Source organism: Vibrio sp. YT-17, from assembly GCF_033337375.1.
Taxonomy (GTDB): Bacteria; Pseudomonadota; Gammaproteobacteria; order Enterobacterales; family Vibrionaceae; genus Vibrio; species Vibrio alginolyticus.
On the sequence record NZ_JAWOQP010000005.1, the window covers coordinates 115344 to 170797 of the forward strand.

General features: G+C 44.9%; 61 protein-coding genes (2 of these 61 cut by a window edge). 38 read left to right on the plus strand and 23 right to left on the minus strand.

Annotated elements, in window-relative coordinates; translation table 11 throughout:
• Window positions 1-749, plus strand: partial view of a LysR substrate-binding domain-containing protein gene (locus tag R7F67_RS07005; RefSeq protein ID WP_318057119.1) — the 3' portion only. The gene continues 121 nt to the left of window position 1, outside the view; the window shows 749 of its 870 coding nt (coding positions 122-870); its start codon lies off the left edge, out of view; the stop codon is at window positions 747-749.
• Between the two features lie 68 nt (window positions 750-817).
• Here R7F67_RS07005 and R7F67_RS07010 read toward each other — a convergent pair whose 3' ends face one another.
• On the minus strand, window positions 818-1693 hold the full coding sequence (locus R7F67_RS07010; protein ID WP_047102796.1) for a LysR family transcriptional regulator: 876 nt from the start codon (window positions 1691-1693) through the stop codon (window positions 818-820).
• A gap of 248 nt (window positions 1694-1941) precedes the next feature.
• On the opposite strand from R7F67_RS07010, the gene R7F67_RS07015 reads away from it, so the two are divergent.
• Window positions 1942-2178 carry a hypothetical protein gene (locus R7F67_RS07015; protein WP_005374030.1) on the plus strand — a complete coding sequence of 79 codons (237 nt, stop codon included), beginning with the start codon at window positions 1942-1944 and terminating at the stop codon, window positions 2176-2178.
• Between the two features lie 121 nt (window positions 2179-2299).
• Here R7F67_RS07015 and R7F67_RS07020 read toward each other — a convergent pair whose 3' ends face one another.
• Window positions 2300-3670, minus strand: a complete 1371-nt coding sequence (locus R7F67_RS07020) for an L-serine ammonia-lyase (protein ID WP_005374028.1) — start codon at window positions 3668-3670, stop codon at window positions 2300-2302.
• 131 nt (window positions 3671-3801) lie between these two features.
• Between R7F67_RS07020 and R7F67_RS07025 the strand changes: the two genes are divergently transcribed.
• On the plus strand, window positions 3802-4644 hold the full coding sequence (locus R7F67_RS07025) for a YdcF family protein (protein WP_318057120.1): 843 nt from the start codon (window positions 3802-3804) through the stop codon (window positions 4642-4644).
• Here R7F67_RS07025 and R7F67_RS07030 read toward each other — a convergent pair.
• Together R7F67_RS07030 and R7F67_RS07035 are read right to left on the minus strand one after the other, a co-directional pair.
• Window positions 4634-5290: a hypothetical protein gene (locus R7F67_RS07030; RefSeq protein WP_005374025.1), complete on the minus strand. Its 657-nt coding sequence runs from the start codon at window positions 5288-5290 to the stop codon at window positions 4634-4636. The genes R7F67_RS07025 and R7F67_RS07030 overlap by 11 nt on opposite strands.
• A 249-nt stretch (window positions 5291-5539) precedes the next feature.
• Window positions 5540-5806 carry a DUF333 domain-containing protein gene (locus R7F67_RS07035; protein ID WP_005374023.1) on the minus strand — a complete coding sequence of 89 codons (267 nt, stop codon included), beginning with the start codon at window positions 5804-5806 and terminating at the stop codon, window positions 5540-5542.
• Window positions 5807-6083: 277 nt separating this feature from the next.
• Between R7F67_RS07035 and R7F67_RS07040 the strand changes: the two genes are divergently transcribed.
• Window positions 6084-6602, plus strand: coding sequence for an NUDIX hydrolase (locus R7F67_RS07040; protein ID WP_017635106.1), 519 nt, complete (start codon window positions 6084-6086; stop codon window positions 6600-6602).
• Window positions 6603-7037: 435 nt separating this feature from the next.
• Here the strand turns inward: R7F67_RS07040 and R7F67_RS07045 are convergent, their stop codons facing one another.
• From R7F67_RS07045 to flgA, 4 genes are all read right to left on the minus strand, one after another.
• Window positions 7038-7784, minus strand: a complete 747-nt coding sequence (locus tag R7F67_RS07045) for a lytic transglycosylase domain-containing protein (protein ID WP_025768021.1) — start codon at window positions 7782-7784, stop codon at window positions 7038-7040.
• Window positions 7765-8202, minus strand: coding sequence for a flagellar export chaperone FlgN (gene flgN, locus R7F67_RS07050; RefSeq protein ID WP_005374018.1), 438 nt, complete (start codon window positions 8200-8202; stop codon window positions 7765-7767). Before flgN ends, R7F67_RS07045 begins: the two co-directional genes overlap by 20 nt.
• A gap of 20 nt (window positions 8203-8222) precedes the next feature.
• Window positions 8223-8504, minus strand: a complete 282-nt coding sequence (gene flgM / locus R7F67_RS07055; protein ID WP_318057121.1) for a flagellar biosynthesis anti-sigma factor FlgM — start codon at window positions 8502-8504, stop codon at window positions 8223-8225.
• A gap of 136 nt (window positions 8505-8640) precedes the next feature.
• Complete coding sequence (flgA, locus tag R7F67_RS07060) at window positions 8641-9438, minus strand: flagellar basal body P-ring formation chaperone FlgA (protein ID WP_005384406.1); 798 nt, start codon at window positions 9436-9438, stop codon at window positions 8641-8643.
• Between the two features lie 77 nt (window positions 9439-9515).
• On the opposite strand from flgA, the gene flgB reads away from it, so the two are divergent.
• From flgB to R7F67_RS07120, 12 genes are read left to right on the plus strand one after another with little or no spacing between them, the layout of a single operon-like run.
• Window positions 9516-9878 carry a flagellar basal body rod protein FlgB gene (gene flgB / locus R7F67_RS07065; RefSeq protein ID WP_005374013.1) on the plus strand — a complete coding sequence of 121 codons (363 nt, stop codon included), beginning with the start codon at window positions 9516-9518 and terminating at the stop codon, window positions 9876-9878.
• A gap of 2 nt (window positions 9879-9880) precedes the next feature.
• Window positions 9881-10315, plus strand: a complete 435-nt coding sequence (gene flgC, locus R7F67_RS07070; RefSeq protein ID WP_005374012.1) for a flagellar basal body rod protein FlgC — start codon at window positions 9881-9883, stop codon at window positions 10313-10315.
• A complete protein-coding gene (gene flgD / locus R7F67_RS07075) occupies window positions 10315-10998 on the plus strand; it encodes a flagellar hook assembly protein FlgD (protein ID WP_005384410.1) in 684 nt (227 codons plus the stop codon). Before flgC ends, flgD begins: the two co-directional genes overlap by 1 nt.
• A gap of 27 nt (window positions 10999-11025) precedes the next feature.
• Entirely contained in the window at window positions 11026-12222 is a 1197-nt protein-coding gene (gene flgE, locus R7F67_RS07080) for a flagellar hook protein FlgE (protein WP_017635110.1), read from the plus strand.
• Window positions 12223-12234: 12 nt separating this feature from the next.
• Window positions 12235-12966: a flagellar basal-body rod protein FlgF gene (gene flgF / locus R7F67_RS07085; protein ID WP_005374009.1), complete on the plus strand. Its 732-nt coding sequence runs from the start codon at window positions 12235-12237 to the stop codon at window positions 12964-12966.
• Window positions 12967-12990: 24 nt separating this feature from the next.
• Window positions 12991-13776 (plus strand): flagellar basal-body rod protein FlgG, encoded by a 786-nt coding sequence (gene flgG, locus R7F67_RS07090; RefSeq protein WP_005374008.1) that lies wholly within the window; start codon window positions 12991-12993, stop codon window positions 13774-13776.
• Between the two features lie 32 nt (window positions 13777-13808).
• Window positions 13809-14480, plus strand: coding sequence for a flagellar basal body L-ring protein FlgH (gene flgH, locus R7F67_RS07095; protein ID WP_017635111.1), 672 nt, complete (start codon window positions 13809-13811; stop codon window positions 14478-14480).
• A complete protein-coding gene (locus R7F67_RS07100; RefSeq protein WP_086026720.1) occupies window positions 14465-15601 on the plus strand; it encodes a flagellar basal body P-ring protein FlgI in 1137 nt (378 codons plus the stop codon). The genes flgH and R7F67_RS07100 overlap by 16 nt, the downstream gene beginning before the upstream one ends.
• Window positions 15602-15611: 10 nt before the next feature.
• Window positions 15612-16160 (plus strand): rod-binding protein, encoded by a 549-nt coding sequence (locus tag R7F67_RS07105; RefSeq protein ID WP_318057122.1) that lies wholly within the window; start codon window positions 15612-15614, stop codon window positions 16158-16160.
• The gene (flgK, locus tag R7F67_RS07110) at window positions 16161-17534 is read left to right on the plus strand and encodes a flagellar hook-associated protein FlgK (protein WP_005374000.1); all 1374 of its coding nucleotides are present in this window, start codon (window positions 16161-16163) and stop codon (window positions 17532-17534) included.
• A 13-nt stretch (window positions 17535-17547) separates the two neighbouring features.
• Window positions 17548-18447: a flagellar hook-associated protein FlgL gene (gene flgL, locus R7F67_RS07115; RefSeq protein ID WP_005373998.1), complete on the plus strand. Its 900-nt coding sequence runs from the start codon at window positions 17548-17550 to the stop codon at window positions 18445-18447.
• Window positions 18448-18465: 18 nt separating this feature from the next.
• Window positions 18466-19506 (plus strand): flagellin, encoded by a 1041-nt coding sequence (locus tag R7F67_RS07120; protein WP_171344263.1) that lies wholly within the window; start codon window positions 18466-18468, stop codon window positions 19504-19506.
• Window positions 19507-19594: 88 nt separating this feature from the next.
• Here R7F67_RS07120 and R7F67_RS07125 read toward each other — a convergent pair whose 3' ends face one another.
• Window positions 19595-22258: a DUF2339 domain-containing protein gene (locus R7F67_RS07125; protein WP_373921107.1), complete on the minus strand. Its 2664-nt coding sequence runs from the start codon at window positions 22256-22258 to the stop codon at window positions 19595-19597.
• Between the two features lie 440 nt (window positions 22259-22698).
• Between R7F67_RS07125 and R7F67_RS07130 the strand changes: the two genes are divergently transcribed.
• From R7F67_RS07130 to R7F67_RS07145, 4 genes are all read left to right on the plus strand, one after another.
• On the plus strand, window positions 22699-24498 hold the full coding sequence (locus R7F67_RS07130) for a cation:proton antiporter (RefSeq protein ID WP_005373994.1): 1800 nt from the start codon (window positions 22699-22701) through the stop codon (window positions 24496-24498).
• Window positions 24499-24736: 238 nt separating this feature from the next.
• Window positions 24737-25756: a type 2 isopentenyl-diphosphate Delta-isomerase gene (fni, locus tag R7F67_RS07135; protein ID WP_054576170.1), complete on the plus strand. Its 1020-nt coding sequence runs from the start codon at window positions 24737-24739 to the stop codon at window positions 25754-25756.
• Between the two features lie 194 nt (window positions 25757-25950).
• Window positions 25951-26214, plus strand: coding sequence for a DUF3012 domain-containing protein (locus R7F67_RS07140; RefSeq protein WP_005373992.1), 264 nt, complete (start codon window positions 25951-25953; stop codon window positions 26212-26214).
• 251 nt (window positions 26215-26465) lie between these two features.
• Entirely contained in the window at window positions 26466-26864 is a 399-nt protein-coding gene (locus tag R7F67_RS07145) for a GFA family protein (protein ID WP_017635116.1), read from the plus strand.
• 93 nt (window positions 26865-26957) lie between these two features.
• Here R7F67_RS07145 and R7F67_RS07150 read toward each other — a convergent pair whose 3' ends face one another.
• Window positions 26958-27308 carry a rhodanese-like domain-containing protein gene (locus tag R7F67_RS07150; protein ID WP_042523331.1) on the minus strand — a complete coding sequence of 117 codons (351 nt, stop codon included), beginning with the start codon at window positions 27306-27308 and terminating at the stop codon, window positions 26958-26960.
• Window positions 27309-27575: 267 nt separating this feature from the next.
• On the opposite strand from R7F67_RS07150, the gene R7F67_RS07155 reads away from it, so the two are divergent.
• The 3 genes from R7F67_RS07155 to R7F67_RS07165 all read left to right on the plus strand — a co-directional run bounded on the left by R7F67_RS07155 (window position 27576) and on the right by R7F67_RS07165 (window position 29813).
• Entirely contained in the window at window positions 27576-27866 is a 291-nt protein-coding gene (locus R7F67_RS07155; protein WP_005373989.1) for a co-chaperone GroES, read from the plus strand.
• A gap of 33 nt (window positions 27867-27899) precedes the next feature.
• Window positions 27900-29498 (plus strand): chaperonin GroEL, encoded by a 1599-nt coding sequence (groL, locus tag R7F67_RS07160; protein WP_005388702.1) that lies wholly within the window; start codon window positions 27900-27902, stop codon window positions 29496-29498.
• 105 nt (window positions 29499-29603) lie between these two features.
• On the plus strand, window positions 29604-29813 hold the full coding sequence (locus R7F67_RS07165) for a hypothetical protein (protein WP_005373984.1): 210 nt from the start codon (window positions 29604-29606) through the stop codon (window positions 29811-29813).
• Between the two features lie 131 nt (window positions 29814-29944).
• Here R7F67_RS07165 and R7F67_RS07170 read toward each other — a convergent pair whose 3' ends face one another.
• Window positions 29945-30556: a LysE family translocator gene (locus tag R7F67_RS07170; RefSeq protein ID WP_318057123.1), complete on the minus strand. Its 612-nt coding sequence runs from the start codon at window positions 30554-30556 to the stop codon at window positions 29945-29947.
• A 109-nt stretch (window positions 30557-30665) separates the two neighbouring features.
• On the opposite strand from R7F67_RS07170, the gene R7F67_RS07175 reads away from it, so the two are divergent.
• Both R7F67_RS07175 and R7F67_RS07180 read left to right on the plus strand, forming a co-directional pair.
• A complete protein-coding gene (locus tag R7F67_RS07175; RefSeq protein ID WP_017819777.1) occupies window positions 30666-31556 on the plus strand; it encodes a LysR family transcriptional regulator in 891 nt (296 codons plus the stop codon).
• Between the two features lie 59 nt (window positions 31557-31615).
• Window positions 31616-31987, plus strand: a complete 372-nt coding sequence (locus R7F67_RS07180) for a VOC family protein (RefSeq protein WP_005373979.1) — start codon at window positions 31616-31618, stop codon at window positions 31985-31987.
• A 98-nt stretch (window positions 31988-32085) separates the two neighbouring features.
• On the opposite strand, the gene R7F67_RS07185 is transcribed toward R7F67_RS07180, so the two are convergent.
• On the minus strand, window positions 32086-32307 hold the full coding sequence (locus R7F67_RS07185) for a hypothetical protein (protein ID WP_017635120.1): 222 nt from the start codon (window positions 32305-32307) through the stop codon (window positions 32086-32088).
• A 122-nt stretch (window positions 32308-32429) separates the two neighbouring features.
• Here R7F67_RS07185 and R7F67_RS07190 point away from each other — a divergent pair, with 122 nt between their 5' ends.
• The gene (locus tag R7F67_RS07190; RefSeq protein WP_170893079.1) at window positions 32430-32957 is read left to right on the plus strand and encodes a TetR/AcrR family transcriptional regulator; all 528 of its coding nucleotides are present in this window, start codon (window positions 32430-32432) and stop codon (window positions 32955-32957) included.
• 44 nt (window positions 32958-33001) lie between these two features.
• Here the strand turns inward: R7F67_RS07190 and R7F67_RS07195 are convergent, their stop codons facing one another.
• Complete coding sequence (locus tag R7F67_RS07195; protein WP_238854798.1) at window positions 33002-33952, minus strand: helix-turn-helix domain-containing protein; 951 nt, start codon at window positions 33950-33952, stop codon at window positions 33002-33004.
• A 184-nt stretch (window positions 33953-34136) separates the two neighbouring features.
• On the opposite strand from R7F67_RS07195, the gene R7F67_RS07200 reads away from it, so the two are divergent.
• The 4 genes from R7F67_RS07200 to R7F67_RS07215 all read left to right on the plus strand — a co-directional run bounded on the left by R7F67_RS07200 (window position 34137) and on the right by R7F67_RS07215 (window position 39084).
• Window positions 34137-35549, plus strand: coding sequence for an ethanolamine ammonia-lyase subunit EutB (locus R7F67_RS07200; RefSeq protein WP_005388715.1), 1413 nt, complete (start codon window positions 34137-34139; stop codon window positions 35547-35549).
• Complete coding sequence (gene eutC / locus R7F67_RS07205; RefSeq protein WP_170893081.1) at window positions 35542-36426, plus strand: ethanolamine ammonia-lyase subunit EutC; 885 nt, start codon at window positions 35542-35544, stop codon at window positions 36424-36426. Before R7F67_RS07200 ends, eutC begins: the two co-directional genes overlap by 8 nt.
• 11 nt (window positions 36427-36437) lie before the next feature.
• The gene (gene eat / locus R7F67_RS07210) at window positions 36438-37841 is read left to right on the plus strand and encodes an ethanolamine permease (RefSeq protein ID WP_005373969.1); all 1404 of its coding nucleotides are present in this window, start codon (window positions 36438-36440) and stop codon (window positions 37839-37841) included.
• Window positions 37842-38028: 187 nt separating this feature from the next.
• The gene (locus R7F67_RS07215; protein ID WP_170893082.1) at window positions 38029-39084 is read left to right on the plus strand and encodes an NAD(P)H-dependent flavin oxidoreductase; all 1056 of its coding nucleotides are present in this window, start codon (window positions 38029-38031) and stop codon (window positions 39082-39084) included.
• Between the two features lie 38 nt (window positions 39085-39122).
• Here the strand turns inward: R7F67_RS07215 and R7F67_RS07220 are convergent, their stop codons facing one another.
• Entirely contained in the window at window positions 39123-39602 is a 480-nt protein-coding gene (locus tag R7F67_RS07220; RefSeq protein ID WP_318057124.1) for a peptide-methionine (S)-S-oxide reductase, read from the minus strand.
• A gap of 217 nt (window positions 39603-39819) precedes the next feature.
• On the opposite strand from R7F67_RS07220, the gene R7F67_RS07225 reads away from it, so the two are divergent.
• On the plus strand, window positions 39820-40560 hold the full coding sequence (locus R7F67_RS07225; RefSeq protein ID WP_054865466.1) for a DNA-binding transcriptional regulator YciT: 741 nt from the start codon (window positions 39820-39822) through the stop codon (window positions 40558-40560).
• Here R7F67_RS07225 and R7F67_RS07230 read toward each other — a convergent pair whose 3' ends face one another.
• From R7F67_RS07230 to R7F67_RS07245, 4 genes are all read right to left on the minus strand, one after another.
• On the minus strand, window positions 40561-41454 hold the full coding sequence (locus R7F67_RS07230) for a DMT family transporter (protein WP_005373960.1): 894 nt from the start codon (window positions 41452-41454) through the stop codon (window positions 40561-40563).
• A gap of 154 nt (window positions 41455-41608) precedes the next feature.
• The gene (locus tag R7F67_RS07235) at window positions 41609-41965 is read right to left on the minus strand and encodes a VOC family protein (RefSeq protein WP_042523322.1); all 357 of its coding nucleotides are present in this window, start codon (window positions 41963-41965) and stop codon (window positions 41609-41611) included.
• A 29-nt stretch (window positions 41966-41994) separates the two neighbouring features.
• Window positions 41995-42648 carry an isochorismatase family protein gene (locus tag R7F67_RS07240; protein WP_213905988.1) on the minus strand — a complete coding sequence of 218 codons (654 nt, stop codon included), beginning with the start codon at window positions 42646-42648 and terminating at the stop codon, window positions 41995-41997.
• A 32-nt stretch (window positions 42649-42680) separates the two neighbouring features.
• The gene (locus R7F67_RS07245; protein WP_318057125.1) at window positions 42681-43406 is read right to left on the minus strand and encodes an NUDIX domain-containing protein; all 726 of its coding nucleotides are present in this window, start codon (window positions 43404-43406) and stop codon (window positions 42681-42683) included.
• 298 nt (window positions 43407-43704) lie between these two features.
• On the opposite strand from R7F67_RS07245, the gene pncB reads away from it, so the two are divergent.
• The 4 genes from pncB (at window position 43705) to R7F67_RS07265 (ending at window position 47378) form a co-directional block, all read left to right on the plus strand.
• Window positions 43705-45015 (plus strand): nicotinate phosphoribosyltransferase, encoded by a 1311-nt coding sequence (gene pncB, locus R7F67_RS07250; RefSeq protein ID WP_025998656.1) that lies wholly within the window; start codon window positions 43705-43707, stop codon window positions 45013-45015.
• Between the two features lie 320 nt (window positions 45016-45335).
• Entirely contained in the window at window positions 45336-45695 is a 360-nt protein-coding gene (locus R7F67_RS07255; protein WP_005373947.1) for a hypothetical protein, read from the plus strand.
• A 214-nt stretch (window positions 45696-45909) separates the two neighbouring features.
• Window positions 45910-46428 (plus strand): glycine zipper 2TM domain-containing protein, encoded by a 519-nt coding sequence (locus R7F67_RS07260; protein WP_005373945.1) that lies wholly within the window; start codon window positions 45910-45912, stop codon window positions 46426-46428.
• Window positions 46429-46598: 170 nt separating this feature from the next.
• The gene (locus R7F67_RS07265; protein ID WP_318057126.1) at window positions 46599-47378 is read left to right on the plus strand and encodes a methyltransferase domain-containing protein; all 780 of its coding nucleotides are present in this window, start codon (window positions 46599-46601) and stop codon (window positions 47376-47378) included.
• Window positions 47379-47440: 62 nt separating this feature from the next.
• On the opposite strand, the gene R7F67_RS07270 is transcribed toward R7F67_RS07265, so the two are convergent.
• Window positions 47441-48322 (minus strand): DMT family transporter, encoded by an 882-nt coding sequence (locus R7F67_RS07270; protein WP_318057127.1) that lies wholly within the window; start codon window positions 48320-48322, stop codon window positions 47441-47443.
• A 92-nt stretch (window positions 48323-48414) separates the two neighbouring features.
• Between R7F67_RS07270 and R7F67_RS07275 the strand changes: the two genes are divergently transcribed.
• From R7F67_RS07275 to R7F67_RS07285, 3 genes are all read left to right on the plus strand, one after another.
• Entirely contained in the window at window positions 48415-49299 is an 885-nt protein-coding gene (locus tag R7F67_RS07275) for a LysR family transcriptional regulator (RefSeq protein ID WP_005387224.1), read from the plus strand.
• Between the two features lie 180 nt (window positions 49300-49479).
• Window positions 49480-50094, plus strand: a complete 615-nt coding sequence (locus tag R7F67_RS07280) for an outer membrane beta-barrel protein (protein WP_005373936.1) — start codon at window positions 49480-49482, stop codon at window positions 50092-50094.
• 160 nt (window positions 50095-50254) lie between these two features.
• Window positions 50255-51922, plus strand: coding sequence for an ABC transporter substrate-binding protein (locus R7F67_RS07285; RefSeq protein ID WP_017819787.1), 1668 nt, complete (start codon window positions 50255-50257; stop codon window positions 51920-51922).
• Window positions 51923-51997: 75 nt separating this feature from the next.
• Here R7F67_RS07285 and ompV read toward each other — a convergent pair whose 3' ends face one another.
• The 4 genes from ompV to R7F67_RS07305 form a co-directional block, all read right to left on the minus strand.
• On the minus strand, window positions 51998-52774 hold the full coding sequence (gene ompV / locus R7F67_RS07290; RefSeq protein ID WP_017635134.1) for an outer membrane protein OmpV: 777 nt from the start codon (window positions 52772-52774) through the stop codon (window positions 51998-52000).
• A 222-nt stretch (window positions 52775-52996) separates the two neighbouring features.
• Window positions 52997-53530: a copper resistance protein NlpE gene (locus R7F67_RS07295; RefSeq protein ID WP_005373930.1), complete on the minus strand. Its 534-nt coding sequence runs from the start codon at window positions 53528-53530 to the stop codon at window positions 52997-52999.
• Window positions 53531-53797: 267 nt separating this feature from the next.
• Complete coding sequence (locus tag R7F67_RS07300) at window positions 53798-55027, minus strand: glycine betaine/L-proline ABC transporter ATP-binding protein (RefSeq protein ID WP_258454540.1); 1230 nt, start codon at window positions 55025-55027, stop codon at window positions 53798-53800.
• Window positions 55020-55454: the final stretch of an ABC transporter permease gene (locus R7F67_RS07305; protein WP_005373926.1), read on the minus strand. 465 nt of this gene lie beyond the right edge of the window; 435 of the gene's 900 nt are visible here — the last part of the coding sequence; the start codon falls outside the window, past its right edge — the gene reads right to left on this strand; it ends in the stop codon at window positions 55020-55022. The genes R7F67_RS07300 and R7F67_RS07305 overlap by 8 nt, the downstream gene beginning before the upstream one ends.

The following is a 55454-nucleotide window of genomic DNA, read 5'->3' on the forward strand; positions in this document are numbered from 1 at the left end:
AATCGCTAGAGTCACAGCTCAATGCGACGTTATTCGAGCGCAAGGGCACTCACCTTACGCTGACCTGCTCCGCAAAAGAATACTGGCCTGTGGTTAATCATGTGCTTCAAACATTATCGACCACGACGCAGCATTTATTTACTCGTCCCAAGAATACGCAAGTTAACTTACATGTCGCTCACAGCTTTTGCTCTCAGTGGTTAATGCCAAGATTGGCTGATTTTCAGCGACAATTCCCAGACATTTCCTTTAAAATCTCGACCACTGCTAATACAGTTCCAAACGCCAGTGCAATTGCGGATATCGAAATTATTAACGGAGATGGAGATTGGCAAGAGCAAGAAGCCATACGATTAACCCAAGAAAACTGGATCGTTGTCGCAAGCCCGGGCTTTATGCATTTAAACCCGATAAATGACCTCTCGCAGTTAGCTAAAGTGCCTAAAATCTGTACTAGCGGTTATCATGAATCTTGGCAAGATTGGCTTGCGCACCAAGGTTATCAAGGGAAGGTGAGCAAAGTCGTCGCCGAGTTTGAGCATTCATTGCTTGCTATTCATGCTGCGATGAATCAACTTGGCGTGTTGTTGGTAAGAGACTTTCTTGTTGAGGATGAGCTGCAACAGGGCGTATTAGTCCAGGTTGGAACTTGGCATATGCCAAGTTCTGGTGCACATTATATGATGGTTCGAGCATCCGAAAAATCACACGTAAACACCTTTGCTCAATGGTTAATACAGAGTCTTTAATGTTCGTTCAGCGAGTGAGTAGAGCGCATGTGTGGTTTGGCTATTATTAGCAGTAGCAAGTCATCAGTCTAGGACTGAGCGACATGCTTAATGACATCTAATAACCACTGATTTACCGGAGCTTGCTGTTGAGAGCGACGACAGCTCATCACGTAGCGAACATCAAGCTCTAGCCCAGCAGGAAGCGCGATACTTCGGCAACCCTTAGGAACATGTCCACTCATCGTTATGCCAAAATGATTCGTTTGCAAAAGCACTTTTTGAATCATCGCTGGGTGCTCAATTTCCACTTTAGGTGTGGTTCTAAAACCCATATGTTTGAGCCTTTCCAACACAGGGTATCGGTAGTCGTTCCATCCCGGCGTTTTAAAAAGTATAAAAGGGTATTCTTCTAGCTCTTGGGAGTTTTGAGCGGGATGATCTTGTCGAACAAAAAATACCGCTTTTCCTCGCCCCAGTTCGGTCTGAACAATTGACTGTGGCAGATCTTCATCAAAGTAATGAATCGCAATGGCGTTTTCACCGTCAATTAATCGTTTTTTTGCTTCGCTACCCCAGCGCAAACATGAGAATTTTGCTTCTGGAGCGTGCTTTAGTAACTCCAAGTAAAACTTGTCACCGAAGTACTCCCAAAATAATGTGTTGGCATAAATAGTGATTGAGCCGTCAAAATGAGCTGGTGAAAAATGCTGTGGTTTGATGGAATCAATACTGTTGATTATTTGCTCAAAATGCGCAATGTTCGCTTCCACAAAAGCTGTTGGTTCAAAGCCATTTTTGGTCTGAACGAATAGCGGATCATTGAGCTGAGTTTTCATCTTTGTCAGATTTTTGCTGATTGCTCCTGACGTTTTACCGAGTGATTCTGCGACTAACCGGACGTTACGTAACTCATACATCCGTTTTAATACCAAAATATTTTGAATATCCAGATTAACGCTCATACATTGTCTCGCTTGGCTTTTGTCGACAAATCATATCGCTGAATTTCTTAAGAAAAGACAACGCTTGGTCAATTTAAGTTGCTGCCTTATCCCTGATTTATTGAAGGTAACGATAAGTTATTCTTGGTTACATCAGTTTATTAGCATGGATTTCCATTTGGTAAATAATGGCTTTCCTCGTATGAGCGCGTTTCTGTTGTTACAGTTTTTCCACCGAAAGAAAGTAAGAACGATAATAGAGGTGATGTATGAAAAAACTAATCGCACTTGTTTTGATGGTTTGCTCAACAAACGTAGCATTTGCTGGCGATGGGTCATACACGGGCACGATTGATATGACGATGGCAACGAAAAATCAGGTTGACGTAGAGCGTGCAGATTCTCAATTGACGCTGAAGGGTCGCAATGAAATGGCCTATGGCGGTGTAACAATCCATTCGGATGCTGCAACTCAAAAAATTGAACTTCGTGGTCGACGTGATTAATCGAATAGTTTCTTGTTAAGAAAATGCCGCGAAGAACGCGGCATTTCTATATGTAATATCATCAGATCATAATTACCAGATAAGCGTATGGTGAGAAGCTAAGCGCAATGACCACTTGCCATTATTCGCATGGCGGTGCCATATGAATGACAGCTAAGCCCCCCAAAGAGGTTTCACGGTATTTTTTATTCATATCTTTACCAGTCTGATACATGGTTTCGATAACTTTATCTAACGAAATTAAGCATTTACTTGTGCGCTTTAATGCCATACGCGATGCATTAATCGCTTTCATTGCTCCCATGGCATTTCTTTCAATACAAGGTACTTGAACCAAGCCGCCAATCGGGTCACAAGTCATACCCAATGAATGCTCCATCGCAATTTCCGCAGCAATACAAATCTGCTCGTTACTGCCCCCTCTTAGCGCTGTTAAGCCAGCGGCAGCCATGGATGAAGAAACCCCAACTTCTCCCTGACACCCCACTTCTGCACCAGAAATTGACGCGTTAGTTTTATATAAGATGCCGATAGCGCCGGCGACTGCGAGAAAGTCTTTTAGCTGTTTAACATCGAGCTCTTTGATGAAGCGATGGTAGTACATCAATACCGCCGGAATCACTCCTGCTGCACCATTCGTTGGAGAAGTGACGACTTGCCCTCCTGCTGCATTTTCTTCACTAACCGCAAAGGCAAAGAGATTGATCCAATCCATGATCTCCATCGGATCGTTTTCAACTGCAGCGTTGGCTTCGAGCTTTTTCAAAAGGTTTGGTGCTCGACGAGTGACATTTAGACCACCTTCCAAAATCCCTTCCGTATCGAAACCACGTTGCATGCAGAGCGACATCACTTTCCAAATTTGCTCTGCTCTTTGGTTAATTTCTTCGTCTGAGCGAAATGCGAGTTCGTTTTGGAGGATCATGCCTCCCAAGCTGAAACCGTTCGTCTCGGCTTTTTCCAGCATCTCATCTGCGGATGTAAACGGAAATGGTACTGCGACCTCATTTTGTTGCGTGCCGTTCTCTAGTTCGTCGGCGGTGGCGATGAATCCGCCCCCAATGGAGTAATAAATTTCAAACGCTACTTGATCTCCAGCTGCGTCTAATGCCGTAATCGTCATGCCATTTTCATGCAGGGGAAGGTTGTCGCTATGAAAGACGATGTCATGGTCGTAGCTAAACTCAATCTGGTGTGTACCGGCGAGCATGAGCGTATTATTGTCTATGGTATTTTGTAGCGCACTTTTGGCACTGCTCATTTTGATGGTATCAGGTTTATTTCCCATCAAACCAAGGACCGTGGCTCGGTCTGTATGGTGCCCTCTACCTGTCAGTGACAATGAGCCATAAAGGTCCACTTGCACCCGATGCACTTTCGCCATAGAGTCGCTAACTAGCTGAGTGAAATGGAATCCGGCAAGCATAGGACCATTAGTGTGGGAGCTGGATGGCCCGACACCAATTTTAAATATATCGAAAATCGACAGCATAATTGACTTCCTTTAGCAGTGAACCTTTATAAAGGTCTCTAGAACAGTGTTGTTAACTAGATGTTAAAGCTTGTGGGTCGGGAGTGAAAGAAGATTTTTGTAACACTGCCAACTAAGCGCGAGATTTTAAAATGAAGTTAGACAACATCGTCATCGTTTTAGGTAAACGCCTCGTCAATAACAGGTTGACCTCTGAGGGCATAACAAGAGTCGAAGCTTTGTCTTGTAGGACTGCATCACTACCGACAGAGCGAACGGCGATTATTTTTTGTGGCGGAGTAACGCAAGGACAAAGTGTTTCTGAAGCAGAGGCGATGTACGCGTATTTTAGAACCCTAAACGCAGACTCTGTGAATCCGTTCCCTGAACGTCATATACTCTTAGAAACGGAGTCGTTGAACACGTTTCAAAACATGCGTTATGTTTCCCAAGTTTTGTGCAAAAGTGGGTTGTTCGAGTTATGGTCGGGGCATCCGGTTGAGGTTATCTTGCTGTCTAATGACTACCACCTCGAACGAATCATTGATATCCAGAATTTGATGGATGAGCAAGGCTTATTACGAGTACTTAAATCCGATTGCGAATCCATGGGGGTGACCCTCAATATTCCACTGGATATCAGCAAACATATTAGCGTGCCATACCCACATAAAGGGCTTATGGCGGAGACATTCTTGCTACTCGATGAACTCACAACCTACCGAGTTTATTTAGAAGGGATCAAGCATGGCGCATTTTTCCGAGATTTATCAATTGTCCGAAAAAAGCCACTGATGATCGCAAGAGATGCTATTTACAAATTGCTCTCTTTACCGCTCGATAAAGAGGCTTTGCAACATATTGAAGAAATGAAAAAGGCCGTCGAAATGACGGCCTTGGATGAATCTGTAGGTGCTGCGGAAAAGGCATTAAGTATCTTCCATCCGATACTGACGGCATTGAACCGTCGCTTTGACCCAGAGTCTATTCATTAAGCTCGCGTTTTGTGCGGACGGCGCTTAATGCGATCAAACAGTAGCAAAGCAGTTCTATACCTTCTTCTGAGATATTTTTAACATCACGGATGTAATTTTCGTCCATCACTTGTTGCCAAAAACTACCCATACCATACAAACGAGAGAAGACTAATAATAGCATTACAGCACCAACTAATAGCTTCATATGTGGCACCGTTAAAATGGTCGCCATTTCGTTCATGGTACCTTTACCACCTTGGTAAGCTTTGGCGCAAGCCAGTGCGGTGACAGCAAGTGCTGGGAAAACCCAAGAGCCATGATGAATCATGTCTGTCCAATAGTCCGTTTCGCGAATAATCAGTACTGCAAAAAATCCTGCAATCAAAATAGCCGCATGCTTTAGCTGAGGCTGTTGTTTCGATAAGCTGAAAAACGACCATGATGCAATAGCAAGCATCACAAGCTGGAGCGTTTCTGTAACGGAAAGCTCGCCAAGGCTTGATCCCAACACGACATAATCAAGACGAAGACTAAGGTTAACGAGAATACTTATAGCGACAATCATCAAGGCGTTTAAACTCGATTTATAAATAATGCGCTTTGATTTTTCAGTAACAACGTTGCTTGGGGCTGACTCGGCTTCTTTTACTATTTGTGTTTTCATCTTGCTCACCTGTCCCAGAAAATGTGGAAGAAATGTGAATTAGTGTGATCTGTGTTTGGAATTTTATTGTCCAAGTGGAAAGTTATGTCAGGGGAATGTCAAGAATAGAACACTGTTCGATATAGGGTCGATGTGCGGTAAAGTCAGAGATATGTAAAAACAACGTAAGAACACTTTGATAAATCAAATAAAAAAGGAGCCCAAAGGCTCCTAAGTGATAGAGGGAAGGTGACGTATCGACAAAAATAATTAGTAGTTGTCACCCTCATTTTCTTTGTGATTCTCGCGATAGTATTCCCATTGCTCGACGCGTTCATTGTCCGACAGCACACAGTAAGTGACACGTTCGCCGTTTTCCGACACGGTATCCAGCTCACCACCTTGCTGAACACAGTATACGGCTGCGGGATTTGCAACGGAGGTATACTCAGTTGATCGGGTCGCTCCCTCGTAAGTTGAACAACCAGCCAGTACCAATGTTGCAGCCATAGCCATCATTAAATTTGTCTTTTTCATTCTTTATCTCCGCATGGGGTGGGCGAGTATTGTATTGATTATAGGCAACTTTAAGAGATTATTGTCTTATCGATGTTAAAAGTAAGAGGGACGTATAAGAATTTAGATATTCTCATTTATTGCTGATTAGCACGTCACACTTCTGTTCTTGGCGTATTGTTGTGAAGGTCATATCAATCACTTCCTGACAAGCGCTCGAACGTACCTGGCCTACAACAATGATTTAAAGTGTGAAATTCGGTAATATGCGCACAAAACATTGACCGTGGTATTTTCGATGAGACATTTAAAATCGACCGTTCATCCAGACATAGAGCATTTGGATGACAAAATTGTTTTTCAGCGCAATGCAGCGCGAGCCATTGTACTTGATGGTGAAGATGTGCTGTTGCTCTATACAGAACGTTACCATGACTACACGCTACCAGGCGGTGGTATTGATGATGGTGAAGATGTCATTGCTGGATTAGTCCGTGAATTAGAGGAAGAAACGGGCGCCCAAAATATACATGGTATTAAGCCTTTCGGAATCTTTGAGGAGTTTCGTCCGTGGTACAAGGATGACGCTGACGTGATGCACATGGTGTCGTATTGTTATACATGTAAAATCGAACGTGAGCTAGGCGAAACGGCGTATGAAGATTACGAAGTTAAAAATGGAATGCGCCCGGTATGGATGAACGTACACGAAGCAATTGCACACAATGAAAAAACGATGGCAGAAAGCCCGAAAAAAGGCATGAGCATTGAGCGCGAAACGTTTTTACTTCAGTTGATTTCTAAAGAATTACTATAAACAGCTAGTTTGCATCATTACGACTTAGCTTCTGTTGGCTCTATTGTGGGCAAAGATTTTAGAGCAATAAAAAAGTCCGGACTCCCCCCCGGAACCCGGACTTATTCCAGACGCGCAAGCGAAGCGTCATCTTGATATGTTAGATTTGTTTCGAACTATGAAAACAATAGCTGTTTTACATTTAGTGTGTAAATAATTATTAGGTCTGACCATTGGTTTTCATGTTTTTTTGCAAACGCAATGTGACGCATATCTACCCAATTGCCAAGCGCAATTGGGGCGCTTTTTAGTAAACCACTACTCTTTCTTATCTTTGAGATACCTTACCTCAACTTTTTTGCACACGTTTGCATAGAGATCACGAGTTTTCAAATCCGCCGAACAGGATCTTGTGATTTTACGTTTCTCTGACATTGAGCTCTGTCGTAGCTTTTATCACAAATTAACTAGCGGAGGCAGTCGGCTAAAGTCGACCAGCGGTTGTGAAATCATAGGAGTGTCTGGAGCAAACAAGAGTAAAGGTTGAAATGATGAGGATTGTAACTGACCGATATCTATCAACTTTTCCAATGCATAGAAGCGGCTGACGTATTGGCGAGTCTCGTTAGGCAGCGTGAGTTGTTGGAAATCTCGACTTCCTGCTCGCTGAATAGCACGTGCAACACGTCCTTCTCCGGCATTGTATGCAGCTAAAGTGAGAGCCATATTTTGATCGAATTTGTTGTATAAAAACGCCAGGTACTTGAGCGCGGCCGTTGTGCTGGCTTCTGTGTCAAAGCGATCGTCTTGTTTTGTATTTATCGTTAATCCGAATCGTTTCGCTGTGGCTGGTATCAGCTGCCAAAGTCCGGCGGCGTTAGCGTGAGAAACGGCTTTGGGGTTGTAAGAAGATTCTAACATTGGCACTAAGGCTAGGCTATTTGGTAATGAGTGGTTTTGAAGCTGTTTGAAAATGTGGTTAATTACCGGCTTGGATGAATCGAGACGCTTGGCAATTTGTGGCTTGTATGGGGCTAATACTTGATACTGCGTTTGAATATCGACAGCATTTGGTTTTGCCTGGCATGTGAATGGAAGGTAGGACAGAAAGGCAATAAAAATAAAAAGGCCTACAGTACTCAGCCGAGATGGCGACTGAATCTGTAGGCAAGACGAACATCGTTTAGAACGATTTATCTTCATAAGTGTGTTGCACAGGTTGTTTGAGTTGACTGACCAACTCATGGAACGCCGCAGAGCTGTGGCCATTGCTCTGATTGTATTGTTGGCACTGACTTACCAACGTTTCCAATAGCGCCCATTGTTTTCTAGCTTGCATACCTATTTGGGCAGGCAAAGCATTGAAAATTCGTTTTACGCTGGCGTCATTACACGCTAACCCCAGCGCTCGCATACACTGGCTTCTGTCATTGGCGGAGCGGCTGAGTTTATTGAGTATCGGCATTTGTTTCTGAACATTGTCGTTCAGTGCCTCTCCATCAAACTTTAAGTACAATACCTTTTGCTGCTGAAGCAAAGGAAGCAGTTGTTGATAAAGCTTAATATCCTCAGATATAGAGCGAACAAATTGTTGAATTCGCTGCGATACTGCGCTTGCCATGATGTCTTCCTAGCGTTTTATTACTCGTGACCTGCATGGAACTGCATGATTGCCTTGGATAGCACTTTTGTATCTAGGCTAAGTTCACCACGCGCTAATGCGTTGCGTACTTGTTCTACTTTTTCCATATCAACATCAGGTAGTGATGCCATTTCAGCTTGAGCGCGATCTATCGCTACGGTATTCGCTTGAAATGCAGGCTCGTGTACTTTGCTCTGTTCGACGACGTCGAGAGGCTGTTTGCTTGCTTGCTGTAATTTTGTTTGTGGGACATGACCGCCCGCGACTTTGTCGATTTTCATGCTGTGGTCCTCATCATCATGTTCTAAATTAAGTAGGCGGTTAGAATGTGATAAACATTAAATATTTTTTTTGTACTCGAAGTTCAGTGTTACTGACGAGAGCCAAAATTAAAAAATGTTACCCCGAGTCAAAAAATCAAAATTGAGTATGAACCTGGTTTAATCCAGTTACGACTGCTCTTATGACCTTGCCCGAACTTGGGTTTTCCACGTCAATTTGTTGCCCTTTCGCTCCATCTTCTAAGGCGACTCCTTTTGTGCTGGCACTAAATCCATTTTTGCTCGCAATGACTATGACTTCATTGCCTTTCTCGATTAGAGGTGGGGCCGACAAATTGGATGGATTAACCACTTGTCCAGCCCTCAAACGACGAGAGGTTTCTAAGCCTACTGCTTGCTCGGGGCGAGTATAAAAATCGTCTTGGCGAGAGATGGTTCGGGTTTCAAGCTTTATGTGTTTAGCCGTTACGACTTCATTTCGGCCAACCGTGGTTGTCGCGACCAAAACAGGCAGAGTCAGCGAAGACTTTATCGTAACGTTAATTCGCCATGGTGATGCGATATTGTCGCAGCTGACTGAGCGCTTGAGGTTACCGACTGGCAACGTGTTGTTGTCACGACCTGTGATAACTAAAGGCGATTCACATTCTGGCAAGTGATTGGCTGAACCGGGCACCCACATGTCGAAGTCCAGTTTGTACTTCCCCCACTGATTGGAGAGCGCTACGCGATCCACCTCTTGTTCGAAATCCGTTGCTACAACGGACCTTATCTCTTCAACGCTGAGGGTTTTGTCATTGGTGTTGGCGAATGCTTGTTCTGATGTCAAAGCGAGTAACGTCAGCATTATTGTTGAGGAAGTAGACACTTTCCTCTTGTTTTTAATGCTTTCCGAGAACCGGAAGTTTGGCTTCCATCCCTGTTTGTAAATCATTGATATATATGGCTATTTTTTATGGCACGTATCTTGTTTGTATGTTGGCGTATTCGAGCCAACTGTAAGGAAGATGCATGGCGATCACATTTGAAAATGCTTTAGGAGTACATCCAGAGGCACTTAATTTTCGCGTTCAGCGTACCAAAGTCCTCGCCAGTAACCTAGCAAATGTTGACACCCCTGGGTATTTGGCGAAAGACCTAAGTTTCACCACCGTAATGAACCAAGTAACGGCAGGTGGTGTGAACAAACCGGTGCCAAAGTTCCAGGTTCAGGCCCAATACTCGGTGCCTTACCAGAATAGCAAAAATGGCAACACCGTAGAGCTTGGTGTTGAACAAGCAAAATTCACGCAAAACAACATGGACTTTCAAACTAGCCTGACGTTTCTCAACATGAAATTTAATGGCTTAGCGAAAGCGATTGAGGGACGTTAATTATGTCATTCACTGATATTTACTCGATCACTGGTTCCGCGATGACAGCACAAACTGTGCGTCTGAATACGGTAGCCAGTAACTTAGCAAACGCAGATGCAGTATCTGCAAATCCAGAAGATGCTTATAAAGCGCTTAAGCCAGTATTTGCGACTGTGTACCAAAAAACGCAAATGACAACAGAAAATGGAGCTTATCCCAATGCAGAAGTTCGCATTGTTGACGTTGTTAAAAATGCTGGAGATGCAGAGAAGCGTTTTGAGCCGAACAACCCACTGGCTAATGATGAAGGCTATGTGTTTTACCCAGATATTGATGTAGTTGCTGAAATGGCAGACATGATGTCCGCAACACGCAGCTTCGAAACGAATGTTGAAGTATTAGCCAATGTAAAAAGTATGCAGCAAGGTCTGCTTAGATTAGGGCAGGGTAGCTAATGAGTATTGCACAATACACCCCTTTATCGTCTGACGCTCCAGTAAATACAAAAGCAAAAGACAGCAACGGTATCTCACCAAACCCTAAAGACATGAACAGTGCTTCTTCATTGGAGAATGAGTTTATTTCTTTGATGGTGGCTCAAATTCAAAACCAAGACCCACTTAATCCCCTTGATGGTACGGAATACGTTGGTCAATTGGCTCAGTTCTCGCAGGTACAAAGTACCGAGAATATGTCTAAGACAATGCAACAGAGCATGGTGTTACTGGACAACATGCAAGTGCTGTCAACAGCGGGCCTTGTTGGGCAAACGGTTTACGTCAATGCGGATGAATTTCAGCTTGGTGAAGACGTACAAAACGGAAAAATCGAACTCGCTCATAGCTCAAACCAAGTCACGTTAGTTGTTAAAGATGAATTTGGTCAATCAACTAAAGTGCCACTAGGTGCTCACGGCAAAGGTGACGTCGACTTTTCAATTAATCCTGAAGAACTTGGTCTTAAACCAGGCAAATACTCAGTGGCCGTAGAAGTGCAAGAAGGGCAAGCAAGTCCAAATGTGCTGATGGCAGGCACTGTTGAGCAAGTGCGCATTCCTAATACCGGTGGCGCAGCATTAGTCAATGTCCATGGCGTTGGCAACGTTCCTTTCTATCAAATCACTCAGTTTGGTGCTTAACCAAATACGGAAATCAGAGGTCTATTTATGAGTTTTAACATCGCACTAAGTGGTCTGGACGCGACCAACACAGAGCTAAACACAATCAGCCACAACATTGCCAACGCATCAACGTATGGTTTTAAAGGTGGCCGCACAGAATTCTCCGCTGTATATAACGGCATGCAACCTGGTGGTGTGGAAGTCGCGTCAATTTCACAGAACTTCGACAAAGACGGCAGTATCACAGGAACTGGCCGTGCGATGGACCTAGCTATTAATGGCGGTGGCTTTTTTGTTACTAAAGATAATATGGGCCAAATGTTGTACACACGTTCAGGTGTGTTCTCAACGGATAAGAACAACTTTGTTACGGCTAACAGCGGTGCAAAGCTTCAAGGTTACAGTGTCGATAGCAACAACAACCTAATGACAGGTTCTGTGGGTAATATTCAGGTATCGACTTCCTCACTGAATGCTAAAGCAACAGACAGCTTAGATTTTGTTGCGAACTTCGACGCAAGCGCGTCTGTTATTGATAAAGCCGTAACGCCATTCAATCCAAAAGATCCAAGCTCATTTAACTCGTCTTACACAACAAAAGTCTACGACTCATTGGGTAACTCGCACACGGTAACTCAGTACTTTACTAAGACTGCTTCTAACTCGTGGGAAGTGAACGTTCAAGTAGATGGCGGTACGACGCCAGTAGCAACTGTGCCTGTAACGTTTGGTAAAGACGGCTCGCTTTCAACACCAACTGCGCCGTTTAATGTTTCATTCCCTGCAGCAGGTGCGAACGCGATGAGTGTAGACATTAACCTGAAAGGCAGCACGCAATTTGGTGCAGCTTTTGGCGTAAGTACTAATAGCCCTAACGGTTACACATCAGGTGAACTTGCAGGTGTACGCGTTGAAGGTAACGGCATGGTTTACGCGACTTACACTAACGGCCAATCACAGCTACAAGGTCAGGTTGTTCTTGCTGATTTTGCAAACACACAAGGCTTAGCGAAAGTGAGTGGAACATCATGGACTCAAAGCTTTAGCTCAGGTGCTCCAATTATGGGTGTTCCGGGGTCAGGTACGATGGGTGACCTAACTCCGGGTGCATTAGAAGGTTCTAACGTTGACTTAACCAGCGAGCTTGTTGCTCTAATGACTGCACAACGCAACTACCAAGCAAACGCAAAGACAATTTCTACCAGCGACAAGCTTACTCAAGCTTTGTTTAACGCGGTGTAATGGGAGTTTTGCATGGATAGTTTGTTATTTACGGCAACGTCGGGTGCCAGCCGAGTTCTTAAAGCGCAGCACGTTCGTTCAAACAACTTATCAAATGCTGATACTGCGGGTTTTCGAGCGGATATGGAGCGTGTGCGTAGTGTAGAGATGCAAGGCCCAGGTTTTGATGGTCGCACTATGGTTGTGACCAACTCTGCCTCAACACGTTTCGACGCTGGCGATATTGTGAAAACAGGACGTCCGTTGGACGTTGCGGTTATGGGTGAGGGGTATCTCTCTGTAGAAACCCCAGCGGGTAACGAAGCTTACACCCGTGCAGGCAATATTCAGGTCGATACTTTTGGCGCTCTAACAATCAATGGGTTCCCTGTCCTCGGTGACAATGGTCCTTTGGTTGTGCCGGACTATCAAAAGATTGAAATCAGCGAACGTGGTCAAGTCTCAGTGATCCCACCAGGTGGCGGCGCAGAAATTGTGGCAGGCACTTTGAAGTTGGTTAAACCGGAAATTAATCAACTGCAAAAAGAGAGCGATAGCTTGCTGCACAGCGTAGATGGCGTGCCATTCGCGGCAGATGAAACCGTGCAACTCTCTCCTGAGCACATTGAGGGCAGTAACGTATCTGCTATTGATGAATTGGTTAGTGTGATGTCGCTGACGCGCAACTTTGAAATGCAAGTTCGCATGATGAAAACGGCGGAAACTCTAGCAAAAGCTGGTAACAAATTAATGGCGGCGAGCTAAGTCTCGCCCCGCAAGGAGTAAAAAATGCATTCAGCATTATGGGTAAGTAAAACAGGCATGGCAGCGCAAGACACGAAGATGACTGCCATTTCTAACAACCTAGCAAACGTAAACACGGTTGGCTTTAAGCGTGACCGAGTCGTATTTGAAGATCTTTTCTACAGCATTCAGCGTCAACCAGGCGCTCAAGTAGACCAAGTTAACGAATTACCAAGTGGTATTCAGCTAGGTAGCGGTGTTCGCGTTGTTGGCACACAAAAAGTGTTCACGCAAGGTAATACCCAAAACACAACGCAAGAGTTGGATCTTGCTGTAATGGGTCAGGGTTTCTTCCAAATAGAAAACTCGGACGGGCAGATCATGTATACACGTAATGGTCAGTTCCATCGAAACTCAGAAGGCTTAATGGTGAACAGTCAGGGCCTGCCTTTAGAGCCTCAAATCCAGATCCCTGACAATGCGGTCTCTTTCTCTGTGGGTGTTGATGGCACCGTGACTACAACAACAGCAGACGATCCAACACCTCAGCAGCTTGGTCAAATTACACTTGCAAAATTCATCAATCCAGCAGGCTTAGAGGCCATGGGTGGCAACTTATTCCGTGAAACGGAAGCCAGCGGTCCAGCTGATGAGCTGATTGCAGGAGCTGATGGTGCCGGCATTATCAAGCAAGGTGCACTGGAAGGGTCAAACGTACAAGTAGTAGAAGAGATGGTCGACATGATCACCACTCAACGTGCGTATGAGATGAATGCGAAAGTGGTCTCTGCTGCAGATGACATGCTGAAGTTTGTTTCGCAATCAATGTAAGTATGAAATTGGTGATGATGAAGGAAAAAGCAATGAAATGGCTTTCTAAGAGTTGGGCAGTAGCCGCCGTGTTGCTGGTGGGATGTGCTGGCCGTCAGGAATTTATTCCGCCTGAGCCGAATGCTGAGGAATATGCACCACCAACGCTCGATTACACGCTGCCGGAAACCCAATCTGGTAGCCTTTATCGTCACCAATACACGATGACTCTGTTCCAGGATCGTCGTGCTTACCGAGTTGGCGATGTATTAACGGTTCAATTATCAGAAGAAACCTCATCGAGTAAAAATGCGGGTACTAAGTTCGGTAAAAGTTCAGCAATTAACTTTGTGGCGCCGACCATAGGCACGAAAACTATCGATGAGTTAGGGGTTAGCGTGGATGGCAAACGTAACTTCGATGGCAGTGCATCAAGTTCACAAGGCAACAAGCTTCAAGGTGCCATTACGGTAACGGTACACGAAGTATTACCTAATGGCGTATTGCGTATCAGCGGTGAAAAATGGCTTCGTCTGAATCAAGGCGACGAGTTTATTCGTCTAACCGGTATCGTCCGTGTGGATGATATTAACCGCAGTAACCAAGTTTCTTCTCAACGAATTGCTGATGCAAGAATTACCTACGCAGGTCGCGGAGCGCTAGCTGACAGCAACGCAGCCGGGTGGCTAACTCAGTTCTTCAACAGCCCATGGGTACCTTTCTAATGAAGACAATGCAATCTTTCTTTATGTCTCTCCTATTGGTGTTGACCTTGGGACTACCAGGCACTTCACGTGCTGAAGCGGAAATTCCGATCATGGACTTGGTCGATGTTCGCGGCATTCGAGAAAACCAACTGGTTGGTTATGGTTTGGTAGTTGGCTTAGCCGGCCAAGGTGACCGAAACCAAGTGAAATTTACCTCTCAATCTATTACCAACATGCTACGTCAGTTTGGGGTTCAAATTGATGACAGTATGAACCCTAAGCTACGAAATGTGGCTTCTGTGAGTGTGACAGCGTCCGTTGACCCAATGGCAGGCCCAGGACAAACGTTGGATGTGGTTGTGTCTTCAATCGGTGATGCAAAGAGCCTTCGCGGTGGTACGTTATTGCTAACGCCTTTACGTGGTATTGATGGCGAAGTGTACGCGATTGCGCAAGGTAACGTGGTTGTGGGCGGCTTATCTGCAGAGGGGCGAAGTGGCTCCAAAGTAGAAGTAAACACACCAACGGCGGGTCGCGTTCCGAATGGTGCGACTTTAGAGAGAGAAATCAAAACCGATTTCAACCAACGTGATGAAATCACCCTAAACCTGCGCAAGCCTAGCTTCACTACAGCAAAAAATATTGCGCGTGAAATTAACAACACTTTTGGACCTAACGTTGCAGTTGCGATCAATAAAGCGCGCATTGATATGCGTGCACCAAAAGATACACAGCAGCGTGTCGTCATGATGTCGATGCTTGAAGAAATGAGCGTCGTTGAAGGCCGTAAACCTGCTCGTATTGTCTTTAACTCTCGCACTGGCACCGTAGTGATCGGTAAGAGTGTCAAAGTGAGTGAAGCAGCAGTAAGTCACGGTAACTTGACCGTGCGAATTTCTGAATCACAACAAGTTAGTCAGCCTAATGCGTTTGCAAATGGCGATACGAAAGTCGTTAACCAAACGGACCTTGATGTGAATGAAGATCTCGCTCAGATGGTGATTTGGCCTCCAGGCACGGAACTTAACACCATAGTTAATGCGGTAAATAGTTTAGGTGCCACGCCTACAGACTTGATGTCTATCCTGCAAGCTTTGAGTGAAGCGGGTGCATTGAACGCTGAATTGGTCGTGATATAAGGAGTTAAGGATGAAGCTAGACAGTACCAATGAACAAACTCAGTTAAATTCGATGCTTTATCACGACAATAGTGCATTGGCTAACATCAAGCATAGTCGTGATCAAGAAGGCGCACTTGAAGTCGTCGCAGGTCAATTTGAGGCAATGTTCCTACAAATGGTGTTACGCCAAATGCGCAGCAGTAGTGACGCTCTTGCTGATAAAGACAGCCCGTTTGCCAGTCAGCAACAAGGGGTATTCCGTGATATGTATGACGGACAGCTGGCGATGGAACTAGCAAAGAAACAGAGCTCAGGCATTGCCAATATGCTCATCCAGCAGCTGAGCCCGTCTATGCGTGAGGTTGCTTTCGATGCTGCGCGCAACATCTCATCCGCTAACGATGGTAAAGGTTCGAATTCTGAATCTATCTCACAAGTAGATTCTAAAGAGGTGGAGAAGAATTCAAGCCTATTTAATACCGCTTCTCAAGCCGTCGCCTCTGTTAAACAGGTATTCTGTGAGGCCGGTATGACTACCGCGTTTTCTCAGCCGTTGATCAGAAAAATGGAGCTGTAAATGAACCTAGTTAATATTGCCCTTTCAGGTTTAGGCGCGAACCGTGTGGCCCTAGACGTAACCGCGCAAAACGTGGCAAACGTGAATACCGTGGGTTACAGTCGTCAACAAGCGTTGATGGCGTCTGTCGATGATGGTAAAGCCAATCGCTTAAGTCCAGGTTTAGGGGTAGAAGTCACTAGCATTCGCCGCGTTACTGATCAATTTCTGATTAAGCAAACGTGGTCGACTAACAGTATGGCGGCATACGCATCTGGATACACCAGTAACATGAGTCAGCTGGAGAATACGCTTGGTGCCGATGGTTTCAGTATATCGGCTGGCTTGGACTCGCTAAACGCTGCGCTTAACGATGCGACCGTTAAGCCGGAATCCATACCTTACCGCCAGCAGATCATTAACGAATCTGAAGCTTTGGCCCGCCGTTTTAATACGCTTACCGAATCTTTATACAATCAACATAAAGACATGAGCGACCAACGTAATGCAGCGCTTAACCACGCGAATAGCCTTATGGAAAATATCGCGAAGGTGAACAAGCAACTGGTAGAGATGCAAGGTACAGGTGGTAACCCATCACAGTTAATGGATGAACGAGATAGGTTAATCGGTGAGTTATCTCAAACCATTGAAATCAAAACAACACAGCAGCATGACGGCAGTGTTCAGGTCACACTAACCTCTGGTCAACCGCTTGTGATGGGTACGGACCATGGCAAACTGGAAGCCATTCCTGACCCGAGTGATCCTTACTTGGCGGACTTACACGTCACGTTCTCGAATCAAAGTTTTGCGATTGGTGACTCGCTTGGTGGCAAATTAGGTGCGATTAATGACTATCAAACCGAAGTGTTGAAACCAAACCAATTGGCTCTGAATGACATGGCGAAAGCTCTCGCGGATGAATACAACGCCGTGCTTGCAACTGGCAAAGACTTAAATGGCAACCCAGGTAAACCTTTGTTCAGCTATGACCCAGCAAACCCTGCAGCCAGTTTGGATATTACCAAGCTAACTCCAGATGAGCTTGCGTTCTCAAGTGATGGAACACCTGGTAACGCAGATGCGTTGCAATCATTGATCGAGTTAAGCAACAAGCCAGTGGCGGTATCAGGTTACGGCTCAGTAAGCTTGAACGATGCCTTTAGTTCAATGGTGGGTCAAACCGCAATTAAAGCACGCCAAGCTAACGCTGATTATCAAGCGAAGTTAGCCATGAACAAGCAAGCGCACGCAGCTCGCGATAATGTTAGTTCCGTAAACAGCGATGAAGAAGCGGCTAACCTAATGATGTTTGCTAATGCGCACAATGCCAACATGAAAGTGATCAGCACAGCAAATCAACTGCTCGATTCTATTCTGCAGTTATTCTAAGAGGAAAGTTTAGATGCGAATTAGTGACAATCAATTTAGTCAAATGATGTTGCACAGCTTGCAGAGCAATAGCGCGGGATTAGGCGAAGCTCTGCAACAGATGTCTACTGGCAAGCGCTTGACCAAGCTGTCTGACGATCCAATGGCTTCGATCAAGTTGCTTAACTTAGACCGAGAAACCAGTGCGATTGCTCAGTACAAAAACAACATTGAAAACGTAAAAACGACGCTATCGAGTCAAGAAACCCATTTAGATTCGATCAAAGAAAGCTTAAAAAGCATGCGAGACATCGCGCTTTGGGGTGCGAACGGCTCTCTTACTGACGAAAGTCGTGGCGGTATGATTACAGAGCTTAAGAGTTACCGTGACTCTATTGAGTCGTCTTTTAACGCGCAGGATGAAGAAGGGCACTACCTTTTCTCTGGTACTAAAACGGATACTGCGGCTGTAAGTAAAGCGAGCGGCAGCTACGTAATTGAAGGTAATAGTGACAAGCGCGTAGTAACAATTGCTAAAGGTGTCACGATGGATTCCAATATGACTGCAAAAGAAATATTGGACCTTGGGGGAGGCCATAACGTGCTTAACCAAATTGATGCGCTGATCAAAGAGTTTGAGAGCCCTACCGCCAACTTCAGAGCTGAAGTTGAGGCGAGTATCAGCGCTATCGACGATACTTTTTCAAACGTACTAGGGACCATGACTGAGATTGGTGGTCGACACAACAACTTAGATCTTGTTGGTGGCGCGCACAGTGAAAACAAGCTGTTCGTTGACAAAGTATCTGGAGACCTCTCTGCTCTGGACTATGGTGAAGCGTCGGTACGATTGAGTAATTACATGGCCGCTTTGCAAGCAACGCAAGCAAGCTATGTGAAGATCGATGGTTTGTCGCTGTTTGACCGTTTATAAGGTTAGGAAGTTCTTTTTATGGTAATGAGTACAGTAGAGGTTAGACCCCATAGCATACGCTTAGGTGGACAAGAACAAGCCTCTATCATGCCGACCCGTTCTGCAGACTCAAGTACGGCAATTAAACCGCGCCCGGCGCAAATTCAGGCTGACACTGCGTCAGCCTACTCTGTATCTGGTATTCAGCTTACGCAGGGTCAGCAGCAAGCCACGGCGGTTCAGATCGCGTCCAAATCGCTGCAGGTGATTGGCAAAGAGCTCACGCAAATTAAACGTGGTTTGACGCAAGCTATTAATCAAGGCGTACAAAATGTTCCTGGTTTGCAGGATACATTGGTTCGTTCTAAAGCCACCATCCAAAAAGTCGTTGAGCAAGCACGTTTCGATGGCCAGAAAGTCCTAAATAACGAACTGCACTTAAAACTGGATAAAGCGGACATTCGTCGCTTTTCTATTCCAGGTTTGAATGTTCATCGCTTAAGCGACAAGGCCGAGCAAATCCGTTTGGATTTTCCTCAAGGTCAAGCGGTGATGATTCAGTTTGATGGACAATCAGACGGTGAGCGAACGGTCAAAATGCTGGATCGCAGCTTGATTGCGTTAGGAATGCGAGCCTCATTAGCCGATGATGGCAGCATTTTATTTGAAGCCAGAGACAACGCTTATCAACAAATGCAGCAAAAGGTGATGGTAACGGGGGAAGGGCACCGATTCCCTGCGGGACAGCCTAACGTTTTGAACTTAAAGTCTGAGCCAGATGGTATTGCGGAGCTCGGGTTTGATCTAGGCTCACGCGACGGCATCAAGCAGACGATTGCCAAAGTAAATCAGCATCTGAAACAAGTTCAAACGAGCTTGCAAGAAGCGAAAGCTTTTCATGGTGAACTGAATACTCAAATGCGTTCTATCCAAACCAAAACCGCACAGCTTTCAGTCAATGAGGTGAATGTAAAACTGGATGGATTCATGCAAAAGTCTGGCGAGTTTACTTCGACTTTTCAGGCATTGAATGCGCAAGCAAACGTGCGTCGTCATACTGTGGTCGCTTTACTGAAGTAACGAACACTCCAATGATTCCCGGCTTTACACTGTTATCGTCCCCCAATAACGAAAACAGCGCACTGTCGGGAATCTCTCTTTGACTCGTCTAGGGCTCGAGTGCTTTTGCCACCGAACGATTCAATTTCTGGAATAGCCATCCAAGTGCTATCAAAGACGCACCTAAGCCTAAGAAGCTTATCGCTCGCCAGAACCCATCCAGAGAGCTCACATCCCATAAGAATACTTTCAGTGCGACACAGGCAAGGACCACTAGACCGACACGCTGCATCATCAGCCCCTGTTGGGTCACGCCGCGCCAAGTAAGCAATCCACCTACGAGCAAGCCAGCCACTGAATAACTGAACAACTCTGCCATGCTGGTTGGCTGATACAGCATCATCGATGTGGTTTGCCAGAATTGACGGATAGACATCCCCAACCAAATGGCTGCAAGTAAAAAGCCTAGACTAGCAATCGCAAATCGATGAACTTGCAACGTATTCCAGCGCTTAAAGGTTGCGATAAGCAGGATGCAAGCTGGTAACAGCCAGCCGATACTCAGCATGTTAAAGATGGGAAGTGCTTGTGCCGAGACGTTATCAGTCACCAACGGCGATTCTGCCGTATTAAGCAAAATAATCAATATAGCGAACGCGCACCAAAGCAAGTAACTATAGATTTCGTAGATACGGCTTAAGCGTTGCGCAAATTGGCTGCGGTAGCTGTATACCAAACCCATAACTAATGCTTGATTGGCAAAGACTGCCGCACTTGTGAAGTCGATGTGCCCCAAGTAACCATATTGCCCCGTTAACCAGTAGTTAGTTTGGGTGAACAATGCCATTAAGAATACATGTAAAAACGCCCCTTCAAACCAGTTGGTCAGTTCTCGGTCCACTTGTTTTAGTGTTGAACGAGCATAAGACAAGATGAAGAGAGAAGGCAGATAACTCACCAGAACCCAAGCCCAATGCCCAGCTTCTACCGGTTGCCATTCGGGGATGAAAGGTAGCAGCGTGAGTCGGATAACCAGTATTCCCATTGCCACTTTAATCGCCCAACTCGCAGGTCGAAATAACCCGACTTGAGCCTGTAAGGCCATTATCGCAACTTGTATTGAGATTGCTGTTGTTAACCAAGTATCGCTCAACCAAACAAAAGCGATACCTACGATTAAAGCATGCATAACGGCAGAGCATTCTAATGCCAACGGACGTGCACGCTGACCAAGCACAACATAGTAAGTGGCCATCAATGCGCAGAATGCAGTCCAATACCACAGGTAGCCTTGCATAAATTCGTCAACATAAAACAACGTAATTAAGCTCATCGCGGGAGCCAGCACCAGCAGAAGCAGCCCACTGAGTTGCGAACGGTCACTAAGTGTTTGGCAATATGTTCGATAGCAGATCAGCGCAATACTCACCGCCAATGCGAATAGGATGCTAGCTTCTCGCTCTAACATATACAGCGCATCAAAAGCGATAGTAAGAACAATCTGCGCGGTTGCCGAGACGAGAATGGATGGCAAAAATATACGTAATGACCAGCCTGTACGAAGTGCTGGTAGCCAGATGATCGCAACAAGCAGCGTATAACAGTACGCTATTTGTAGAGTGTTCAGCTCCGGCATTCTGGTGACGGCAGAAAAGGTCAATAATACAATTGCGAGAGCGGTAGCGGTCGGCGAGTTTGTCCACTTGCTTTGATAGTGACGAAAGCGAGGATTGAGCATCCAACCCATTCTCGGAACCGCGAAAATGAGATACAAAGTGATGGAGAGATAAATCGCGAGCCACGAGAACAACAGTTCTGTTGGTACACTCTCAATCAACAGCAACATCCAAATGACATGTGGAATCGCGATACTTGGCGTAATCCATGACCTACGCACTTTTTGCATCAATAAGGTCGCCGCGAACGAAATTGCGCAGATGTATCCGGCTAACAAAAAGTAGTTGGGTTCATTACCCCCAATCCACAGTGGTGCTGTGTAGCCACCAATTAAGCCAAGCACGGCCATTAACGGCCCTTGTCGCAATGATAATGCTAAACTGAAAAATGCCGCTGAAGCCAAGATGATCAACGAGATACTCGGCGTTAGCATTTGATAAACCACAAAGGCAAAAATGACGGTGCAGTAAATGCCCGTTAATCCCGTACCGGTAACAGCAGCAGGAACATACGTAAAGCCTTGGGCTCGTGCTGCCCGTTGCGGATTCTGTTGTTCTTTACGGTGAAACCACTCGCCAACAAGCACCATAAGTAATGAGATCACAAAGGCAAAGGACACTCGCATAAATGGCGAAAACTGGATGTGACTACCAATCACCTGTACGAGATAACCTCCACCGATCAGCATGGCCAATGCGCCTACCCAAACCAACCAATTTTCTTGAATGTTGCTAAGCAGGCTCTGAACTTTACTCTGAAGGAATGACTCATTTTCTTGACTAAAAACATCCAGTTGCACTTCTCTTGTCTGGGCGTACCCTTGATTCGCAGCGCTCTGGTCCAAGTCTAGGTTGGCAGCTGGATCATGTTCCCCAGAGGATGAGACATTTTTCTGTGGTGATTCTATGTGAGGTGACGTCGCTACAGATGGTGTGTCTTTTTCGATGCTGGATTGTTGGTGCGCTTGTGGGTTTGAGCCCCCATGGACACTGGCTCGTAGTGATGTGACTTCCTCACGAAGTTTGGTTAGTTCTTTTTCTAAAAGTGCAGCTCGGTTGGCGGCTTTCACTCCGATGAGGATGGCGAGACACGCCATGAACAGTGCTAGTATTACGTACAATCCATTTCTCCTTGCGTACGTCGCGTGACCCACGATTCTTAACTTTGAGCACTTACGCTAAAGCTTAGTTCATGCTCTATGCCTTAGCCTCATATAGTGCTAGGTTCCGCGCTTTCTTCAGAAATCATTCTACATAATGAAACTCAATGCGTAATGATGAATTCGACAAAGTCGCACACTTGTGTGCCACTTTAAGACCTGATGAACAAAAATGAGTCGTTAAGTCATTGGGGGTCAACTATATTCATAGTTCTGATGCGATCGCCAAAGGACTTCAAACATGTGCGTTTCGTAGCGATGTCATCGAAGGTCAGTCGTTTGATTTGCACGTTCGGTTGTTTCTATTTGACCGTAAGGCTGAATGTATTCGGGTATAGCGCATTCACGCGAAAAAAGACAAAAACAGGTAATTATTGATGCAAGTGGGTAATGAAGCGCTGGTGCTGTCAGCGGTTGGGGTTATTGGTTTAGGTTGCCAATGGTTAGCTTGGCGATTGCGTTTGCCAGCGATTTTATTTTTGTTGTTGGCAGGGCTGATCGTCGGGCCATTTATGCAGTGGTTAAATCCTGATGAGATATTAGGTAATTTGCTCTTTCCGTTGGTCTCTTTGGCGGTGGCAGTGATTTTATTTGAAGGCAGTTTGACCTTAAATTTTAAAGAAATTCGTGGCGTGAGTGGTTCGGTATGGAGCATTGTTTCCATCGGGGCGATCATTTCGTGGGCGGCGACCAGTATCGCAACACACTATTTCCTCGGCTTTACTTGGGAGCTTGCCATGTTGTTCGGCAGCTTAACCGTAGTAACAGGGCCGACGGTCATCGTGCCACTTCTACGAACCGTAAGACCTAACAGTACGCTTGCTAACATTTTGCGATGGGAAGGGATTTTGATTGACCCGCTCGGTGCGCTTTTTGTTGTGATGGTTTACGAGTTTATCGTATCTCACAGCGCGATAAATAGCGTCGAAGTGTTTGGGACGATCATTGCTGTCGGTGTCATGCTAGGTGCGGCCTCAGGCTATGCAGTTGCGACGATCATGCGTCGCTCTTGGCTACCGGAATATTTGCAGCCATTTGCGGTTTTGATGGTGGTTCTAGGTGTATTTTCGGTCTCTAACCACATTGAGTCTGAAGCTGGGTTACTAACCGTCACCGTAATGGGTATGTGGCTCGCAAACGCTAAAGACATCAATATTCAGCAAATTCTGCACTTTAAAGAGCATTTAACCATTTTACTGATCACCGGATTGTTCATCTTCCTTGCGGCTCGAATCAGTCTGGATGATTTTGCTGCGCTAGGTAGCGGTGCGTTATTGTTGTTTGTATTTATGCAGTTAGTGTCGCGTCCGTTATCGATTTTTCTTTCAACCTTCCGCAGCAACTTGCGTCTTAAAGATAAGCTGTTTTTGTCTTGGGTTGCACCGCGCGGTATTGTTGCTGCTTCGATTTCGTCTCTTTTCGCGATCAAATTGACCGAATACGGCATTGATGAAGCGATTTTACTGGTCCCTATGACCTTCATGGTGATTATAGGAACGGTCGTGTTACAAAGTGCGACGGCACGTCCTGTAGCGCTGACGTTGGGCGTTGCAGAGCCAGCACCACGCGGCTTCTTGTTGATTGGTGCTAACCGAGTAGCAAGAGAAATAGGGCAGGCGCTGGCGCGTTATGACCGCCGCGTATTAATGACTGACTCAAACTGGGAGTACATCAGTCAGGTTCGTATGTTGGGGTTGGATTACTATTACGGCAACCCTATTTCTAGTCACGCGGACGACAACTTGAACTTGATAGGAGTTGGACAAGTGGTTGCATTAACGCCCGATCAGCATTTCAACATTATGGCTTGCATGCAATTCGTCGACGAGTTTGGGGAAGATAAAGTTCACTGCTTACAAAAAGTGAAAACCAACGGCAATGGCAGCGAGAAGCACTCCGTGGCTCAGGAGTACCATGGTAAATTGCTGATGGGCGGCAATGTAAGCTATACCCAGCTAGCCAGTATGTTAAGTCGTGGTGCAGAGGTTAAACACACGAAATTGAGCGATAACTTCACGTATCAAGATTATTTAGCGCATCACAAAGGTAGTTCAGTTGTACCGCTGTTCCATGTAGAAGAAAAAGGAAAAATTCAATTCTGTGATGATCCCGAACAGTTTGAACCAACGACGACAAGCACTGTTGTGTCGCTAATTCTGTCGGACAGCGTAAAGTAAACTACAGAGCAATGTGATCCATTTTCATCATGGGTATCGTACGCTGATTATCTCAATTTGAAGAGAAACTTGCCGGCTTGTTTAAAACGGAAAGCGAGTTTCTTTTCTTATAATGTCAGGGGCAGTCGAGATTCATTACTCGTTTCGGAAAAGTAATCCGGCAAATTCACAAAATTCGCATTGACGTTACTGATAAGGATCGCAATACTGCGCGACTGTTTTACTTTAGGGTGACATTATGGCTCCGCAAACTAACCGAAAAGATTTACACCTAGATGCTGTTTTACATCATGATATGAGCATGAAGCATAAAACGGCGGGTTTTGAGTCTGTCGAGTTTGAACACTGTGCGCTGCCAGAATGTGACTTTCACGCGATCGATTTATCGACAGAGTTTCTTGGTCATCAATTAGCGCTACCGTTTTTGATTAGCTCGATGACTGGCGGAGCAAAAGACGCAGAAACGATCAATTGTCGTTTGGCTGAAGCCGCAAGTGAATTAGGTATTGCCATGGGTGTGGGCTCGCAACGGATTAGCTTAGAAGAAAGTCAGCATTCGGGCTTGGGTAAAACCATTCGTGAGTTGGCGAAAGAAGTACCGTTGTATTCCAATCTTGGAGCCGCTCAATTGCTCGATAAAGGTAAACTCGATAATGCGCAACGTGCGGTAGAGGCGATTCAAGCAGATGCCTTGTTTGTGCACGTTAATCCAATGCAGGAAGCGTTTCAGAAAAATGGCGACCACAATTGGGTTGGTGTTTTCCAGGCAATTGAGATGCTTAAATCTCGCGTGAAGGTTCCTATCATTATCAAAGAAGTCGGTTTTGGTATTAGCGGACACATTGCGCAGCGATTAATTGATGCTGGTGTGGATGCAATTGACGTTGCGGGCGCGGGTGGTACAAGCTGGAGTGCGGTTGAAGGGTATTGCCAAGACAATCCGAAAATGCAGCGTGCAGCCGAGCTTTTCCGCGATTGGGGTGTCCCTACAGCAACATGTTTGGCTCAAATCCGCGCACTGCATCCTACATTACCGTTGATCGCCTCGGGAGGTGTTCATAACGGACTTGAAGCGGCGAAAGCCATTCATTTGGGTGCTAATCTCATTGGGCAAGCTGGTGCGGTATTAAAAGCTGCGACGATCAGCACGCAGTCTGTCGTCGAACACTTTGAACAAATGGCATTAGAGCTGCGTTTAGCGTGCTTTGGTACTGGCTCTTCTAAGGTTGGTGAGCTAACGAAAGCGCGCTGCCTATAGCTTTTAGAATGGCGCGCTTTACACAGAGTCGCTCAATAATTTTTCGATGTCTTAACACGTAGACTGATAATTTCGTTATAGTTGATACAAAAGTCACTTCAGCTAGTGACGCCTTTATTCAGACACTTGAATGGGCACGTGTTGAAGAGATTGAGTTTAATTTTACTATTGTTTGCAACTGGAACCTTAACTTTATGAAAAAACTAGTCATGCTGATGTTGGCGGCTTCTGCTTTGACCGCTTGTAGTGATGAAGTGGGCACTGAAGGCTGGTGTAACGACATGCGCGATAAGCCAAAAACAGAATGGACAGCAGACAACGCGGTAGACTTTGCAAAGCATTGTGTTCTGCAAGATGGTGTCGGCAGCGAGCAATGGTGTGAAAACCTGAAAGATAAGCCGAAAGGTGACTGGACTGCAAACGAAGCGACCAGCTTTACTAAACACTGCATTTTTTAAGCACAGCGGAAAGCGCCTTTTCTGAGGCGACATTCTGTGAGGTAAACACCAAGCGTTATTGCTTGGTGTTTTTGTATCTAAAATAGCTCGATTTTTCACGTGTCAGCGCACCTCCCTCTGAATGGAAAGTTTTACATTTTCGTTTCATTTTTGAAAACCTGTATTGCCTGTCTTTAATTTTTCGTATTGCAATGGCATGGTGTCGAGATAGCCATCTAATTCAATTAGATTCATAACAAAAAGGAATTCAAATGGAAGTACTAAAAGGCTCATGTCTGTGCGGCAAGGTAAAGTTGGAAGTGGCAGATGAATTTAAGTACATGGGAAATTGCCATTGCTCTGAATGCCGCAAGTTCACAGGTTCTGACTATTCATCTGCCGGTGGTATTGCGTTGGATAAACTGCTTATTATCCAAGGGAAAGAAGATATTCAAACTTATCAGAAAAGCGAAAATACCATGCTATGCTTTTGTCGCCACTGCGGATCAAGTCTGTATTCGAAAAAGAACAATGGGATCGTCAATATTCGCCTTGGTATCTTGGATGACACATCTTCTCACAAGCCTGATTTCCATATTTTTGTCGCGTCGAAAGCGCCGTGGCTCGAGATATCGGATAACCTGACTCAATTTGATGCAGGGCCAAAGTAGAGTTGTTGTAGATAAGTATTTAGAAACAGAGCGCGTTACAATACGCTTGCGACACGCTCTGCGCTTTTACTTTGTATATTAGAACGGAGACGACTATCTGGCGTCTTGTAGTTCTTCTAAGCCACCTGCATTGTGCAGATTCGTAAAGCCTTGCGTTTGTAAGTATTGATACGCTTTGCCAGAGCGGTTACCACTGCGACAGTACAACACGATAGCTTGATCTTTATCGACGTCTTGAAAATGTTTATCAAGTTCAGATAAAGGGAAGTTGACGGCATTATCCAAATGCCCTTCAGAAAACTCTTGCGGCGTACGCACATCGACAATCATCGCGCCCTTGTCAATCAATTGCCACCCTTGTTCAGCGCGTTCAGAAGCCGACACGTTGGGGGAGAGGAAGCCAACGCACAACGTTGCAAGAAATAGAGATACGGCCTTTTTCATTGTTTGATTATCCTTTTTAAGAGTACGTAACCACTCTAGATTTGATTGAGCATATTTTCCATCATAAAGAGATGCTAAGTAGTTGTGAATGCGATAATTCGATAGAAAATTTTATTTAATTTAATAAAAAATTTTTATCAAATTCACCTCTTGAACTCTAATTTTTCGACCTTATTATTTTCATCGAAAGCGAGCTGTCGACTCGCAAATCCATCTTGATGTTTATTTTGTCTTTTATTTTTGGTTCCAAGTAGGAGGCACTTAAAAATGAAAATTCGTCCTTTAAATGACAAGCTAATTGTTGAAAGACAAGAGGTGGAAAATAAATCTGAAGGGGGAATCGTTTTAACTTCTCAGTCGGTGAAAAAATCAAACCGCGGGAAAGTCATTGCTGTTGGTTTAGGTAAACGTCTTGAAAATGGCGAACGCGCTGCGATGGAAGTCAAAGTGGGCGACCAAATCATTTTCAATGACGGTTACGGCGTGAAAACCGAGAAAATTGACGGCGCAGAATACTTAATTCTGTCCGAATCTGATGTGTTAGCAATCGTTGAGTAATTATTTTTGTAGTAGTTTTTTGAGGAGATAACCATGGCTGCAAAAGACGTATTATTTGCTAATGACGCACGTCAAAAAATGCTGAAAGGTGTGAACTTACTGGCGGACGCAGTAAAAGTGACACTAGGCCCGAAAGGCCGCAACGTTGTGCTTGATAAATCTTACGGCGCGCCAACCATCACCAAAGATGGCGTGTCTGTAGCGAAAGAAATCGAACTGAAAGATAAGTTCGAAAACATGGGCGCACAAATGGTGAAACAAGTGGCGTCCAAAGCGAATGATGAAGCGGGTGACGGTACAACGACGGCTACCGTACTGGCGCAATCTTTCATCAATGAAGGTCTTAAAGCGGTAGCCTCTGGCATGAACCCAATGGACCTAAAACGTGGTATCGACAAAGCCACTGAAGCGGCGGTTGAGAAACTACGTGAAATGTCTAAGCCATGCAGTGACAAAGAATCCATCACCCAAGTGGGTAGCATTTCTGCAAACAGCGATCGCGCGATCGGTGAAATCATTGCAGAAGCGATGGAAAAAGTGGGTCGCAATGGCGTGATTACGGTGGAAGAGGGCCAAGGTCTAAACAACGAACTGTCTGTGGTTGAAGGTATGCAATTTGACCGCGGTTACTTGTCGCCATACTTCATCACTAACCAAGAAAATGGCAGCGTCGAGCTAGACAACCCTTACATCCTATTGGTGGACAAAAAAGTCAGCAGCATCCGCGAGCTATTGCCTGTACTAGAAGAAGTGGCGAAATCTTCTCGCTCGCTATTGATCATTGCTGAAGACATCGAAGGTGAAGCGCTAGCGACATTGGTTGTGAACAACATGCGCGGCATCGTGCGTGCGACCGCGGTGAAAGCGCCTGGCTTTGGTGACAACCGTAAAGCGATGATGGAAGACATTGCGGTACTAACTGCTGGTACGGTCATCTCTGAAGAAATCGGCCTAGAGCTCGAAAAAGCAACGTTAGAGCAACTAGGTAGTGCGAAGAAAGTTACCATCACCAAAGACACAACAACCATTGTGGGTGGTGCAGCAGAAGCAAGCGCGATTGCTGATCGTGTGGCTTCGATTGAAAAACAAATCGAAACAACCACTTCTCAATACGACAAAGATAAGCTTCAACAACGTGTTGCGAAGCTTTCTGGCGGCGTAGCGGTGATCAAGATCGGCGCTGCAACCGAAGTTGAGATGAAAGAGAAGAAAGACCGCGTGGACGATGCGCTACACGCTACCCGCGCAGCGGTTGAAGAAGGTATTGTTGCTGGTGGTGGTGTTGCCCTAACTAAGATCGCGAAAGAATTGGCGGATCTAAAAGGCGACAATGATGACCAAAACGTGGGTATCCGAGTTGCGCTACGTGCAATGGAAGAGCCTCTTCGTCAAATCGCAACTAACGCAGGTGACGAAGCTTCTGTTGTGGCGAACGCTGTTAAAGCGGGTGATGCCGATTACGGTTACAACGCTGCAACAGGTGAATACGGCAACATGATCGAAATGGGCATCTTGGACCCTGCGAAAGTAACACGTTCAGCGCTTCAATTCGCAGCGTCTGTTGCTGGCTTGATGATCACCACTGAAGCGATGATCACCAACCACGTTGAAGACAAAGAACTTGATATCTAACGTCATCAATCGTTAGTGATTAAGTAAGCGTTAAAATAACAATAATATTGCAAAACCTAAGCGGGCTCGCTTGAGCCCGCTAATCAGTCATTTGAGGTAAGTGTTATGACCCGTTTACCTGCGTTTTCTTTCTCAATATCTGAGCCGGGCGGTAATGAAGCTTCGTCAACGTGGCCGACTGCTATTCACTTCCCCCTCGTTCCAGCTGGGCCAGAGTTTTCAATCGAAAATGCTCTGCCTAAACGTCCGACAGTGACGATATTCACTATCGATCTGTCTCAGTTATTTAAAGGGGACGCTCGGGTCATCCATTAACTGTATCGAAACAGCCAGCGCACGTTGGCTGTTTTTTTCTAATTTAAAGTATTGATAATGTTGATTTTTATTTGATTGCTGCCACTTGTTCAATGATCAATTTGAACTGGGGTAATCGGACCGCAAGCGTACTACACCTTTAAGCCCAGCATTGCGCCGAAAATGATCAATCCCGCCCCACATGCTTGATTGAGTCGATGCTTAATCTTCAACAAGAAAGCTTGTAGCTGGGGTGACGTGAATAAAACAGCAACGATAGAAAACCAAATACCATGCAGCGCAATCATATAAATCCCGTAGAACAAGGCGATGTGTTGCTGACTAGAGTCGGGAGAAATCACTTGGCTAAAAATACTCAGAAAAAACAGCATCGTCTTGGGATTGAGTAAATTACACAGAAATCCCTGCATGAAAAATCGCCACATTGAATACTCGCTCTGTTGAACGGTTTCTGAGTTTGATGCAGGTTGCGAGGAGAATATTCCTTTAATCCCAAGGTAGACAAGATAAGCGGCCCCAAGATAGCGCACGAGAATAAACAACCATTCATTTTGTGAAATTAAGTAACTGATCCCCAGCATGGAGTAAGCGATGTGGATGCTGATCGCCATGCTGATACCAATCGCACTGTACACGCCTGCTTTTCGTCCTTGATTTAAGCTATTTCTTAATACCAAAACAAAGTCTGCGCCAGGGCTAATAACAATAAGCACACCTAATAACGCAAGAGTTACAAATTCCATATCGATTTCCTGTTTGAATGATGAAGTCTGGGATGTAGCGGAATTGTAGGCGTCTTTATTACTGACTATAATCGAAAAATATTCCCATATTGGTGAGAAAAACTCACAGATGCGTCACCTGAAATCTTTTTATGTATTCCACGTTGCGGCGAGCTCTTCAAGCTACACTGAAGCGGCTGACAAACTGAACATTACCCACGGAGCCGTGAGTAAGCAGATCAAGCAACTTGAGCAATATCTGTCTCAACCTTTGTTCTTCAAAGAGGGCAGGAAAGTCGTGTTGACGGCAGAAGGCGAATTACTCAAGACATACACAGAAACGGCATTCCAAACGCTAGAAAAAGGCGTGAATACGCTTATGCAAGAGAAGCATCAGCATCTTGAAGTGTCTTGTGAACCGACATTAACCATGCGCTGGTTGATGCCAAGGTTGGCCGCGTTTAATGATGAACACCGTGCTGATGTTCGTTTGTCGACGGCTGGTGGCCCGGTAACATTAGGATCAACTGGGCTTTCGATGGCGATTCGTCGAGACGATTTTGCGCAGCATCACGATTACGACAAAACCATTCTTGTGGAAGAGTGGGTGGGGCCGGTATTTTCTCCTGAGTATTGGCAATCCATTAAAGACAATTTGAAAGCAGCTCGATTGTTGAATAGCCAAACCAGACCGAATGCTTGGGCGGATTGGCAGCAATCAACACGTTGTGAAACTTTCAACGGCAACACTCAGCAATCATTCACGCATTTTTATTTTTGCATACAAGCAGCGGTGGATGGCTTAGGCGTCGCAATGGGATCGTATCCTTTTGTCATGGACGATATTAAGCGTGGTAATTTGGTCGCACCATTTGGGTTTTCTCCATCAAGTTGCAATTACGTTTTATTGAGTCAAGATAAAAAGCGTACAGAACTCGAACATAAATTTATCACGTGGTTACAAACGCAAATGGCAGAGTGTGTGCCACTGTCATCACAGCAGATTACGCAAGGCGAATAGAAGGCATAGAGCGAGATTACGTCAGTCAGTTTTATGGAAAAAGGCTTAGGAAATTGGAAATGGAAAACCTCAATATTGTTGAAATCAAATCATTTGTTCCGGCGAAAGATTACGCGCTATCAAAACGTTTTTATGAGGCGATTGGCTTTGAAATGGCATCGGACTTCGGTGATGTAGCATATTTCTCTCAAGGTAGCTGCGCGTTTCTTTTACAGAATTTTTATGAGCCAGAACACGGCAATAACTTCATGATGCACTTGCTCGTAGAAGACGCAGAAAGCTGGCATCAGCACTTATCCAAAGTGGGTCATGAAGAATTTGGTTCGCGTTTGACTGAGCTGGTCGAGCAACCTTGGGGCATGCGCGAATGTTGTTTGTTTGACCCTAGTGGCGTTTTATGGCGAATTGGCCAGAACATGAATACTGACTAACGCCAGTCTTATTTTCACCACATCTACGCGCAGGTATTGAGATCTCGATATCTGCGCGTTTTCTTTTTTACTTAGCCTTGCCAACGTTTGTAGCGCACTCACGCCTTTTTCGAGGTGGTGTGCGATGGGCTAACGCCAAAAAACTCCTCAAGCAGCATGGCTTTGAGTTCTGCTCTGACTTCTGCGCCACCGATTAACGCCAAAAGTGCGAGTCCTCCTGGAATAAGGATGACCATTAATATCGGTCTTAAAATATACGAAAAGCAGAAGATGGTCGGGAAGAAAATCAATCCTTGGCCTAGTTTGTTTAATACGTACATGAGCGATTCCTTTTGTTTTTATATAAAATGAGCGCGATCAATTTTATAAATGAGCGCGCTCAATTTGTCAATCTCAACCACGCAAGGTATGATCCTTTCAGGCTCATTAAGCAGACACATCAATGACGAAGCGACAACAGACCAGAGATAAAATTCTAAAAGCCGCATGGGCATCTTTTGCTCAAAATGGCTATGACATGACGACCACAAGGCAGATAGCGAGAGCAGCAGGAGTAGCCGATGGCACAGTGTTTAGCCATTTCCCGACTAAACTGTCGATTTTGCGCGAAGGGATGCTGGCGCAACTGCAACAGATCAGCCAAGAAACGCTAGTCAGTGTGGAAGGTAAAACCGATATCGACATTGGTTTGGCGCTGACGGAGAAATACTATCGCTACTATTTTGCGAACGTTGAGCTGAGCCGAGCTTTGTTGAAAGAGGTGATTTGGGATTTGGATTATTATCAGTCGTTTAACCAAGCTTTGTTTCAATCTGTAAACGGAAGCTCCGTCCTTGAGGGAAAAATACTGCTGATTTTTGACTGCTATTTTATGACGTTAATCTCGCACTTGAGCCGTGCAGAACCGGATGTTGAAGCGGCACTTGAAGAGCTTCATGCTAAGTTTCAGCAAATCATTGCGACTGCATAACATGGCCCCAACGCAGGATCTGAAAGAATATACTGCCTGTCATCTTATTTGCTGGACTCCCATTTTCTCGTTTCAGTTGGTGTCTCACCAAATAGCCGCTTGTAGCTTTGACTGAACTGCCCGAGATGGAAAAAACCAAAGTCAAAAGCGATTTCTGCAATTGTTCGATTATCTTCAGGGCTTTGTAGCACTCTACGTACTTGATTCAGGCGCATTCGATGTATGAACTGCTTTGGGGAAGTATTACAGCAATGTTCAAAGGTGTACTGTAGTGTGCGACGACTGACGTGTACTGCATCACACAGTTCACTGACGGTTATCGGTGTACGGTAGTCTAGATCCTGTAGCTGTTGTTTTATACGGTGCATCACGTGTTGACGATGAGAGATTGATATCGGATGGCTCGTGTGCAGTGAACTGAGTGAGAACAGCTCCAGCACAATATCTTTTAAGATTGCTTGATGTGTGGTTTCAGACCATCTTGGTTCGGCGGAACCAAGTAACATGCCTAAGTAGTATTTAAGTTGTTGAATGTGTTTTTCCGTCAAACCCGTTAAGTGTAATGTGTTGTTTTGGATACTCCCAAGCTCAAGTTGATTTTCTATGATGTGAACGAAGTTTTTGTCGAGCACTATTCCATAGATAGAAAACTGCTCCGGTGTCATTAACTCAAAATCAGCGCCACCTTGCCTAAGCAAAAGTTGGCGTGAATTAAACTGACTGTGATTTAGGTGTAGCGGCTTATTTTCCGCACTCAAACCCAACCAAATACCTCCCTCTTCAACCCTGCATTGCTGTCTTAGCGAGCGGTTACTGTCTTCACGAAATACATGGAAATTGGGAAATCGTCGTTCTCGAATTTGACCTAAAAATCGGCCATCGCTGAGTTGGTCATATTCCTGTTGCCAGTTTATCAGACTCGCAGCTTGTTGGTTTGCATCCTTAGTGTGATGGATGCACAGCATTGGTGCAGTTTGGGGCATTTGGTTACTCATCCTTGTGATGCTCATTCCTTTTTTGTGAGTCATGTTGGAGCAGTATTTACATAACTCATTGTTTATTATTGGTTTATAAATGTTGCCAGTTTTTGATAACGCTACGGAACACATTTGGCAATACTTTCTTAAAGCTTATTGATAGTTCAGCAAAAAGCGAACCAAATAGTGAAGAGGAAGAGCAATGACGGCAACTTATCGTCGGCAACAAGGAAGTAAAGTCTATACCTTTAAGTCATTAGCTGACTTGATGGCGAAAGCGACACCGGAGCGCTCAGGCGATGCGTTAGCCGGGGTTTGTGCTCAGTCAGCGGCAGAACGTGTAGTCGCACAAATGGCGCTGTCTGAGTTACCACTTAAAACGTTTCTTAACGAGGCGGTTATTCCATACGAAAGCGACGATATCACTCGCCTAATTATCGATACGCATGACCTTGAAGCCTTTAAGCCGATTGAGCACTTGACGGTCGGAGATTTTCGAAATTGGCTGCTGAGTGAAGAAGCCGATGGTGAAACGTTGGCTAAAATTCGTCAAGGTTTAACACCAGAAATGGTGGCCGCAGTCAGTAAGATTATGCGCAACCAGGATTTGATTCTCGTTGCTAAAAAATGCCAAGTTGTCACGGCTTTTCGGAATACGATTGGTTTGCCGAGTCGCCTGTCTACTCGCTTACAGCCGAATCATCCCACTGATTCTCTCAACGGTATCGCAGCGACCATTTTTGATGGTCTGATGTACGGAAATGGCGATGCGGTTATCGGTATCAATCCGGCAACAGATAATGTACCTCAAGCTATTAAGTTAATGAACTTAATGGATGAGGTGATTCAACACTATCAAATACCGACTCAGTCTTGTGTGTTAACTCATGTCACGAACACGATCGAAGCCATTGAAATGGGTGCACCAGTCGATCTCGTTTTTCAGTCGATAGGCGGCACGCAAGGGACGAATGATACCTTCGGAATCGACTTGTCGATTTTGAAAGAGGCCCATGAAGCCGCGTTGTCTTTGAATCGAGGCAGTGTAGGAAACAATGTGATGTATTTTGAGACCGGACAAGGTACAGCGCTGTCTGCGAATGCATTTCATGGGGTCGATCAACAGACTTGTGAAGCCCGCGCTTATGCTGTCGCGAAACAGTTCGATCCTTTGTTGGTTAATACTGTCGTTGGGTTTATTGGCCCTGAGTATCTGTTTGATGGCAAGCAAATTATTCGTGCTGGGCTTGAAGATCATTTCTGTGGGAAGTTGCTTGGTTTACCTATGGGTTGCGATATCTGTTACACCAATCATGCCTATGCCGATCAGAATGACATGGATAACTTGCTGACACTATTAGGTGTGGCCGAGTGCTCGTTCATCATGGGTATTCCAGGGTCTGATGACATCATGCTCAATTATCAAACTACCTCATTTCACGATGCCCTTTACGCAAGAAAAGTACTCGGTTTGAAGCCAGCACCAGAGTTCGAACAATGGTTAATGGAGATGCAGATTTTCGAGAGCGTGCAAGACGTTCGGTTAAGTGAGCAAATCTCTCGCTCGTTTTCGGGAGCAATTAACCAACTGAATAAGGGGTATTCTCATGGGTAAAGTAATCACCATTGCTCAGTCCCCACAAGATGAGTCTGAAGTTGTCACATACAACCCGTGGGGCAAGTTACGTGACTTCACCTCTGCTCGGATCGCTCTGGGTCGTAGCGGGAACAGTGTACCAACCAACGAGTTACTCTCATTTCAGCTGGATCATGCCCAAGCTATGGATGCAGTGCATTGCAGTTTGAATATTGAGTCTCTCGTTGCTGGTTTGTCGGACTCTTACTCGATTCTTGAAAATACCTTAGAGCCTCCAGTGGTAGTGAGCAGCCGAGTAAGTGATCGGCTTATGTACCTGCAAAGGCCCGATTTAGGAAGGCAACTCGATGAATCTTCTTGGCAAACGCTCAACTTGATAGCAAATGAGCATAACACTGACATTGATCTTGCGATTGTTATTGCTGATGGACTTTCTTCCGTCGCAATTCAAAACCATGCCGTGCCTGTTGTTACTCGATTGATTTCTCTTTTAAGCGCTGATGATGAACATCAATGGAAATTCGCACCTATCACAATCGTAAAGCAAGGAAGAGTAGCGGTAGGGGATGATGTTGGTGAATGTTTTAACGCCAAGGCCGTGCTGGTTTTAATTGGAGAGAGACCCGGTCTAACTTCTCCGGATAGCATGGGTATGTATCTCACTTGGGGGGCTAAACGAGGCTCTAAAGATTCCCAAAGAAACTGCATTTCCAATGTGCGCCCTCAGGGGCTCAACTATGACGATGCCTGTGAACGCGCATTTTACTTGCTCAAGGAGGCTCGAAAATTCCAACTGTCAGGAGTGAATCTGAAAGATCGCTCCGATATCAATGAGCCAAGTGGCGCAAGTGTTGAAGATAAACACAGCGACAACTTTTTAATTTCATCAAAGTAGAAGGATTTACTATGTCTAAACATCAGGAGTACTTGGCCAAAAGGCAGCTAAAAAGAGGCACCGCAGGTTGGATCTTACTTGCTGGCTTAGGTGTCTCGTATGTTATATCTGGTGACTTCGCCGGTTGGAACTTTGGTATCGCTCAAGCAGGATGGGGAGGCTTTCTTATTGCTGCTATCGCGATGGCAGTAATGTATTTCACGCTAGTATTGTCTTTAGCTGAAATGTCTGCGGCTATTCCTGCTGCGGGTGGTGGTTACAGCTTCGCAAGACAGGCGATGGGGCCGACAGGTGGCTTTTTCACTGGCTTATCAGTTTTGATTGAATATGCGCTCGCGCCTGCTGCGATAGTGATTTTTATTGGCTCAGCAGTGAATGAATTGGTTGGTATCGATGGCCCTGTTGTTTACGCACTTTTCTACGCCGTCTTTATCGCTATTCATATGGCAGGGGTTGGCGAAGCTCTCAAAGTAATGATGGTCATCAGCGGTTTGGCTGTGCTAGCTATTCTCATTACTGCTGCTGTGCTTATTGGTCACTTTGACGTTAATAACTTATTCGATATTGCTCCGGCGACGGCTCAGGCAACAGAAATCTTGCCGTTTGGGTGGTATGGCGTATGGGCTGCGTTGCCATTTGCAATGTGGTTGTTTCTTGCGGTTGAAGGTGTGCCTTTAGCGGCAGAGGAGGCAAAAAATCCGGCAAAAGATGTTCCCAAAGGCATCATTGGTGCGATGCTGTTTTTATTGCTAACCGCAACTCTCGTAGTCGTCCTTTTGGCTGGTGCGGTTGGCTCAAAGGTCATAGGCGATAGCGCGGTGCCATTAGTTGACGCCCTAAAGCTTACGGGCAATTCAACGGTAGCAATGGCCGTGAACTTACTTGGATTGGCTGGCCTTATCGCTTCTTTCTTTTCAATCATTTATGGTTACAGTCGCTTGGTGTTTGCGCTTTCCCGCGCGGGTTATTTACCGCAAACTTTGTCATTAACCAGTGACAAAAAAGTGCCTTCTCGTGCGCTTTTGGTTCCGGGCGTTTTTGGGTTCTTGGTTTCACTTACGGGTGAGGGGGACTTAATCTTGGCGATGGCTGTTGTCGGTGCGACTGTATCGTACGCATTAATGTCCTTGAGCCATATTTTATTGCGAATTAAACAGCCGGAATTAACTCGTCCATATAAAACGCCTGGTGGGATAATTACGTCGAGTATTTCTCTGGTGCTTTCTTTGATCGCAATGACAGGTGTTTATGCTTTTGATCCCTCAGCCTTTTTCATGACAATGGGATTGTTTCTTATCGGTGGTGTTTATTATGGGTTATACAGCCGCAACAAACTGGTGGCAGCAACCGCCGAGGAAGAGTTTGCCATGCTGTCTGTAGCAGAGCTAGAGCTTGAATCAGATGTCGTACGATAGTCACTTTGATTCTTGTTATTCAGCATATTAAGGGAGCCATAGGCTCCCTTTGTCATTTCTATCAAAAGTGCATAGCGCACAAATGCATCACTTTAACTTTATAAGCGGTTAATCATGTGAAAGTCTAGTCTGGATAACGATGGCGCAGATCCATCACAGGTAAAGGTTAAGTTTTCAAGGAAAGAGCATGATAAACAAGGTATTTAATACACTTTTGGGAACAGAGTTACCGATTATTCAAGCGCCAATGGCCGGTGTGCAAGACAGCCAAATGACCATAGCCGTCAGTAATGTTGGCGGGCTTGGCTCGTTACCTTGTGGAATGCTGAACAAAGACGCCATCGTAAAAGAACTTCAACTTATCAAGCAGGCAACTAACCGACCGTTTAACCTCAATTTCTTTTGCCATGAAATGCCGGAGTATGACGCCAACAAGCACGAAGAGTGGCAAAAAACGCTGCAACCGTATTTTTCCGAGGTTGATGCAACCGTTCAGGCTCAGCCAAACGCTCCGACAAGGATGCCTTTCAATTATGATATTGCTGATGCGATTGAACCATTTGCACCGCCAGTGATCAGTTTCCACTTTGGTTTGCCAGACGATGATCTGTTAGCTCGAATTAGAGGGTGGGGAGGGAAGATCCTTTCGTCAGCGACTACGGTGGACGAAGCACTTTGGCTAGAAGCAAAAGGCGTTGACGGTATTATCGCCCAAGGCTTGGAGGCTGGTGGACACCGAGGTATGTTTTTATCGGATGATTTAACTACTCAATTAAGTTTGATGGCGTTATTACCACAAATCGCCAAACGGGTGAATTTGCCTGTTATTGCTGCAGGCGGAATCGCTGATAGAAGTGGGGTGGAAGCCGCGTTGAGATTAGGAGCGAGTGCCGTTCAAGTTGGCAGCGCCTATTTGTTGTGTGATGAGGCGAAAACATCGTCTTTACATCGATATGCCATTGCCAGTGAACGCGCGCAACATACCGCTGTGACCAATGTTTTCTCGGGCCGACCAGCGAGAGGCATTGTGAATCGCGCGATGTCGGAGCTAGGCTACATCAGTGAGTTTGCGCCGAAATTCCCATACGCCTCCATTGAAATGGCTCAACTAAGAGCGCTTATGGAAAAGCAAAACCGAGATGAATTCACACCGTTGTGGTGCGGACAAAACTCGTCGGGTTGTAAGGAAATATCGGCGGCAGAAATGACATTGTCATTAGTGGAAGGCATCGATTTAAACTGATATGCATCTTGCCTTTTAAAGCGATGCTGACTGAATGGTTACGAGTTATCCCTGTATTTATGTAGTAAATCTAATGGGATGTGGCAGTAATCATTCGGAAAGTTTGTGAGTCTGTCTTGGTGCTCATCATCACTTGGCACATAATTTGTAAGTGGCAGTACTTCTACGGCGATCTTGTCGGCGTCCGGTCGCGCTGCGATAAACGCTTTCGCGATGGTGAGATGCTGTTCGTTTTGGCAATAAACACCAGTACGGTACTTCTTACCTACGTCTTCACCTTGCTTGTTAACGCTGTAAGGGTCGATTATCTCAAACAAATACCCCATTAAAGTTTCAACCGAAACTTGCTCAGGGTCGAACTGGGTTTTCACGCACTCTGCGTAGCCATCGTATTCGGATTGAGTGTTATCCGTTGTGCCATTTGCTCGCCCTGCTTCTGTGTTGATTACGCCCGGAAGGTGGCGCATAAATTCTTGCACGCCCCAAAGGCAGCCGCCAGCGAAGTAAATTTCTTCCATCACTTTTATCCTAGTCTTTACCGTTGTTGGGATGTAGGGAGCTAACCCCTCTTCTTCCATCCCATTTTCGTTGCCCTATTATCTGTTGATGGGAGCGATATTCGCAAGGTGCAGCTTGGCTAATCAGACCACGTGCTTTTTCCTTTTTACTTTCAAGTTCTTTTCATATGAAACATCAGGTGAGTATACTGTAAGCTCATCAATAAGGAGCGAATCTGTGAACCCAAGACAAAATGAAATTCTGCAATTAGTGAACGACCGTAAACGCGTTCAAGTCACGGAGCTTTCTGACATCATTGGCGTGTCGGGCGTGACCATCAGACAGGATTTGAACTTTCTGGAGCAACAGGGCTACCTAAAGCGCGTTCACGGCGCAGCTACCGCGTTGCAAAGTGATGACATTGATGCCCGCCTGGAAGTTCGTTTCGATATTAAACAATCGCTCGCAAACCAAGCTGCGGATTTGGTCGCATCGAATGAGACAGTGCTGATTGAAGGGGGCAGTGCCAATGCGTTGTTGGCTCGGACTTTGGCTGAGCGCGGCGATGTGACCATCATTACGCCATCGGCGTATATCGCCCATCTCATCCGTAACACTTCTGCCAACATTATCTTGCTTGGTGGCGTGTATCAGCACCAAGGCGAGAGCTTGGTCGGACCGCTGACTAAGTTGTGTATTGAGAACATTCATTTCAGCACAGCCTTCTTGGGTATTGACGGCTTCCATCAAGACACTGGCTTTACTAGCCGCGACATGATGCGTGCTGAGATCGCAGAAACCATCATTGCGAAAAAAAGGCGCAATATTGTTCTAACGGATTCTAGTAAATTTGGGCAAATTTATCCCTCATCAATTGGTAAGACTGACGAAATATCAGTGCTGCTGACTGACAAAGCCGCTCCGAAAAGCGACCTTGAACAAATCAAAAAGCGAGGTGTGGAAGTTATATTAGGCTGATTAAGCCACGCTTCGTTTTCGCTTCGCGAGCATTGCTGTTGGGGAGAAACCGGTGACTAGCATAGTGCCGCTAAGCACTAGAATTGTTCCTATGATGGTGTTAGAGCCGACGGGCTCATCTAGCACCAAGTAGCCCCATAAGATACCAAAAACAGGAACAAGAAAAGTGACAGTCAGTGCTGACGCTGGGCCGATATCAGAAACTAAGCGGAAATAGAGCAAATAAGCGAACCCTGTGCATACAACGCCGAGCGTGACAACAGAGCTCCATTCGAAATGACTTGGTTCTGCACGCATTGGTAAGAATGGTAGCAGCGGCAGTACCCAAATAACCGCCGCCCACATGCTGCCGTGAGCATTGTCAAAAGCAGGTACTTGTGGCGCATTTTTAGTGTAGTTGGTAGCAATGCCATAGCTGAAAGAAGCCATCAAACTGGCGGCAATAGGGAGCATGGCTTCTTCACCTATGGTTGAAGTATCTAAGCCGACCAAGACTGCAACGCCTCCTATGCCTATTAGCATACCGAGAACAGATTTCGCTGTGAGTGGGCTGCGGTACCAAACAAAGCCAACTAGTGCTCCCCATATTGGGGCGGTTGAGTTCAATATTGCTAAAGTTGATGCATTCAGTGTCTGGGCTGCGTACGCAAAGAGTAAAAATGGAACTGCGCTATTGAATAAGCCAATAATAAAGAAGTGTTTAGTATGCGCAGTTAACGTGAGTTTCTTCTTCAAATATACGGCGATCAATAACAAAGCGACGGCGGCAAATGTAACTCGAAATTCGATTAAGTAAGCCGGCCCGAATGTGTTGGCGGCGACTCGCATAAACAGAAACGAGCCACCCCAAATAGCAGCGAGGCAGAGTAAGCGAAAAAAACTGACGGCAGTCATTTGACATCCTTGGTCGAGGTCTAGCGCCTCATCGATTAATTGTTGCGCTAACAGTGAATTAAACCAAGGATGAGGTCAACCAGAAATGTAATGCCAGTTCCGGATCTGGCTAGCTTGGGCTCACGTTGATGGTTTGTTGTTGATTTGTGATCACTTAATGGCTCTCTGACCATACTGCGAATTCATTTCCACTCGGTTCAGTGAAGTGGAATCGACAGCCGCCGGGGAATTCGAAAATAGGGCGGATAATTTTTCCACCATGCTGCTCTACTTTTGTCTGAGTGGCCTGAATGTCTGAGCTATAAAATACTAAAAGTGCGCCACCATTTGCGGTTTGGTTTATAAACTCAGATTTGAAGAATCCGCCATCCAACCCTTGTCCTGAAAATGCAGAATATTCTGGACCATAATCGGTAAAGCTCCAGTCAAAAGCACGCTCAAAAAATTGTTTGGTCGCACTGACATTAGTGGAACCAAATTCAACGTAATTCAATTTTTCATGTTGATGCATGGTGAAACCCTTCTCGGTTACTATCGTTTCTAGGCGAACTTTTCTACGATGATGTCGTCCGCTTTTTCGACAAATAATGCGCCATTATCTCTGAGCTCTGTCAGCACATTCTCTACATTATCAGGCAGCACCGCACGAGTTGAAGCAAGATTAACTACCACATTGTAGCCAAGTTCCAGCGCTTGCATGACGGATTTTTTCACGCAAAAGTCTAAGGCAAGGCCACCTATAACTAAGGTATCAATCCCGTTGAACTTTAGAAATTCATGCGCGCCTGTCGTTTTGGTGTCGGCAATATCATGGAAAAAAATACCGTAAGGGTGTGCGTCAGGATCCATACCTTTATTAACTTGAAAATCATAGTCCAACACGGGTGGTAAGCCATCTAGCAGCTCAGAACCTGTTGTGCCAAGCACACAGTGACGGTTCCACTTTATATCCACATTCGGTAAACCAACGGGCTCAAGCATATTGGATGGCGATTCTGCATCCCACTTTGCTTTTGGTGGGTGTAAGTCACGACTGACCAGTTTTAATCGGCCTTTGGCATGATTGTTCAAAAGCTCCGGTACGATGTCCAACGCACCTGCAACGGGCAGTTCATTTGGACATAACTCACTAAAGCCTTTCTCTGGATCAACGTCGATCACTGCTGTAGTTTGATAGTTTACTCGAACAGTCATGGCAGACTCCTTGTCTGTCTGATTGTCTGCGTTTATCCACGCAAACAGTTTTGAAAAAAGGTTACTTCGTCGCTAGTCAGCGTATATACCATTGCGGGTTTTCCACCTTTGCCTTTGTTGGTTGAAGCGACTTTATTAGTGGGTTTTAGTACGCCTGAATCTATCAAGCGGCGCTTAATCGTCATTCGGCTGATATCAATACCAAACTCTTGATAAGCAGAAATGATGTCCGCAACCAAAAACTCTTTGTCTAATGCAAACAAAAGAACCGATGTGTATTCAATGGATGCACGAAGCTTTTGCCACGCTTTTTCAATGGTTTTTTGATGATCAAATGCGAGGGTTTCTTCTCCATTGAGAATAGCCTGTAGCGAAAACCATTTAAGTTGGCATTCCGGTACACCTGCATTATTTATTTGCTCTACATTGTTACGATCAACTAAGGCGTAGTGCGTAATGTTTAAGCTCCAGTCTTCTGGATCGCGCTTTGGATCACCGTCGATAAACGCTTCGCTAAAATGGCGAGGGTAGGTATGGATTTTCTCACGGCAAATTCGGCGACGCGCCGCTTCAAAGTTTTCATCGGCCGGGCGTCCGCCTTCACTGGTTAAGTCTTTATCAAAGACAAATCCGCCCGGTAGTGCCCAGACTCCATGGTATGGCCGATTTGGATTTGAACGTTTAATCAACAACACTTCCAATCCCTTATCGGCACAGCCAGATAGCTTGAATGGAATAATGTCGACAGATACGATCATGGTTGGGTCCTAATATTGATTTGTAAGTAATCTAGCGCATAACAAGTGGTCAATCAATGGGTAAGTAACGAGTTGTTAGAAACGTTTTTGGTAGTGTTCGTAATACGGTTTGAGCATAAATTTACGGATGACTCTGACTTATTCACAATGCTTGCTCGAATTCTAGACAAAAAAACCTTATAAAAATGAGTGGTTAGTAACAAAAGTTGACAAACTATAGATGGGTGTTTATTGTTTACGCAAATTAGTTAGTAACAAAAAGTTATATACCCAGGAAGGGCATGTAGAAGGGCACCTAATGACCACCAAACTATTTTCTTCCCGCATCATTCAAAGTGCTTTGGATTTCGATGTCTACAAAGTCAATATGATGAGCGCTGTAACAGCGCTTTACCCTGATGCGATGGTGTCATATAAGTTTATCGTGCGCAGTGAGGAAGACCTCTCTGAGCTTTTGCCCGAGGTAAAAGCCGAAGTCCTTAAACTGCAAGATATTCAATTTACGCAAGAAGAAATTGAATATATTAAGCGTGTCGCGCCTTACCTGAATCCTGACTTTGTTGATGCACTGCGCCATTTCCGTTTCAACCCACAAAGCGATGTCTCTTTCCATAACAAAGCCATGGCTGATGGCTCAAGCCAGTTAAGAATTACCATTAACGGTTTGTGGCGAGACACCATCTTGTACGAAACGATCATCATGAGCATCGTGTCTGAAGTTCGTAGCCGTCAGCGTTGGTCAGATATCCCTGTTGCGCAATTTACCACTGTTTTAGAAGAGAAAGTTCGACACCTAAAGTCGGAACTAAAACGTCGTAACATTACTAACTTTAAATTTTCTGACATGTCGACGCGTCGACGTTTTTCCTTTCAAGCTCAGCGCACTATGCTGGAATATTTGTGCCAGGAAGTGCCGGAATGTTTGACAGGAACAAGCAACTATCACTTAGCAAAAGAGCTAAACTTGACGCCTATCGGCACGGTTGCTCATGAATGGTTTATGGGACACCAAGCTCTGGTGAATGTGCGAGATTCGCAAAAAGTGGCGTTGCAACGTTGGCAAAAAATGTTTAATGGTGCACTAGGTATTGCGTTAACCGATACGATTGGTATCGATGCTTTTCTTAAAGACTTTGATGAAGAACTAAGTAACGCGTACTTCGGTGTACGTCACGATAGTGGTTGCCCTTATAGCTGGGGTGAAAAAATGATTGCACACTACCAGTCGCTGAATATAGACCCATTAACAAAAACACTGGTGTTTACCGACGGACTTAACTTCGAACAAGCGTTAGATATTTGCGAGTATTTCCAAGGACGTATTCAGGTGAGTTTTGGTATCGGTACTTTTCTTGCCAATGATATGGGTGATTATGTCAATAAAGATGGTGACGCCTACCAGCCACTTTCTATCGTGATAAAAATGGTCACGTGCAATGGTTCACCGGTCGCCAAAATCAGTGACGAACCTGAGAAAGCCATGTGTGAAGATATCTTCTTTTTGATGAATCTCAAGCGCCGCTTTGAACAACCTCTTGATTTAAATGAGTGTCGTAAAATGATTGATCGTTTAGAAACTGAAGGTCAAAATTATCTCATCGACGTGTAGGCGTTATCCTCTCTCCTTGATAAGCACCCTCTATCGTTACGACAAATTTATATAGGTAAACGTGGAGGGTGATTTCGTTATAGTAATATACAGAAGTAACCAGATACAGCGCAGGAAAGCACTCAAAAGTTGATGTGTTATCTGCCTTTGATTGATGTAAATCGATACGTTACAGCATCGTGGACGGTGTATCTCATCCGACACTAAACTCAGTCTAATCACGTAGTTTATTCCCACGTACCATGAGCTCACTCGGGTATAGACGTCTATCTGCTTTTATGGCTTTGGGCTTCACGTAGTTGCTTGAATCAGGAGTCAAAATGAACCTAGTAGTACATTTGCAAAAGAAAGCGATCCGAAAATATGGCTATGAGATGGCTACTCGCCAAGCATGGAAGTGTGGTATCAAGGCAAATCTTGTAAAGCGCGTGATTGGCCTTTTTAAAGGACAAATTGTTTGTGTGGTTGAAGGTTGCCGAGCAGAGTTTTCTTCTCCTCTTAATAACCCCCTTCACGAAGATGACAAGCAGGGGCGATATGTGTTTGTTGGCGGTGTATGCTGGGAACCAAATAACATTATAGCGCCTGGTTTCCCTGATTTTATGTTTATGCACGTGCGTAATCTAAGCCACCGTCATAAGTATTTAACGGATGACGAACTATTTTTGAGCTTGGCTTAAAAATAAATCTCATAGACTAGTTCAGCCCAATCATAATCAGTAGTGATACAGTTTTAGCTCTGTTGACACGTTGCTGAGTGTTTCTTGACGTATCTTTTATAAAACAGTGTTTCTTTACTTGTTAATGACAGAGGGTTTGTTTTCGTCTGATGTGATTTCCCTTTTGCGATTTACCATAACGCTCATCAAAGCAAACCATACTGGGATGTAAATCATGAATATGAAATCTATCGCAATTGCAACGGCAGTTGTTGCTGTACTAGCAGGCTGTAAAGACAAAACGCCACCAGCTCCAACTCAAGCAAACATTACTTTGGTTGAAGCGGTGACTGAAACGGTGAAAAAGCCGCACCAAGTATGTAAAGACGTGGTAGTAACCGAGCAAGTTGCCCCTGCGGATGACAATAAAATTATTGGTACGGTTGGTGGCGCAGCAGCTGGAGCAGCGCTGGGCAACCAAATCGGTGGTGGCTCAGGTAAAGTGATTGCAACTGCAGCTGGTACGATTGCTGGTGCACTGACAGGTCGTAAGATCCAGGAAAATGTGCAAAAAGGTGATGTAGTAACAACGACGAAAAAACAGTGTCATACAGAATATACGACATCTGATAAAGTAGTGGGTTACGACGTCACTTACGAAGTTTCAGGTGCACCAACGACGGTTCGTTTGGCGAGCAAGCCAGCGACAAAAACGTTCCCAATTCAAGATGGTAACGTTGTTCTACCACAATAGTTAGCGACTTAACCGAAGCGATTAACAAGCCCTTTTATCTTTGAGATGAAAGGGCTTTTTCACATAAGCGGCGTTTTCATCTGTTTTCCCATTGGAATGTGCGGCCAGAAATACCCGTTAATTTCCGCGTTCGATACAATCACTTTTCTTAAAGTACGAACGGAAAAAACATGGAAGATTTTTACCTGACCGAGCACGGTTTGGCTGGTTATTTCGAAGCGCAATGGTTCGACAAGTTCATTGAGGCTCAACAGATTGAGATGATAACCAGTCGCTCAAAACAAGTCCCACTTTCTTTTTTGTCATCACCTCACTGCTCCCAAGTTGCTGATTTTATTGCGCAGGCGGTAATCGAAAGCAGCGTTCAGCCGTATTCCCTACTTGAGGTTGGGGCGGCGCTGGGAAGAAATTATTATGAGTTAGTGCAACGCTTACCTAACCTTAGAGAAGCGACGCTTGTGGAGCCTTCAAATAGGTTAATGGATGGCTTGAAGCAACTATTAATAGAAGAACAACGCGTCGAGCTTACTTACCTTCACGATGTGAACACCTTAAACACTTTAGAGGTAGAGAATAGAGATATCGAACAGAAATGTGCTCATGTTGATTTGACGCTAATTAACCAGCCTTTTGAGCTTGATACTCTCCAATCTCGCTTTGATTTAGTCGTATGTTTAAATGTGATTGATCAATGTGAGTCGCCACTTAGCGTGATCAATGCTCTAAAAAAAACCACCAAGGTGGGTGGGCTGATCGTTGTCTCTTGCACTTATCAGTGGAACGCGAAACACATCAAAAATAAAGAAGAGGCGGTTGATGATATCAAAGAATACTTTGCTGAAGGCTGGCGTCTAGTGTCGGAAGCCGAGCATGAATATCGCATCCGGTTTAATGATCGCTTTGCAAGGCAGTTTTTATCTCACGTAGTCGCTTACGTAAAAAACGATTAGAGCCACATAAAAAACCGAGCACTTACGGCTCGGTTTTTTAGTCTTTGGGCTAGAGCACAACTTTAAGTAACGTGCGCTTCTTGTTGCTCTTGCAACTTTTTCTTGCGACGCTCTCGTTTAGAAAGCCAAACCAGAGGCACAACAATCATAATGATTCCTATTGCCATAAATATATCTGGCACTTCTCCAAACCAAATCAATCCCACAAACACGGCACCAATTAAGCCACTGTATTCAGCGCTAGCAATTTTGTTGCTATCGATCGAGCGGTAAGCGATGACACATGTTGCTGCATAAATCATGATGAACAAACTTGAGCCAGCAGCAACAGGGAAAGCACTCCAGTCCCAAGGTTCTGCTTCGATCAGAACAAGCAAGAAGGCTACTGGAATACCTGCCAAGTTTGTCATCAATAACGTTTGCATCACAGACTGATTTTTTGGCAGTTTTCGAATGAGCAAGTTATTGATTGCTAAAGTAATTGCAACAACTAAAGCTGAAATCGCTGCCCAATCGATTTGGTCTGGACGAATGATGACCAATACACCGGCAAAGCCCATTATCGCTGCGGCGACCGATTGCTTAGACAACTGTTCTCCAAAAAAGATTGCTGCAAGCGGCAACATGATCAATGGCGCGGCGTAAAAGATCGCGTTCGCAGTTGCGAGCGGTAAAGATGAGATCGCCAAAACCATGAATATTGCACCAAGTAACCATACGTGAGCGCGAACAGCATGCCACTTAAACCCTTCAAGAAAAGGCGCATTTTTTGTTAGCAAGTAGACTGGCAGCAGGAAAAGCACCGCTGAAATTTGTCGGAAAAAGACAAATTGAAAAATAGGCACTTCATTTCCGACACTTTTAATTAAAGAGTCCGAAAGCACCGCAATGAGATTTCCAACAATTAATAGCAGCATCGCTGCTCCGACCGATGTAACTTTCACTTTTCCTCTCCTCTTTCTTTGCCAAAGAGTAGGGGATGTCATAGGATGAAGTGAAGTGATATTTATTAGTTTAAGTATGAGATTTTTAGATAATGAAATTGCCACCACTCAGAGCGGTTCACTGTTTTGAATCTGTTGCCAGAAACTCTAGCTTTTCGCTTGCTGCTGAAGAACTCAATGTGACGCAAAGTGCCGTTAGCCACCAGATACGATTATTAGAAGATTATTTGGGTGAATCATTATTTATCCGTCAAGGCAGAAAGCTCTCTTTGTCCGATACGGGCACCCGCTATTTAGAGGATATTAGCCCAGCAATTAGCTCAATTGCGATGGCCAGCCAAAAGGTGCGAGAAGGGGACAAAGGCAGCATACGGTTGGCGATTTATAGCTCGCTTGCCGTAAAGTGGCTTATTCCGCGTTTGTCTGATTTTAAGCGCTTACATCCAGAAATCGATCTGACACTCAATATGGTCGTTGGTGATCCTGAACAGACAGACAGCGTTGGCGATTGTTTCATCACGGTAGAAAAGCCAAAGCGAAACTACATGTCGGTAAAGTTATACGCGGAGACGCTGTATCCGGTCTGCAGCCATAAAATTTGGAAAGAGTTGCAAGATCAACCGATTCCAGAAGCGCTTTGGCGATACCCTATTTTGTCGACAGACTCAATTTATCGTGAGAGAGGAAAAGACTGGGCTGAGTGGTGCAGAGCGGGCGGTTACACCTTGCCGAAAGATGTCGATGTTCAACATTTTAGTCATATGTTGTTGGCAATAGAGGCGGCGCGTTATGACCAAGGCATCGCATTTGCGAATGATTTTATGCTCAATGAAAGAGATAAAGCGCACGATTTGGTGTACATCCCTTCTCATGGATTGGAAACCGGAGACAGCTTTTATTTTATTCATAAAAAGAGTCGAGCCAAGCAAGCGGAAATCATCAAGCTCACTAACTGGTTGAAGCAGCAATGCTTGTGAAATGACTAAATTGTCAAAATTAAGAAAGAAAGTGGCAAAGTTGTGTCTAAATATTTCATGTTTTATTGAGTTTTTATTCATTAACATCCACTTGGTTTTGAAACCAAGTGAAATGGACAGCATGGCATGCTTAAGGATGGGCAAAACACAACCTCAATAATTAACAGGCAGTGAAATACAATGTTTAAAAAAACATGGCTAATGACAGCCCTTCTAGCAACATGTTCTGTTGCAAACGCAGCTCCTTACGTTGGTGCATCTGTAGGTCAAGCATCGTTTGGTGATGTTAATGGCTCTATCAATGGTGGTGGTACTAACGCTAGCACTAAACTTAAACTTGAAGATGACTCAAGCCTTTCAGGCAAAGTATTCGGTGGTTACAAATTCAACGAATACATTTCTCTAGAAGCAGCCATTGGTGGCTACGATGCTTTAGACGGCAAAGTTGTTACTGTTGGTGACATGAAGTATCTATCGATTCAGCCAAAAGCGACTCTACCGATTGGCGATCGTTTCAACCTTTTTGCTAAAGCTGGTCTTTCTTACTTCAATGCTGAATTCAAAATTAGCAACTCTGTGATTGACGGTAGCGCAGGCCATACCACCATTTCTGACAGCACTGTAACAGGCATGTACGGTTTAGGCGCAGAGTTCGCTATTACTGAAAACTTTGCTCTACAAGTTGAATGGGAATACATGATGCCTGAGCTAGACATTGCGAAATTTGGCAATGAAAAAGTAACGGTTGATGCAGACATCAATGTGTTCTCTGTAGGTATGAGCTACCGTTTCTAAGAATACTTATTCAAGTTACCTCTTGGCTTAGTAAACGTTTTTGACTTCTGTTGGTCGAGCTGAGTCCAAGCTTTGAATTTGTTTAGATATAGCACAGGAAGTTTAGTTGCTAAGCGTCCTGTGCTATTTTTTTGCTTTGGAATAACTCTTAGGAATCTTTGTGAACGATGTCAATCTTAGGTATCTGGATCTACTGTTAAAGCACTTTGAACCTCACCAGTATCACCTTGTTACGCTTTCTGAGCTAGAAGCGGTGATTTGCACGTCGAGGCGCAATGTTTCTATTGTGATGAAAAAGCTTGCCACTTACGATTGGGTCGATTGGCAACCTGCGATTGGCCGAAGTAACGCTAGCCGTCTCAGTATTAATATTTCCCTCCAACAAGCGATGACCGAGTTTTTGGTTGAGGAGCTTGGCAGAGGAAGAATGAACTCAATAACGAAACTTATTGATTGGTTCGGTCAAACCGCGGTTAGAGCACTAACTATCGCATCTGAAAAAGTGAATCGATTGAATGAATCAAATAACGCTATTTTGATTTCTTCTTACCCTTGGGTATCCAAAATCGACCCTGCGAATACTTACCGTCACACTGAATTACACGTCGCGAAAAGCGTTTATGACGTATTGCTGACCCAAAATTCCAATGGTGGTATCGAGCCATCGTTAGCACACGAATGGAAAATGGAAGGCAAGGTAATGACGTTATGGTTGCGGCCAGGCATATATCGCCATGATGGCGAACCCCTTAACATACAGGATGTGGTTTGGAGTATAGAAAGACTTAGGGAGATAAAAGGACCAGTTCACGAGCTCTGGCAATGCATTGATAGCGTGGTTGCAGAAACATCTAACTGCTTAAAAATCATATTGAAGCATCCGAACAAGTTGTTTCCATACATGCTAGCAACTCCTCATGCGTCTATTCTGTGTCGAGATGTCGTCTCTTTCGGTTCTAGTTATTCCTACCACATAGGGACTGGGCCATTTAAAATCAGCGGCTGGAACCAGGAGAGTATGACTCTTGAAGCGCACAAAGAGTATTTTTCAGCACGCGCATTGTTAGATCAAATAACGCTGTCTCATGGTGATGTTAAAACCTTAAATATGTTGAGCTTTAACCAAAGCTCCGATCACGTTGAAGTGGAAAAAATTAGCGCATTTTCATATGTGACCTACCGCGAACGCGCGGAATCCCAACTCACAAAAGAAACTTGGTATCAACTCGCTGATTACATCCATGTGCAAAAGCGAATTTATGATGCGCCAAGTGCCGTTGACAGCATTCAGTTAGAGACTCACGAGCAAGATTTATCAATAACAGATGGTGTTGTGATACCTAAACTGAAAGGTAAAGTGGTATTAGCTGAACCTGTCTGGACGATTCCGAGTTTAATTCGTCATTCCGAATGGTTGCACAGTGTGATTCGTGCAACGGGATTAGAGTTAGAGATCATTGTTATTGATGACATTAGTTTTCCTGAGGTAGTGTCTCACCAAGCAGATTTGCTCTTCATTGAGGAAGTCATGGAAGCACCATTTGAATATGGCATCTTCGAATGGCTGTCGATAGCAACTGGACTGCGTTTTAGTTTTGATCAAAGCCAGATGTTAAGCCATAGAGAAAAGGTTCGCAGGGCGATGGCAGATGATCACTCGCTACAGTCTTTATTAAACCTAGAGAAAGCGCTGCGCGATCAGTACCTATATTTGCCTTTGTTTGTTGGCTACGAAGAAGTGACAAAAACACAGCAAGTGCGAGGTGTGCAGGTGAAGAATACAGGCTATAGCGATTTACATAGGTTATGGATTGCTCATTCACACTAGAGTCGGTGTTCAAGATTATGCAAATGTCCAACGCATAAAGCCATCGAAATGATGGCTTTATAAGGGCGTATCGGATTAGAAGTTGTACGACACACTTGCGCCAACAACCCATTGGTTTGCGCTATCAACGATAGAAGAGTCGCTGATACCGCTGCCTAGGCGCGTGTATTGTGTCATTTGGCTTACTTGCCAGTTGTCGTTGATTGGCATAACAAGTTTGTAGCCCACACCATAGCTTACCGTTGAATCACCTTTGTATGCTTTGCGGTTTGCGTTTGCTTCGCGTTGTTTTACACCAAAGTAGTAATCTACGTAGTCTTCACTTTGATAAGTTAGGTTAGCAAAAGGAACAAAATCAACACTACCGAATTTCATGATGTGGAAGTAAGTCGCGCCCGCTAAGTAACCTTTGTAAGCACCACTGATATCGTGCTGAAGGTACGTAGAAATGACGTTGTTTTGATCCAGTGTAAAGTCTGCGTTTAAACCTAGATCGACGGCGAAACGGCGTTTATCTGTGCCTTTCAGGCTTTTCGCTGTATCACCGTCGCGCATTACACCACTACCTACAAGGTAGGCACTCATGTTGATTAACTCATTGGTGTTACCGAAGAAGCGGTAGTTAATGCCACTTAGGTCGGCATTAAAGTCGTCACCATGGTAACCACCGTTGAGAATTGGTGCTGTATTATGCTTTTGATCTTTGAAAAGATCGCTGCCTTGAGCCACACCAGCTTCTACGTTCCAACCGCCTTCGTTGTTGTAGATGTTACCGTTACGAATGTAAGTATCGCCAGCGAAAGCTGAGCCAGCAGCTGTCAGAGTAAGTAGTGCAATTAATGTTTTTTTCATCATTTTTCCGAGTTGTTCTGTTTTGTTTTGAACGCTGTACAAAATGACGTTGTAAGCATCTATCGGCAAAGCGTATGGAAATGTAATGAACAATCAGGGTAAGAAGCAGAATGTTGCTTCAGAATAGAAAGGTTGCTGGAATAGCTTTCGTTAAAACAGCGAAAAAATCCGAGCTGGGGTGGCTCGGATTTGGGGTATTTATCAGGTATTGATACTAACTTCTTACTGTTTCGTTAAGTTGTATAGTGGTGCTAGGTCACCCGTTACTTTTTCGCCATTCATGTCTAGCTTCATAAGTACGTTTTCACCAACAAAGTATTGGTTTGGTGCATCTTCATTTGTCAACGTTACGATGCTGCCATTTGCGTCCCAAGTGAATTGACCTTCAGATTTTGATTGACCGTCTTCTTTGTCTTGGTAGCTTTCTTCAAGTACGTAAGTGCCATCTTGATTTAGTGTGATGGTCATATCGATACCAGCACAATCCGCGCAAGGTAGTGTTCCTTTGTAGGTGCCGTTCCAGTCCAGAGCACTTTGTGCGTTGTGTTCAGAGTCTACAAATGTCTCTTCAGTAATTACCTGTTCTTCTTCTACTGGTAACGTGTCAATTGTCTCAGTCGTAACGTCTGCACTGGTGGTGACTTCAGTTTCCGTTGCCTGAGGTACTTCAACTGCGCTTGTTTCGGCAGGTTTCTCATCTTGACAGCCTGCAAGAATGATTACCGCGCCTGTTAGTGCCAACATTGTCTTTTTCATTTTATCCCTCTTTAAATCAAGATTTTGTATGAGAGTAATAGTAGACATTTATCGAGGATTTGCGTCATCAAAAAGCAATAGAATGATCTAATTATGTCAATAAAACCGGATATGAGCATGAAATTGTCAGGAAAATCAGAACAATGTAAATGTTGCTTTGGGTATCAAGCTTGAGCCCACAGATAAATATCTAAAAAGGGGAGTGGGAGTGGGAGTGAGTTAATTGATAACAGCCCACATTGTTGTGAGCTGTATTATCAACATCATCTAAGAAACGTTATTGAAGCTTGAGCGTGAAGTGCCTCGTTTTGTGCTTCGTTGATCAGAAAACAGCTCCGCAATAACCTGACGATTTAATTCGCCTTTCAAATGGCCGTGCTCATCGATGACGGGCAGTGAATGTTCACACGACATGACTTCAGTCAGCACTTGCTCAATGGCTAAATGTGGAGAGATGATAGGCACCTCTTCATAGATATCATCACGCCAATCTGATATATGAGTTAACTTCGCTGCGTTTAGCAATCCTTGCTGTGTTATCACGCCTTGATAGCCTGCATTGGTCTCATGGTAGGCATAATCACGTTTAACACGTTTCATTTCACTTAGTGCATCTTCAATGGTTTCAGCGCGAACACAGTACGAAGGTGGCTGCATCAGCGTTTCGACTGTCAGTGCTCGCGCTCTATTGACGTCTTTTACAAAGGCTTCAACGTACTCATTGGCAGGATGCAGTAAAATTTCGTCTGGTGAACCTTGTTGGACAAGTTCACCGTCTTTAAGAATCGCGATGCGATCGCCAAGTCGAAGCGCTTCATCTAAATCATGAGTAATGAAAATAATGGTTTTGTGCAGCTTCTGTTGCAGCTCTACCAGCTGATCTTGCATTTCGCTCCGAATCAGAGGGTCCAATGCTGAAAAAGCCTCGTCCATCAACAGTATTTCGGCGTCGGTAGCCAGTGCCCGTGCAAGGCCCACACGCTGTTGCTGTCCACCCGATAGTTGAGCAGGATACTGGTGCTTATAACCCGTCAGTCCAACGGTTTCTAACCATTCATTTGCTTTTTCTAAGCGCGCCTCTTTATTCATTCCCTGAACTTCCAAACCATATGCGATGTTGTCGATAACAGTGCGATGAGGCAGCAAACCAAAGCGCTGGAACACCATAGACATCTTGTGACGGCGAAACTGTTCAAGCTCTTTGTTCGAAAGTTGCATGACATCCACCCCTTCTACCAAAATCTGCCCCATGGTTGGATCGATTAATCGGTTGAAGTGGCGAATCATGGTGGATTTTCCAGAACCGGATAATCCCATAATGACAAAAATTTCACCCTTTTGAATTTGCAGGTTGATGTCTTTTAGTCCGACCGTGTGGCCCGTTTCCGTTAAAACCTGCTCTTTACTATGTCCCAACTTAACGCGCTCAATCACGCTATTGGGCTTGGGGCCGAAGATTTTATACAGACCGCTGATTTCGATAAGTGGACTAGTCATGTTTTGAGTCTCCTAAATGAGCTTGAGTGCGTTTCGCATACGCTTGTGAAGCACGATCAAAAAGGATTGCTAGGGCGACAATTGCTAAACCATTGAGAAGACCAAGAGTGAAATATTGATTGGTAATAGACTTTAGAACAGGCTGACCTAAACCTTTTACCCCAATCATTGATGCGATGACCACCATTGACAGTGCCATCATGATCGTTTGGTTAATTCCCGCCATGATGGTTGGCATTGCAAGCGGAAGCTGAACCCCAAAAAGCCGTTGCCGAGTGCTGGCACCAAATGCGGTTGCGGCTTCCAATACTTCTTTATCAACTAGACGAATGCCCAAATTGGTTAAACGAATAACCGGTGGAATCGCGTAGATCACTACTGCGATAAGGCCAGGAATTTTCCCGATGCCCAATAACATCACAACTGG

What these genes read in the sequence shown, in the direction of transcription:
- R7F67_RS07175 (WP_017819777.1), top strand. Translation starts at nt 30,666, where the DNA reads ATGCGTCACCTGAAATCTTTTTATGTATTCCACGTTGCGGCGAGCTCT.
- R7F67_RS07165 (WP_005373984.1), top strand. Translation starts at nt 29,604, where the DNA reads ATGACCCGTTTACCTGCGTTTTCTTTCTCAATATCTGAGCCGGGCGGT.
- flgM (WP_318057121.1), bottom strand. Translation starts at nt 8,504, where the DNA reads ATGAAAATCGACAAAGTCGCGGGCGGTCATGTCCCACAAACAAAATTA.
- R7F67_RS07100 (WP_086026720.1), top strand. Translation starts at nt 14,465, where the DNA reads ATGGGTACCTTTCTAATGAAGACAATGCAATCTTTCTTTATGTCTCTC.
- R7F67_RS07275 (WP_005387224.1), top strand. Translation starts at nt 48,415, where the DNA reads ATGAAATTGCCACCACTCAGAGCGGTTCACTGTTTTGAATCTGTTGCC.
- R7F67_RS07170 (WP_318057123.1), bottom strand. Translation starts at nt 30,556, where the DNA reads ATGGAATTTGTAACTCTTGCGTTATTAGGTGTGCTTATTGTTATTAGC.
- R7F67_RS07180 (WP_005373979.1), top strand. Translation starts at nt 31,616, where the DNA reads ATGGAAAACCTCAATATTGTTGAAATCAAATCATTTGTTCCGGCGAAA.
- R7F67_RS07035 (WP_005374023.1), bottom strand. Translation starts at nt 5,806, where the DNA reads ATGAAAAAGACAAATTTAATGATGGCTATGGCTGCAACATTGGTACTG.
- R7F67_RS07015 (WP_005374030.1), top strand. Translation starts at nt 1,942, where the DNA reads ATGAAAAAACTAATCGCACTTGTTTTGATGGTTTGCTCAACAAACGTA.
- flgN (WP_005374018.1), bottom strand. Translation starts at nt 8,202, where the DNA reads ATGGCAAGCGCAGTATCGCAGCGAATTCAACAATTTGTTCGCTCTATA.
- R7F67_RS07155 (WP_005373989.1), top strand. Translation starts at nt 27,576, where the DNA reads ATGAAAATTCGTCCTTTAAATGACAAGCTAATTGTTGAAAGACAAGAG.
- R7F67_RS07230 (WP_005373960.1), bottom strand. Translation starts at nt 41,454, where the DNA reads ATGACTGCCGTCAGTTTTTTTCGCTTACTCTGCCTCGCTGCTATTTGG.
- R7F67_RS07245 (WP_318057125.1), bottom strand. Translation starts at nt 43,406, where the DNA reads ATGATCGTATCTGTCGACATTATTCCATTCAAGCTATCTGGCTGTGCC.
- R7F67_RS07295 (WP_005373930.1), bottom strand. Translation starts at nt 53,530, where the DNA reads ATGAAAAAGACAATGTTGGCACTAACAGGCGCGGTAATCATTCTTGCA.
- R7F67_RS07215 (WP_170893082.1), top strand. Translation starts at nt 38,029, where the DNA reads ATGATAAACAAGGTATTTAATACACTTTTGGGAACAGAGTTACCGATT.
- R7F67_RS07120 (WP_171344263.1), top strand. Translation starts at nt 18,466, where the DNA reads ATGGTAATGAGTACAGTAGAGGTTAGACCCCATAGCATACGCTTAGGT.
- R7F67_RS07200 (WP_005388715.1), top strand. Translation starts at nt 34,137, where the DNA reads ATGACGGCAACTTATCGTCGGCAACAAGGAAGTAAAGTCTATACCTTT.
- fni (WP_054576170.1), top strand. Translation starts at nt 24,737, where the DNA reads ATGGCTCCGCAAACTAACCGAAAAGATTTACACCTAGATGCTGTTTTA.
- flgK (WP_005374000.1), top strand. Translation starts at nt 16,161, where the DNA reads ATGAACCTAGTTAATATTGCCCTTTCAGGTTTAGGCGCGAACCGTGTG.
- R7F67_RS07260 (WP_005373945.1), top strand. Translation starts at nt 45,910, where the DNA reads ATGAATATGAAATCTATCGCAATTGCAACGGCAGTTGTTGCTGTACTA.
- R7F67_RS07020 (WP_005374028.1), bottom strand. Translation starts at nt 3,670, where the DNA reads ATGCTGTCGATTTTCGATATATTTAAAATTGGTGTCGGGCCATCCAGC.
- flgC (WP_005374012.1), top strand. Translation starts at nt 9,881, where the DNA reads ATGTCATTCACTGATATTTACTCGATCACTGGTTCCGCGATGACAGCA.
- R7F67_RS07265 (WP_318057126.1), top strand. Translation starts at nt 46,599, where the DNA reads ATGGAAGATTTTTACCTGACCGAGCACGGTTTGGCTGGTTATTTCGAA.
- R7F67_RS07045 (WP_025768021.1), bottom strand. Translation starts at nt 7,784, where the DNA reads ATGAAGATAAATCGTTCTAAACGATGTTCGTCTTGCCTACAGATTCAG.
- R7F67_RS07220 (WP_318057124.1), bottom strand. Translation starts at nt 39,602, where the DNA reads ATGGAAGAAATTTACTTCGCTGGCGGCTGCCTTTGGGGCGTGCAAGAA.
- R7F67_RS07280 (WP_005373936.1), top strand. Translation starts at nt 49,480, where the DNA reads ATGTTTAAAAAAACATGGCTAATGACAGCCCTTCTAGCAACATGTTCT.
- groL (WP_005388702.1), top strand. Translation starts at nt 27,900, where the DNA reads ATGGCTGCAAAAGACGTATTATTTGCTAATGACGCACGTCAAAAAATG.
- R7F67_RS07300 (WP_258454540.1), bottom strand. Translation starts at nt 55,027, where the DNA reads ATGACTAGTCCACTTATCGAAATCAGCGGTCTGTATAAAATCTTCGGC.
- R7F67_RS07130 (WP_005373994.1), top strand. Translation starts at nt 22,699, where the DNA reads ATGCAAGTGGGTAATGAAGCGCTGGTGCTGTCAGCGGTTGGGGTTATT.
- flgA (WP_005384406.1), bottom strand. Translation starts at nt 9,438, where the DNA reads ATGATTTACAAACAGGGATGGAAGCCAAACTTCCGGTTCTCGGAAAGC.
- R7F67_RS07185 (WP_017635120.1), bottom strand. Translation starts at nt 32,307, where the DNA reads ATGTACGTATTAAACAAACTAGGCCAAGGATTGATTTTCTTCCCGACC.
- R7F67_RS07025 (WP_318057120.1), top strand. Translation starts at nt 3,802, where the DNA reads ATGAAGTTAGACAACATCGTCATCGTTTTAGGTAAACGCCTCGTCAAT.
- flgD (WP_005384410.1), top strand. Translation starts at nt 10,315, where the DNA reads ATGAGTATTGCACAATACACCCCTTTATCGTCTGACGCTCCAGTAAAT.
- ompV (WP_017635134.1), bottom strand. Translation starts at nt 52,774, where the DNA reads ATGAAAAAAACATTAATTGCACTACTTACTCTGACAGCTGCTGGCTCA.
- flgE (WP_017635110.1), top strand. Translation starts at nt 11,026, where the DNA reads ATGAGTTTTAACATCGCACTAAGTGGTCTGGACGCGACCAACACAGAG.
- R7F67_RS07235 (WP_042523322.1), bottom strand. Translation starts at nt 41,965, where the DNA reads ATGCATCAACATGAAAAATTGAATTACGTTGAATTTGGTTCCACTAAT.
- pncB (WP_025998656.1), top strand. Translation starts at nt 43,705, where the DNA reads ATGACCACCAAACTATTTTCTTCCCGCATCATTCAAAGTGCTTTGGAT.
- eutC (WP_170893081.1), top strand. Translation starts at nt 35,542, where the DNA reads ATGGGTAAAGTAATCACCATTGCTCAGTCCCCACAAGATGAGTCTGAA.
- R7F67_RS07145 (WP_017635116.1), top strand. Translation starts at nt 26,466, where the DNA reads ATGGAAGTACTAAAAGGCTCATGTCTGTGCGGCAAGGTAAAGTTGGAA.
- flgL (WP_005373998.1), top strand. Translation starts at nt 17,548, where the DNA reads ATGCGAATTAGTGACAATCAATTTAGTCAAATGATGTTGCACAGCTTG.
- R7F67_RS07240 (WP_213905988.1), bottom strand. Translation starts at nt 42,648, where the DNA reads ATGACTGTTCGAGTAAACTATCAAACTACAGCAGTGATCGACGTTGAT.
- flgF (WP_005374009.1), top strand. Translation starts at nt 12,235, where the DNA reads ATGGATAGTTTGTTATTTACGGCAACGTCGGGTGCCAGCCGAGTTCTT.
- R7F67_RS07125 (WP_373921107.1), bottom strand. Translation starts at nt 22,258, where the DNA reads ATGGCGTGTCTCGCCATCCTCATCGGAGTGAAAGCCGCCAACCGAGCT.
- R7F67_RS07140 (WP_005373992.1), top strand. Translation starts at nt 25,951, where the DNA reads ATGAAAAAACTAGTCATGCTGATGTTGGCGGCTTCTGCTTTGACCGCT.
- R7F67_RS07190 (WP_170893079.1), top strand. Translation starts at nt 32,430, where the DNA reads ATGACGAAGCGACAACAGACCAGAGATAAAATTCTAAAAGCCGCATGG.
- R7F67_RS07150 (WP_042523331.1), bottom strand. Translation starts at nt 27,308, where the DNA reads ATGAAAAAGGCCGTATCTCTATTTCTTGCAACGTTGTGCGTTGGCTTC.
- R7F67_RS07010 (WP_047102796.1), bottom strand. Translation starts at nt 1,693, where the DNA reads ATGAGCGTTAATCTGGATATTCAAAATATTTTGGTATTAAAACGGATG.
- R7F67_RS07195 (WP_238854798.1), bottom strand. Translation starts at nt 33,952, where the DNA reads ATGAGTAACCAAATGCCCCAAACTGCACCAATGCTGTGCATCCATCAC.
- flgH (WP_017635111.1), top strand. Translation starts at nt 13,809, where the DNA reads ATGAAATGGCTTTCTAAGAGTTGGGCAGTAGCCGCCGTGTTGCTGGTG.
- R7F67_RS07040 (WP_017635106.1), top strand. Translation starts at nt 6,084, where the DNA reads ATGAGACATTTAAAATCGACCGTTCATCCAGACATAGAGCATTTGGAT.
- R7F67_RS07030 (WP_005374025.1), bottom strand. Translation starts at nt 5,290, where the DNA reads ATGAAAACACAAATAGTAAAAGAAGCCGAGTCAGCCCCAAGCAACGTT.
- flgG (WP_005374008.1), top strand. Translation starts at nt 12,991, where the DNA reads ATGCATTCAGCATTATGGGTAAGTAAAACAGGCATGGCAGCGCAAGAC.
- R7F67_RS07255 (WP_005373947.1), top strand. Translation starts at nt 45,336, where the DNA reads ATGAACCTAGTAGTACATTTGCAAAAGAAAGCGATCCGAAAATATGGC.
- flgB (WP_005374013.1), top strand. Translation starts at nt 9,516, where the DNA reads ATGGCGATCACATTTGAAAATGCTTTAGGAGTACATCCAGAGGCACTT.
- eat (WP_005373969.1), top strand. Translation starts at nt 36,438, where the DNA reads ATGTCTAAACATCAGGAGTACTTGGCCAAAAGGCAGCTAAAAAGAGGC.
- R7F67_RS07105 (WP_318057122.1), top strand. Translation starts at nt 15,612, where the DNA reads ATGAAGCTAGACAGTACCAATGAACAAACTCAGTTAAATTCGATGCTT.